General features: G+C 63.3%; 51 protein-coding genes and 1 tRNA gene (2 of these 52 running past the window's edge). 32 read left to right on the top strand and 20 right to left on the bottom strand.

The genetic code is table 11. The features are described from left to right. The 4 genes from NKH54_RS02190 to NKH54_RS02175 form a co-directional block, all read left to right on the top strand. On the top strand, positions 1-126 hold the end of the coding sequence (locus NKH54_RS02190) for a rod-binding protein (RefSeq protein WP_023671918.1). 447 nt of this gene lie to the left of the window's left edge; only the last 126 of its 573 coding nucleotides appear in the window; its start codon lies beyond the left edge, outside the window; the stop codon is at positions 124-126. 13 nt (positions 127-139) lie between these two features. After that, positions 140-556, top strand: a complete 417-nt coding sequence (locus NKH54_RS02185) for a hypothetical protein (RefSeq protein ID WP_023671919.1) — start codon at positions 140-142, stop codon at positions 554-556. A gap of 28 nt (positions 557-584) precedes the next feature. Next, on the top strand, positions 585-1133 hold the full coding sequence (locus tag NKH54_RS02180; RefSeq protein ID WP_023683275.1) for a hypothetical protein: 549 nt from the start codon (positions 585-587) through the stop codon (positions 1131-1133). Between the two features lie 194 nt (positions 1134-1327). Beyond that, a complete protein-coding gene (locus tag NKH54_RS02175; protein ID WP_023683274.1) occupies positions 1328-1612 on the top strand; it encodes an SCP2 sterol-binding domain-containing protein in 285 nt (94 codons plus the stop codon). A gap of 69 nt (positions 1613-1681) precedes the next feature. Here the strand turns inward: NKH54_RS02175 and NKH54_RS02170 are convergent, their stop codons facing one another. After that, positions 1682-2278 (bottom strand): GNAT family N-acetyltransferase, encoded by a 597-nt coding sequence (locus NKH54_RS02170; RefSeq protein WP_353027651.1) that lies wholly within the window; start codon positions 2276-2278, stop codon positions 1682-1684. A 90-nt stretch (positions 2279-2368) separates the two neighbouring features. Further along, positions 2369-3502 (bottom strand): ornithine/lysine decarboxylase, encoded by a 1134-nt coding sequence (odc2, locus tag NKH54_RS02165; protein ID WP_023703997.1) that lies wholly within the window; start codon positions 3500-3502, stop codon positions 2369-2371. 539 nt (positions 3503-4041) lie between these two features. On the opposite strand from odc2, the gene NKH54_RS02160 reads away from it, so the two are divergent. From NKH54_RS02160 to NKH54_RS02145, 4 genes are all read left to right on the top strand, one after another. Then, positions 4042-5241 carry an amidase gene (locus tag NKH54_RS02160; RefSeq protein WP_353027650.1) on the top strand — a complete coding sequence of 400 codons (1200 nt, stop codon included), beginning with the start codon at positions 4042-4044 and terminating at the stop codon, positions 5239-5241. 2 nt (positions 5242-5243) lie between these two features. Continuing rightward, the gene (locus NKH54_RS02155; RefSeq protein ID WP_023671925.1) at positions 5244-6143 is read left to right on the top strand and encodes a LysR family transcriptional regulator; all 900 of its coding nucleotides are present in this window, start codon (positions 5244-5246) and stop codon (positions 6141-6143) included. An 89-nt stretch (positions 6144-6232) separates the two neighbouring features. Beyond that, complete coding sequence (locus NKH54_RS02150) at positions 6233-6901, top strand: DUF1007 family protein (protein WP_023671926.1); 669 nt, start codon at positions 6233-6235, stop codon at positions 6899-6901. Between the two features lie 8 nt (positions 6902-6909). Then, a complete protein-coding gene (locus NKH54_RS02145; protein ID WP_502907454.1) occupies positions 6910-8067 on the top strand; it encodes a nickel/cobalt transporter in 1158 nt (385 codons plus the stop codon). 10 nt (positions 8068-8077) lie between these two features. Here NKH54_RS02145 and denD read toward each other — a convergent pair whose 3' ends face one another. Genes denD through NKH54_RS02125 form a run of 4 tightly spaced genes read right to left on the bottom strand, consistent with a single transcriptional unit; the run spans position 8078 to position 11011 of the window. Then, positions 8078-9061: a D-erythronate dehydrogenase gene (denD, locus tag NKH54_RS02140; protein ID WP_353027649.1), complete on the bottom strand. Its 984-nt coding sequence runs from the start codon at positions 9059-9061 to the stop codon at positions 8078-8080. An 11-nt stretch (positions 9062-9072) separates the two neighbouring features. Continuing rightward, a complete protein-coding gene (locus tag NKH54_RS02135; RefSeq protein ID WP_023686390.1) occupies positions 9073-9279 on the bottom strand; it encodes a hypothetical protein in 207 nt (68 codons plus the stop codon). A gap of 58 nt (positions 9280-9337) precedes the next feature. Continuing rightward, a complete protein-coding gene (locus tag NKH54_RS02130; RefSeq protein WP_023744207.1) occupies positions 9338-10309 on the bottom strand; it encodes a cation diffusion facilitator family transporter in 972 nt (323 codons plus the stop codon). 15 nt (positions 10310-10324) lie between these two features. Continuing rightward, positions 10325-11011 carry a GNAT family N-acetyltransferase gene (locus tag NKH54_RS02125; protein WP_353027648.1) on the bottom strand — a complete coding sequence of 229 codons (687 nt, stop codon included), beginning with the start codon at positions 11009-11011 and terminating at the stop codon, positions 10325-10327. 83 nt (positions 11012-11094) lie between these two features. On the opposite strand from NKH54_RS02125, the gene NKH54_RS02120 reads away from it, so the two are divergent. After that, complete coding sequence (locus NKH54_RS02120) at positions 11095-12279, top strand: pyridoxal phosphate-dependent aminotransferase (protein ID WP_353027647.1); 1185 nt, start codon at positions 11095-11097, stop codon at positions 12277-12279. 12 nt (positions 12280-12291) lie between these two features. Here the strand turns inward: NKH54_RS02120 and NKH54_RS02115 are convergent, their stop codons facing one another. Next, on the bottom strand, positions 12292-13053 hold the full coding sequence (locus tag NKH54_RS02115; RefSeq protein ID WP_353027646.1) for an SDR family oxidoreductase: 762 nt from the start codon (positions 13051-13053) through the stop codon (positions 12292-12294). Between the two features lie 332 nt (positions 13054-13385). Further along, complete coding sequence (locus NKH54_RS02110; RefSeq protein WP_023671935.1) at positions 13386-14123, bottom strand: tellurite resistance TerB family protein; 738 nt, start codon at positions 14121-14123, stop codon at positions 13386-13388. A gap of 204 nt (positions 14124-14327) precedes the next feature. On the opposite strand from NKH54_RS02110, the gene NKH54_RS02105 reads away from it, so the two are divergent. Beyond that, positions 14328-14690: a YybH family protein gene (locus NKH54_RS02105; protein WP_023683263.1), complete on the top strand. Its 363-nt coding sequence runs from the start codon at positions 14328-14330 to the stop codon at positions 14688-14690. Positions 14691-14713: 23 nt separating this feature from the next. Here NKH54_RS02105 and trhO read toward each other — a convergent pair whose 3' ends face one another. Then, a complete protein-coding gene (trhO, locus tag NKH54_RS02100) occupies positions 14714-15640 on the bottom strand; it encodes an oxygen-dependent tRNA uridine(34) hydroxylase TrhO (RefSeq protein ID WP_353027645.1) in 927 nt (308 codons plus the stop codon). 174 nt (positions 15641-15814) lie between these two features. Between trhO and NKH54_RS02095 the strand changes: the two genes are divergently transcribed. Then, a complete protein-coding gene (locus NKH54_RS02095) occupies positions 15815-16453 on the top strand; it encodes a 2-dehydro-3-deoxy-phosphogluconate aldolase (RefSeq protein ID WP_353027644.1) in 639 nt (212 codons plus the stop codon). Positions 16454-16591: 138 nt separating this feature from the next. On the opposite strand, the gene NKH54_RS02090 is transcribed toward NKH54_RS02095, so the two are convergent. The 3 genes from NKH54_RS02090 to NKH54_RS02080 form a co-directional block, all read right to left on the bottom strand. Next, positions 16592-16665, bottom strand: a tRNA-Gln gene (locus NKH54_RS02090). 115 nt (positions 16666-16780) lie between these two features. Further along, positions 16781-18607, bottom strand: coding sequence for a peptidoglycan L,D-endopeptidase MepK (mepK, locus tag NKH54_RS02085; protein WP_353027643.1), 1827 nt, complete (start codon positions 18605-18607; stop codon positions 16781-16783). Between the two features lie 391 nt (positions 18608-18998). Continuing rightward, positions 18999-20537, bottom strand: coding sequence for a sigma-54-dependent transcriptional regulator (locus NKH54_RS02080; RefSeq protein ID WP_352909544.1), 1539 nt, complete (start codon positions 20535-20537; stop codon positions 18999-19001). A gap of 145 nt (positions 20538-20682) precedes the next feature. Between NKH54_RS02080 and NKH54_RS02075 the strand changes: the two genes are divergently transcribed. The 12 genes from NKH54_RS02075 to NKH54_RS02020 all read left to right on the top strand — a co-directional run bounded on the left by NKH54_RS02075 (position 20683) and on the right by NKH54_RS02020 (position 34983). Continuing rightward, positions 20683-22521, top strand: a complete 1839-nt coding sequence (locus NKH54_RS02075; protein WP_023725178.1) for a M3 family oligoendopeptidase — start codon at positions 20683-20685, stop codon at positions 22519-22521. Between the two features lie 412 nt (positions 22522-22933). After that, on the top strand, positions 22934-23650 hold the full coding sequence (locus NKH54_RS02070) for a helix-hairpin-helix domain-containing protein (RefSeq protein ID WP_027049824.1): 717 nt from the start codon (positions 22934-22936) through the stop codon (positions 23648-23650). A 163-nt stretch (positions 23651-23813) separates the two neighbouring features. Then, a complete protein-coding gene (locus NKH54_RS02065) occupies positions 23814-24959 on the top strand; it encodes an aminodeoxychorismate synthase component I (RefSeq protein ID WP_353027642.1) in 1146 nt (381 codons plus the stop codon). Continuing rightward, entirely contained in the window at positions 24908-25570 is a 663-nt protein-coding gene (locus NKH54_RS02060; protein ID WP_031253204.1) for an aminotransferase class IV family protein, read from the top strand. The genes NKH54_RS02065 and NKH54_RS02060 overlap by 52 nt, the downstream gene beginning before the upstream one ends. A gap of 52 nt (positions 25571-25622) precedes the next feature. Then, a complete protein-coding gene (locus NKH54_RS02055; protein ID WP_353027641.1) occupies positions 25623-26546 on the top strand; it encodes a heme-dependent oxidative N-demethylase family protein in 924 nt (307 codons plus the stop codon). Between the two features lie 2 nt (positions 26547-26548). Then, complete coding sequence (locus tag NKH54_RS02050) at positions 26549-27787, top strand: hypothetical protein (protein ID WP_353027640.1); 1239 nt, start codon at positions 26549-26551, stop codon at positions 27785-27787. Between the two features lie 129 nt (positions 27788-27916). Further along, positions 27917-29362 carry a homospermidine synthase gene (locus NKH54_RS02045; protein ID WP_023691759.1) on the top strand — a complete coding sequence of 482 codons (1446 nt, stop codon included), beginning with the start codon at positions 27917-27919 and terminating at the stop codon, positions 29360-29362. A gap of 188 nt (positions 29363-29550) precedes the next feature. Continuing rightward, the gene (locus NKH54_RS02040) at positions 29551-29928 is read left to right on the top strand and encodes an Omp10 family outer membrane lipoprotein (protein ID WP_023683250.1); all 378 of its coding nucleotides are present in this window, start codon (positions 29551-29553) and stop codon (positions 29926-29928) included. A 196-nt stretch (positions 29929-30124) separates the two neighbouring features. After that, positions 30125-32152: a bifunctional metallophosphatase/5'-nucleotidase gene (locus NKH54_RS02035; protein ID WP_023695712.1), complete on the top strand. Its 2028-nt coding sequence runs from the start codon at positions 30125-30127 to the stop codon at positions 32150-32152. A gap of 156 nt (positions 32153-32308) precedes the next feature. Further along, positions 32309-33373 (top strand): ferrochelatase, encoded by a 1065-nt coding sequence (gene hemH, locus NKH54_RS02030; protein ID WP_352987431.1) that lies wholly within the window; start codon positions 32309-32311, stop codon positions 33371-33373. Positions 33374-33530: 157 nt separating this feature from the next. After that, positions 33531-34481 (top strand): SPFH domain-containing protein, encoded by a 951-nt coding sequence (locus NKH54_RS02025; RefSeq protein WP_023671952.1) that lies wholly within the window; start codon positions 33531-33533, stop codon positions 34479-34481. 37 nt (positions 34482-34518) lie between these two features. Beyond that, positions 34519-34983: an NfeD family protein gene (locus NKH54_RS02020; RefSeq protein WP_023671953.1), complete on the top strand. Its 465-nt coding sequence runs from the start codon at positions 34519-34521 to the stop codon at positions 34981-34983. 87 nt (positions 34984-35070) lie between these two features. On the opposite strand, the gene NKH54_RS02015 is transcribed toward NKH54_RS02020, so the two are convergent. Beyond that, positions 35071-36066, bottom strand: a complete 996-nt coding sequence (locus NKH54_RS02015; protein ID WP_023671954.1) for a KpsF/GutQ family sugar-phosphate isomerase — start codon at positions 36064-36066, stop codon at positions 35071-35073. A 150-nt stretch (positions 36067-36216) separates the two neighbouring features. Here NKH54_RS02015 and NKH54_RS02010 point away from each other — a divergent pair, with 150 nt between their 5' ends. Next, positions 36217-38001: an outer membrane beta-barrel protein gene (locus NKH54_RS02010; protein ID WP_031215276.1), complete on the top strand. Its 1785-nt coding sequence runs from the start codon at positions 36217-36219 to the stop codon at positions 37999-38001. Here the strand turns inward: NKH54_RS02010 and galU are convergent, their stop codons facing one another. Next, positions 38002-38907, bottom strand: coding sequence for a UTP--glucose-1-phosphate uridylyltransferase GalU (galU, locus tag NKH54_RS02005; protein ID WP_023671956.1), 906 nt, complete (start codon positions 38905-38907; stop codon positions 38002-38004). A gap of 207 nt (positions 38908-39114) precedes the next feature. Here galU and NKH54_RS02000 point away from each other — a divergent pair, with 207 nt between their 5' ends. Next, entirely contained in the window at positions 39115-40338 is a 1224-nt protein-coding gene (locus NKH54_RS02000; RefSeq protein ID WP_027049819.1) for a lytic murein transglycosylase, read from the top strand. Between the two features lie 102 nt (positions 40339-40440). Next, complete coding sequence (locus NKH54_RS01995; protein ID WP_023695706.1) at positions 40441-41646, top strand: SGNH/GDSL hydrolase family protein; 1206 nt, start codon at positions 40441-40443, stop codon at positions 41644-41646. Here NKH54_RS01995 and NKH54_RS01990 read toward each other — a convergent pair. Next, positions 41643-43097: a glutamate synthase subunit beta gene (locus NKH54_RS01990; RefSeq protein WP_023671207.1), complete on the bottom strand. Its 1455-nt coding sequence runs from the start codon at positions 43095-43097 to the stop codon at positions 41643-41645. The two genes, NKH54_RS01995 and NKH54_RS01990, sit on opposite strands and share 4 nt — an antisense overlap. 140 nt (positions 43098-43237) lie before the next feature. After that, a complete protein-coding gene (gltB, locus tag NKH54_RS01985; RefSeq protein ID WP_353027639.1) occupies positions 43238-47989 on the bottom strand; it encodes a glutamate synthase large subunit in 4752 nt (1583 codons plus the stop codon). A gap of 508 nt (positions 47990-48497) precedes the next feature. Here gltB and NKH54_RS01980 point away from each other — a divergent pair. Both NKH54_RS01980 and NKH54_RS01975 read left to right on the top strand, forming a co-directional pair. Continuing rightward, positions 48498-49547 carry a threonine aldolase family protein gene (locus tag NKH54_RS01980; RefSeq protein WP_353027637.1) on the top strand — a complete coding sequence of 350 codons (1050 nt, stop codon included), beginning with the start codon at positions 48498-48500 and terminating at the stop codon, positions 49545-49547. A gap of 18 nt (positions 49548-49565) precedes the next feature. Further along, entirely contained in the window at positions 49566-50462 is an 897-nt protein-coding gene (locus NKH54_RS01975; protein WP_023832924.1) for an MBL fold metallo-hydrolase, read from the top strand. Here the strand turns inward: NKH54_RS01975 and NKH54_RS01970 are convergent. Beyond that, the gene (locus NKH54_RS01970; RefSeq protein WP_023814617.1) at positions 50459-51223 is read right to left on the bottom strand and encodes a sulfite exporter TauE/SafE family protein; all 765 of its coding nucleotides are present in this window, start codon (positions 51221-51223) and stop codon (positions 50459-50461) included. The two genes, NKH54_RS01975 and NKH54_RS01970, sit on opposite strands and share 4 nt — an antisense overlap. Positions 51224-51380: 157 nt before the next feature. Continuing rightward, positions 51381-51848: an Hsp20 family protein gene (locus tag NKH54_RS01965; protein WP_023671202.1), complete on the bottom strand. Its 468-nt coding sequence runs from the start codon at positions 51846-51848 to the stop codon at positions 51381-51383. 457 nt (positions 51849-52305) lie between these two features. Between NKH54_RS01965 and NKH54_RS01960 the strand changes: the two genes are divergently transcribed. From NKH54_RS01960 to NKH54_RS01945, 4 genes are all read left to right on the top strand, one after another. Beyond that, the gene (locus NKH54_RS01960; protein WP_023691769.1) at positions 52306-53265 is read left to right on the top strand and encodes an alpha/beta fold hydrolase; all 960 of its coding nucleotides are present in this window, start codon (positions 52306-52308) and stop codon (positions 53263-53265) included. A 161-nt stretch (positions 53266-53426) separates the two neighbouring features. Continuing rightward, positions 53427-53597, top strand: a complete 171-nt coding sequence (locus NKH54_RS01955; protein WP_353027636.1) for a hypothetical protein — start codon at positions 53427-53429, stop codon at positions 53595-53597. A gap of 3 nt (positions 53598-53600) precedes the next feature. After that, positions 53601-53840, top strand: a complete 240-nt coding sequence (locus NKH54_RS01950) for a DUF1127 domain-containing protein (protein ID WP_023686421.1) — start codon at positions 53601-53603, stop codon at positions 53838-53840. Positions 53841-53966: 126 nt separating this feature from the next. After that, the gene (locus NKH54_RS01945) at positions 53967-54797 is read left to right on the top strand and encodes a helix-turn-helix domain-containing protein (protein WP_023728420.1); all 831 of its coding nucleotides are present in this window, start codon (positions 53967-53969) and stop codon (positions 54795-54797) included. Positions 54798-54809: 12 nt separating this feature from the next. Here the strand turns inward: NKH54_RS01945 and hisN are convergent, their stop codons facing one another. Next, positions 54810-55583 carry a histidinol-phosphatase gene (hisN, locus tag NKH54_RS01940; protein WP_023671197.1) on the bottom strand — a complete coding sequence of 258 codons (774 nt, stop codon included), beginning with the start codon at positions 55581-55583 and terminating at the stop codon, positions 54810-54812. A 338-nt stretch (positions 55584-55921) separates the two neighbouring features. Continuing rightward, a protein-coding gene (locus NKH54_RS01935; protein WP_023683232.1) for an N-formylglutamate amidohydrolase crosses the window boundary here: on the bottom strand, positions 55922-56588 show its 3' portion. It continues 275 nt past the right edge of the window; 667 of the gene's 942 nt are visible here — the last part of the coding sequence; the start codon falls outside the window, past its right edge — the gene reads right to left on this strand; the stop codon is at positions 55922-55924.

Here is a 56588-nt window from a genome sequence, read left to right as displayed (position 1 = left end):
CCGCACAAGACCGAGATCGACCAGCAGACCCGGCTGTCCACCTCGCTGGTCGAGGAATTGCAGCGCAAGGCCGCACGGTCGATGACCGGCGACGAGACGACCATCAAAACCGAAATCAAGATCTAGACCAGGATTTTCAATGGCCGATTTTTCAAAATACTCTTCCAACCTGCCGGCGCGTACGTCCGAAGCGCCGATCCCGTTTGCACGGCCGGGCAACCTTGCCGCCATCATCGGCCGCATCGAGGAAGCGGTCGAGGAAGAGACGGCCGGTTTGAAGAACGACACCAGCTATGATCTCAAGGCCTCCAACGCCCGCAAGAGCCGCTACCTCTATGAGCTGACCCGCGCCATGAAGGGCGCCAACGAGATCGAATTCCTGGAACAGCATCGCGACAGTCTGGCGCGGCTGCGCCAGAAGCTCGCGAAAAACGAGGCTGCAATCCTCGCCCACCTCAACGCGGTCAACGAAGTCGCCACGCTGTTGAAGAACGCCATTCAGCGCGCCGAAGCCGACGGCACCTATTCGGCCGGCGAATTCGGTTGGGCGAGCTGATGATCTCGGCAACAGGCGGGAACAACCGGTGATCAAATTCATCGCTGCCGCGATCTGGATCTGCGCCGCCACGCTTGGCGCGGTGTTCTATTCGTTCCAGGCGGCCGGTGAGCGCGGCGTCGGCGAGACGCCGAAACCGATGCTGGGTGGCCTCGACTACGTCAAGACCGACATCATCTCGGTGCCGCTGATCCGCGATTCCAAGATCGACGGCTATTTCCTCACCAAGCTCGTCTACACGGTCGAGCCGGCCGAGATAAAGAAGATGTCGATCCCGGCCGAAGCGCTGATGACCGATCAGGTCTATTCCTATCTCTACTCCAATCCTCAGATCGACTTCACCAAGAAGGAAACCATCGATCTCGATGCCTTCCGCAAGGCCATACGCGACACCGTCAACGCCCGCGTCGGCGCCGACCTGGTGCATGAAGTGCTGATCGACCAGGTCAACTTCCTGACCAAGGACGAAATCCGCGACAACGCCATGCGCCGCCGCAAGGATCCGGCCACGCCGACCGAACCGGCCCCGGCGGAATCGGCCCAGGCCGAGGCGGCGAAGCCCGCTGCTGAACACTAACCTTCGTCGCAGGGCGAATGTTCTCTGCCGCATTCCTTCCGACTGAAACGAGATGACGCATCGCGCGTTGACGTTTACGTCAACTCGAAGCTATATGCGCCAAGCGACCAGATCGCGGTACGCGCGAGACAGTGACTTCGGCGGAGGCCGGTCACTGAAGCGCGGCAAAACGCAACGAGACCAGGAGAACAGTCATGAGCGTTCAGGATATTGCCGAGAAGATGAGGTCGCGCGTGGCGAGCGCCGGGTTCGAACATTCCGTGAAGTTCGATACCGGCAGCAACGGCGTCATCGTCATCGACGGCGCGACCGTCTCGACCACCGACGCGCCGACCGACTGCACCATAAAGCTGTCGCTCGACGATCTGGATTCGCTGATCGCCGGCGACCTCAACCCGACCATGGCGTTCATGTCCGGCAAGATAAAGGTCGAAGGCGATATGTCGGTCGCCATGGCGCTCAGCCAACTGATCGGCTGAGCCCTTCGCAACAACAAAACGCCGCCCTCGCTGAAATGCAAAGGACCGGCGGCGTTTGTTTTTGGACAATCAGGCGGCCAGCGACAGCCTCTGTGCCTTGAGCTTGCGACCTGCAGCCTTCAGCGTGCCATGCGCGCCGTCGAGCGCACCATCGATCAGTTCCAGCGCCAGCAGGCGGCACCGCTCGTAAGGTCCAGGCATGGCGAACGCGCCGGTCTTCTCCGCCGAGAAGCCGAAGCGGCCATAGTAAGGCGCATCGCCGACCAGCAGCACCGCGGCATGGCCGAGACGCGCGGCCTCGGCCAAAGCATGGTGCATCAGCGCCGAGCCGATGCCGGCGTTCTTCAGCGCCGGATCGACGGCGAGCGGTCCGAGCAGAAGTGCTCCCGGGCCGCCCTCGCCCAGACGTACGTCCCACAGCCGCACCGTGCCGGCAACCGCGCCGGCGGCATCCCGCACGACAAAAGCGAGACCTTCGGAAGGCCGGCGGCCACGCCGCAGCTTCTCCGACGATTTCTTGCGCCGCATCGGCCCCATGGCGCGATCGAGCAACGCTTCACGCGATGCAATGTCTGCCGCAGTTTCGGCGACGATGGGAATGGCGCCGGCAATCTCCCCCCTCGAGGGGGAGAATCCAATGCCGTCAATGTAATTTACAATGTCCATTTCCGCGGTCCTTCACGAGCGGAGCTTGTTCCACAGGCGAACCCGAGCGGACGCAAACGTCCGCCTGAGGTGATCTGAAGGCCGAAGCCGTCAGATCACGTAGGATCGGAGAGGCTCGAAGCCGTTGAAGGCGACCGCCGAGTAGGTGGTCGTGTAGGCGCCGGTGCCTTCGATCAGCACATCGTCGCCGATGGTCAGCGACAGAGGCAGCGGATACGGCGTCTTCTCGTACATCACATCGGCCGAATCGCAGGTCGGGCCGGCGAGCACGCAAGGTGCTGTCTCCGAGCCGTCATGGCGGGTGACGATCGGATAGCGGATCGCCTCGTCCATCGTCTCGGCCAGACCGCCGAACTTGCCGATGTCGAGGAACACCCAGCGCACATTGTCGTTTTCGGCCTTCTTGGAGATCAGCACGACTTCCGACTTGATGACGCCGGCATTGCCGACCATGCCGCGGCCCGGCTCGATGATGGTCTCCGGGATGGCATTGCCGAAATGCTTGCGCAGCGCCGAAAAGATCGCCTGGCCGTAAGCCTGGGCCGCCGGCACGTCCCTGAGGTAGCGCGTTGGGAAACCGCCGCCCATATTGACCATCTTGAGGACGATGCCTTCGTCGGCGAGCGTGGCGAACACCTTCTTGGCGTCGGCCAGCGCACGGTCCCACGCCGTCAGGTCGGTCTGCTGCGAGCCGACATGGAACGACACGCCATAGGCGTCGAGGCCGAGCGTCCTGGCATGGCGCAGCACGTCGACGGCCATCGCCGGCACGCAGCCGAACTTGCGCGACAGCGGCCACTCGGCGCCTTCGCCGTCGGTCAGCACGCGGCAGAACACGCGGGCGCCGGGAGCGACGCGGGCGATCTTGTCGACTTCCTCGACGCAGTCGACGGCGAACAACCGGATGCCGAGCTGGTAGGCGCGTGCAATATCACGCTCCTTCTTGATGGTGTTGCCGAAGGAGATGCGGTCCGCCGGCGCACCGGCATCCATCGCCATCTCGACTTCGGCAACGGAAGCGGTGTCGAAGGACGAGCCCATCGCAGCAAGCAGGCGCAGGATTTCCTGCGCCGGGTTTGCTTTCACCGCATAGTAGATCCGGGAATCGGGCAGCGCCTTTTCGAAGGCGCGGAAATTGTCGCGCACGACATCGAGGTCGACGACGAGGCAGGGGCCGGACGGACGTCGGGTGGCGAGGAAGTCGAGGATGCGCTGAGTGGCCATCGGGGTCTCTCCATTAACGCCTTGCGGCGCGCAATAAGGCTGCGGACGCGGGCTCTCGGCCTCGCGACGCGCGGTCAAACAAAGGCGGGACGGAAATTCATGGAACCAGCCGGTGGAGACCCCGGAACCATGAAACGCCGTCTCGCGGCGGTGAACCTTGGCCTTGCCCGGCCTCGGTTCGCTTTGTCTGCCTTGGCTTGGATGGGAGACCCGTCCGCACTGCCGGCAATGAAGGTGTGCCTCTTCAGTAACCCCGGTCTTTGGACGACCGGCAGAACACCAGAAAGGCCCGCACCGTCGTTGCTTCAAGGTGTCCTCGGGCTGGCGGTTGGCCGCTAGACCGACTGGAGGGGTTAGCTCCAGTTACCTTACCGATTTCCCTCACCATTCGAGGATCGGCGGACACCCACAGGCACGTGCGACTTTGGGCAAGCGCGATATAAGATCGAAAGATTTCACAATCAATAAAAATCGTATCCCAGGTTGTAAAATTCCTGCCATCGAACAATGCTTCGCCAACCGTATACGGACATCGAACGATGACAGGCACGCACGGCCCGCTCAACGCCTTCCTCGACCTGCGTCGCATGCCGGTGGCCAATGCGGAACTGGGGCCGCTGGCCGGGCTCAGGCTGGCGGTAAAGGACATTTACGACGTCGCCGGCTACCGCACCGGTTGCGGCAATCCGGTGAAGTTCGACGAGGCGCATGCCGCGTCCAGCACGGCACCGGCCGTGCAGATGATTCTCGACGCCGGCGCGCGTTTCATCGGCAAGACGCAGACCGACGAGTTCGCTTTCTCGCTGATGGGCCAGAACGCGCATTTTCCGTTTCCGGTGAACCCGGCCGCTCCCGATCGCGTCACCGGCGGCTCGTCCTCCGGATCGGCGGCGGCGGTGGCCGGCAAGCTTGCCGATATCGCTACCGGGTCGGACACCGGCGGCTCGATCCGCGCCCCGGCGAGCTTTTGCGGATTGATCGGGCTGCGCACCACGCATGGCCGCATTTCGCTCGAAGGCACGATGAAGCTGGCGCCGAGCTTCGACACATTCGGCTGGTTCGCCGACGACATCGAGACCTATGAGACGATCGGCAAATTGCTGCTCGGCCGCGACCCGCATCCATATCCGCTCACCCGGCCGCTTTCGATCCGCTGGCTGGACGCTTTCGTGGCCGGCCCCGCTGAGGCAGCCGAATATGCCAGGATGAGAGCGCTGGCCGCCAGTCTTATCGGTGAGCCGGCGCCGGAAGAGTACAGCTTCGCCTCCTTCCCCGACGAGCTCTACTGGTGCTTTCGCCGCCTCCAGGCCGCCGAGGCCTGGCAGCAGCATGGCGCCTGGATCATTTCTGGCGAGCGCGATCTCGGGCCGGGCGTCGAGGAGCGCTTTGGTTTTGGCCGCACGATCGACGAAAAGACCGCGCGGGCCGAGGCGGTGCGCCGCCTGACGTTCCGCTCCGAGCTAGCCGCGCTGCTCGGCCAGGACGGGTTTCTTGTCCTGCCCACCGTTCCAGGCCCCGCACCTCTGGTCAAAAGCGAGCCGCAGCAGCTCCAGGCCTACCGCGAAAGGGCCTTGCATCTTTTGTGCCTTTCGGGTCTGTCAGGCTTTCCGCAAATCACCCTGCCGCTGGGCTCGGTTGACGGTGCCCCTTTCGGCCTCTCGCTGCTCGGCCCTCCCGGCAGCGACATTGCCCTGATACGGCTCGGCCGGCGAATTCTCGATGCGGCACGAAAGGCCTGATGATGGATACACTGACCCGCATGCGCGCCTTCATCGACGTCGTCGAGGCCGAAGGCTTTTCGGCGGCCGCGCGCAAGATCGGTCGCTCCAAGGCGCTGCTGTCGAAATATGTGCGCGAACTCGAGGACGAACTCGGCGCGCTGCTGCTCAACCGCACCACGCGGCAGTTCTCGTTGACTGAGGCCGGCCATACCTATTACAGCCGCGCTTCGGAAATCGTGCGCGAGGTCGACAGCCTAGCCGACGCCGTGCGCGAATCCTCCGGCGACGTGCGCGGCAGGATCAAGCTCTCCGCGGCGCGCACCTTCGCCGACGCGCCGATAGGCCAGTCGCTCATCGACTTCGCCAAACAGCATCCCGACATCGTGCTCGACATCCATCTCGACGACCGTTTTGTCGATCTGGTCGAGGAAGGTTTCGATCTTGCCGTGCGCATCTCGCGCCTGGAGAACTCATCGCTGATCGCCCGCCGCCTGGGGCCGTTTTCGATCAAGCTTTGCGCCTCGCCGGAGCTGATCGCCAAGCACGGCAAGCCGACGCGCCCGCAGGATCTCGCCAACTTGCCCTGCATCGTCGACACCAATGGCCGCTCGCTCGCCAACTGGCGCTTCAGGGGCGATGGCGAGGAGTCAGTCAGTGTCAACGTATCGGGTCCGATCGAGGTCAACAGCCCGATGGCCGCGCGAGCCGCCGCCGTGTCCGGTCTGGGCTTCACCATCCTGCCGGATTTCATCGCCGCGCCCGACCTCGCATCCGGGCTGCTGGTGTCCTTGCTCGACGACCGCATCCAGTCGGGCAGCGGCATTTTCGCCGTCTACCCGCACCGTCGCTATCTGCCGGCCAAGGTCCGTGTCTTCGTCGATTTCCTGGTGCAATGGTTCAAGAACCGCGAGAGCGCTTGAGCCGGTCCTGCCGTGCCGCGGTCCCAATTTCGCCCCGTTTCTGGTAACCTCTCGAAATCTCTCCGAGGCCGATGGAACAGCGACCGAGAATGCATCTGAAACGGCACGCAATCATGCTGGCTTCGGCCCTGGCGACGACTTTTGCCTCCGTCGGAGCGGCTGGCGCGCATCCTCATGTCTTCGCCGAGGCCCGCCTCGACGTGATCCTCTCGCCGGATCACCAAAGTGTGAAAGCGCTGCGTCACCTCTGGCGTTTCGATGATCTGTTTTCGAGTACGGTGATGATGGAGTTCGACAAGAACTCCGACCTGAAGCTTGACGACAAGGAGCTGAAGGATGTCGCCGACACAGTTCATGCCTCGCTGGCCGAATTCAACTATTTCCAGCTCGTCACCGTCGACGGCAAGGACGTGCCTATGACGCCGCCACCGCATCTGATGGCCAATTTCGACAACGACCAGTTGATCATCCTGTTCGAATCCGAACCCAAGGTGCCGATCAAGCTCGCCGGCAAGATCGATTTCGGCGTCTACGATCCAACCTTCTACACAGCGATCGACTTCACCGAGGATAGCAACATCACGGTGGAAGGCCTGCCCTCGAACTGCACCAAGAGCGTCATCCGGCCTGATCCAGACGAGGCGATCAAGGAAAACCAGAAGACCCTGACGGACGCGTTCTTCAACGACCCGACAGGCACCGACATGAGCAAGATCTTCGCCACCAAGCTCGAACTGAATTGCCCGCCAGAAGGATAGATCCGGTGATGAAACCGTCCCTGCGTTTGGCATTCGGCCTCGTGGCCGCTGCCCTGCTGATGACGCACTTTCTCGGGCAGGCCCATGCCCAGAGCTCACTCGGCATCGGTGTCAATGACGGCATGGCGCCCACCACCGGCCCGTTCGCCCACATCCTGATGTGGATCAATCTGCGCCAGCAGGAATTCTACCGCGCATTGGCCATGGCGATGAAAGCAATGCGCGAGGACGGCAGCAAGATGTGGCTGCTGATCGGCCTGTCCTTCGCCTACGGCATTTTCCACGCCGCCGGCCCCGGCCACGGCAAGGCGGTGATCTCGTCCTACATGGTGGCCAATGAAGTGGCGCTCAGGCGCGGTATCCTGCTGTCCTTCGTCTCGGCGCTGCTGCAGGGCCTGACCGCGATCCTGGTGATGCTGCTTGCCTATTTCGTCCTGCGCGGCACCGCCATCTCGATGACCGACGCAGCCTGGTTCATGGAGATCATGAGCTATGTCTTCGTCACTTTGTTCGGCGCCTGGCTGCTGTGGCGCAAGCTCGGGCCTACGGTCCTGCGCTGGTTCGGCAAGGCGCCCGCCTACAGCCTGTCGGCAGCCCACGCCGGTCATTCCCATGGCGGCCATTCGCATGCCGCTCACAGCCACGCGGCGCATGCGCATTCGCATGCCTTGCATGTGCATCACGACCATTCGCATGATCATCACGATCACGCTGCGCACGACCACGACACGCACGATCATTCCCATCACGACCACGCTCATCACGATCACCCAGCCGGCGAGGTCTGCGACACATGCGGCCATTCGCATGCGCCCGATCCGGCGCTGCTGTCGGGCGATCGCTTCGACTGGCGCACGGCCTGGTCGGCAGTAGCCGCCGTCGGCATCCGTCCCTGCTCCGGCGCGCTGATTGTGCTCAGCTTCGCGCTGCTCAACGACCTGTGGCTCGGCGGCCTGCTCTCGGTGCTGGCGATGTCGATCGGCACCGCCATCACAGTCTCGGCGCTGGCGACGATCGCGGTGACAGCCAAGAACTGGGCGGTCTATTTCGCCGGCGACGGCCGCATGGGCAACCGCATCCACACAGTCGTCGAAATCGGCGGCGCCGCCTTCGTCTTCCTGTTCGGGCTGTTGCTGTTGTCGGCGAGCCTGTCCGGAGCTGTGTGACCTCGGCGGGTCAGGCCTGACCCGCGATCATTCCGCCCAGCTCATCCTCGATATGAGCGCGGATGATTTCATCGAAACTGTTTTCGGCGCTGAAGCCGAGGTCCCTTGCACGGCGCGCCTCGAAGCGCGTCGGCCAACCCTTGACGATCGCCCAGATCGTTTCGTCGGGCTCCTCACGGATCAGGCTCGCCACCTCGGCGCCTGCAGTGCGCTCCAGCGCCTCGATCTGCTCGCCGACGGTGACGGCAACGCCGGGCATGGTGAGGTTGCGGCGCGGCCCGACAGCGGCACCGTCGAGCCCGGCGGCATGGATCAGGAAACCGACCGCAGAGCGCGGGCTGGCATGGGTGTGCAGCACCGAGCGCGGCACCGGCAGGATCGCCTCGTGGCCGCTCAGCGGCTCGCGGATGATGCCGGAGAAGAAACCTGACGCCGCCTTGTTCGGCTTGCCGGGCCGCACGCAGATGGTCGGCAGCCTTATGCCGATGCCGTCGAAGAAGCCGCGCCTGGAATAGTCGGCCAGCAGCGCTTCACTCATCTGCTTCTGCGTGCCGTAGGAGGTCAGCGGCGTCGGGTGGAAATCGTCCGGGATCACATCCGGGAACGGCGCGCCGAACACCGCGATCGACGAGGTAAAGACGAGGCGCGGCGAAAAGCCCGCCAGCCGCACGGCGTCGAACAGCGCCCGTGTGCCGTCGAGATTGACGCGGTAGCCGAGATCGAAATTGGCTTCCGCCTCACCCGACACGATGCCGGCGAGATGGAACATGACGTCGGGGCGTGAGGCGACCAGGCTCTCGGCAGCACCGGCGTCGGCAAGGTCGCCGGTATGCGTGGCGATGCTGACGCCGTCCATCGCCGGCGCCTGCGGCGGCACGATGTCGTGCAGGTCGAGCCCGGTGATCATGCGGCCGTTGAGCGTGCCGTCCTTGGCCAGCCGGTCGACAAGTTTGCGGCCGACCATGCCGGCGGCGCCAGTAATCAGGATGCGCATTTCAAAGCCTCTTATTTGCCCTTGTTCTGGCTGCGACCCCGCAACCAGAACACCAGAAAGAATGCCAGCACGAAGGCGATGCCGACGATGCCGGCAAGTACGGTCGAGACATTGCCGACGGCCAGCATCACGGTCGGCAGATAGAACGCCGCGATGCCGAACAGCAGCATGATCCAGGCTGCGGCAATCAGCGCGTTTCGCGTGTCGCGATCCATCATGCCGTCCCGCCACAGCGGGAACTCGTCAACTCGGATGCCAATGCCATGAAATTCCCTGTCAGTGATAATGGCCGTGATGCGGTGGCGCACCATGGTCGTGGTCATGATCGTGCTCGTCATGGCTGTCGGCGCACTGGCCGAATTCCGGTTCGACCGTCGCGTGGCTGATGCCGTGTTCGGCGGCGAGCCGCTTCTTGATGGCGCTGACCGCCTGGTGCGGATCGACGCCATCGTTGAGGCAGGCATGCAGCGTCGCCATGTTGCTGGAGCCGTCCAGCGACCAGACATGCATATGGTGCACCTCGCGCACGCCCTTGACGGTGCCGGCAATGTCCTTGGCGATGATGTCGCGGTCGAGGCTTGCCGGTACGCCTTCGAGAAGGACGTGGGCGGCTTCGCGCATCAATGACCATGCGGTGGACAGGATCAGCACCGAGACCAGCACCGACAGAATCGGGTCGATCGGCGTCCAGCCGGTGGCCAGGATGACCAGCGCCGCCACGATCGCCGCCGCCGAACCGAGCAGGTCGCCCAGCACATGCAGGATGGCGCCGCGCATGTTGAGGCTGTCGTGGTCGCCGCCATGCAGCACGAAGAACGAGGCGAAGTTTACCAGAAGGCCGGCGATCGCCACCACCAGCATCGGCCCGCCCAGCACCGGCGCCGGCGTCATCAGCCGGCCCCAGGCTTCGTAGACGATCCACAGCGCAATGGCGAAGATGGCGATGCCGTTGGTGTAGGCGACCAGCGTCTTGACCCGGCCGAAACCGTAGGTCAGGCGCACTGTCGCCGGCCTTCCGCCAAGATGGAAGGCGTACCAGGCAAGGCCAAGCGCGATCGAGTCGGCGAGCATGTGGCCGGCGTCGGCCAGCAGCGCCAGCGATCCCGTCAAAAGGCCGCCAAGCACTTCGGCCACCATGAAGCCGGCGGTCAGGCAGGCTGCGATCAGCACACGCTTCTTGTCGGTCGAGCCATGCACATGGCCGGCGCCATGCCCAGCATGCGAACCATGATCATGGCTGTGCGCCATCGGAAAAAACTCCTGTTACGCGCCGAACTCGGCGCGGAAATCCTCGAGCCGCCGCTTCTGCCGGCCTTCGCCATCGAAATTGGCAGGATCGAGCCATGCCTCATAGGCTTTGCGCAGCGCCGGCCATTCCTTGTCGATGATCGAGTACCATGCCGTATCGCGGTTTTCACCCTTGACCACAAGATGCTGGCGGAAAATGCCCTCGAACTTGAAGCCGAACCGTTCCGCCGCGCGCTTCGACGGCTCGTTGCGGTTGTTGCATTTCCACTCGTAGCGGCGATAGCCGAGCCCGTCGAAAATGTACTTCATGAACAGGAACTGCGCTTCGGTCGCTGCCGGCTTGCGCGAGATCAGCGGCCCCCAATAGATGTTGCCGATCTCAATGACGCCATAGGTGGGATCGATGCGCATCAGCGTCTGTCGCCCCGCGACCCTGCCGCTGGCCTTGTCGATGACGGTGAAGAACAGCGGATCCTCGCTCGCCTCGACCTTATCCAGCCATGGCTGGAAATCGGCGCGGGTTTGCGGCGGATAGTCGGGCAGCCAGGCAAAGCGGCCGTCAATGTCAGGCACCGACGACGCCTCGTAAAGGCCGTCGCCATGCTTTTCGGCGCTCAGCGGTTCGAGCCGGACATAGCGGCCGTCAATGGGCTTGCGCTCGGGCCGCGGACGCGCTTGCCAATCTTTGAGATTTTCCGACACGCAAAACTCCAATCCGTTTGACTTTTGTGAGCAGACGCTCACAAAAACGCGACCCAACAGCAAGAACCACACGGACGGGAAAAATGCTCCACACGATTTCGGCCTTCGACCGCCTCGGCGAGGAAAACGCCTTTGCCGTGTTGGCGCGGGCGACCGCACTGGCTCAACAGGGCCGCGATATCGTCAATCTCGGCATCGGCCAGCCCGACTTCAAAACGCCGCAGCACATTGTCGACGCAGCGATCAAGGCGCTGCGCGACGGTCACCATGGCTACACCCCGGCCAACGGCCTGCTGGCGACGCGCGAAGCGGTGGTGCGGCGCACGCTGGCCACCACCGGCGTCGAGGTCTCGCCGGAAAATGTGATGATCCTGCCCGGCGGCAAGCCGACCATGTTCGCGGCGATCCTGATGTTCGGCGAACCCGGCGCCGAGATCCTCTATCCCGACCCTGGCTTTCCCATCTATCGCTCGATGATCGAGTTCACCGGCGCCGCGCCCATTCCGGTGCCGATCCGCGAAGAGAACGGCTTTGCCTTCTCGGCCGAGGAGACGCTGGGGCTGATCACTTCGAAGACGAGGCTGCTAATCCTCAACTCACCGGCCAACCCGACCGGCGGCGTCACGCCGCGCGCCGAGATCGAGAAGCTGGTGGAGGGGCTGCAAGCGCATCCGCAGGTCGCTATCCTCTCCGACGAAATCTACGACGTCATGACCTATGACGGCGAGACGCATTTTTCGCTGCTCAATTTTCCGGAAACTCGCGACCGGCTGATCGTGCTCAACGGCTGGTCGAAGACATGGGCGATGACCGGCTGGCGCATGGGCTGGTCGATCTGGCCGAATGGCGACAAGGGCGCGCATCTCTACGACAAGGTGCGCAAGCTGGCGGTCAATTGCTGGTCCTGCGTCAACGCGCCGAGCCAGTTCGCCGGCATCGCCGCGATCGACGGCCCGCAGGACGATGTCGACAAGATGATGCGCGCCTTCGACAACCGCAGGAAGATCGTGGTCGAGGGGCTGAACGCGCTGCCCGGCGTCTCCTGCATAACGCCGAAGGGCGCCTTCTATGCCTTTCCGAATGTCTCGAAGACCGGCTGGAAGGCCAAGAAGCTCGCCTCGGCACTGCTCGAGGAGGCCGGCGTGGCGCTGATCGGCGGCCCCGATTTCGGCATTCTCGGCGAAGGCTACATCAGGCTTTCCTACGCCAATTCCGAAGAGAACATCTTGCGAGCGCTGGAGCGGATCGAGGCGTTTTTGAAGAAGTAGGCCTTCGGCTCTTCACCCACGCCCCACGTACGGCATCTTGGTCGCCATCACGGTCATGAACAGCACGTTGGCGTCGAGCGGCAGGCTGGCCATGTGGACGACGGCGTCGGCGACGCGCTGGACGTCCATCACCGCTTCGGCGGCGATGGTGCCATTGGCCTGCGGCACGCCGACCGTCATGGCATGCGCCATATCGGTCAGCGCGTTGCCTATGTCGATCTGGCCGCAGGCGATATCATAGGGCCGGCCGTCGAGCGCCAGCGTCTTGGTCAGCCCCGATATGGCGTGCTTGGTCGCGGTATAGGGCACCGAGCCCGGCCGCGGCGCATAGGCCGAGACCGAACCGTTGTTGATGATGCGGCCGCCCATCGGCTTTTGTTTGCGCATAGCGCCGAAGGCGGCGCGGGCGCACAGGAACGATCCGGTGAGATTGACGCCGACAATATCGTTCCAAACCTCGACTGGTATCTCGTCGATCGGCGTCGACTTGTAGCTCATACCGGCATTGTTGAAGAGCAGGTCGACGCGCCCGAAGGCTGCGGCCACCGTCTCGAACAGATCATCGACTTCGCCGGCCTTGCTGATGTCGCAGGCAACCGCCAGCGCCTTGGCGTCCGTTTTCCCGGCTTCGGTAATGGCGGCATCGAGCACCGCTTTACGGCGGCCGCAAAACACCGTGTTCCAGCCCGCCTTCACCAGCGCCGTGGCGACGCTCTTGCCGATGCCGGTGCCGGCGCCGGTGACGATGGCGGTTTTCTCTGGGAAGGCTGTCATGGATTTTGCTCCTGCGCGCCGCGCATCCCGGCACAGATCGGGGTGCATCCGAATGCACCGACCCATCGCAAATGAAGGCGATCATGGCAAGTCGGACACTAATGCATGTCGCTCAAAAGTGGCCCCGGTTCTGAGAGAACGACATGCATCAGGACAAAAACATGAAGCGCCACGCGCTTTATGTGATCGGTCCGACAAAAAGGGCGGTCATTGGCGACCGCCCCCTGATCTGAACCGGGCTTGGGAGGAGGAAAAGCCGATCCGACTGACTAAAATCATGCGCTTCCTCGGTAAACGAGCAGTTAACGCTTTTCCCGCCGCGGCTGCGTTGTCTACCAGCGCGGGTTCGGCGCCGTGCCTGACGGAACCGGCACCTTGGCCGCCGACACCGTCGCCTCGACATGATCGACGAGCGCATCCGGCAGGCCGAGCCGGCCGGCGAGCAGGTCGAGATAGCCGCGTTCGGCGCGCGTATCGGGGTCGATCGTCAGTCGCGACGCCGTGTAGAGCTCGAGCCGCTGCTCATCGGTCTTGGCGCCTGCGACCAGCGTATCGAGGTCGAGCGGGCTATCCAGCTCGGCCATCAGAAACTTTTCCGCTTCCGTGCCGATGCCGGCCAGACTGAGCTTGCCGGCGATCTTTTGGCGTTCCGCGTCATCGACATGGCCATCGGCCTTGGCCGCCGAGATCATCGCCCGCACCAGGGTCAGCGTGAACTCGTCCTCCCCCTGTGGCGCCTGTGAAGGATGAAAGCCGGTGTCGGCGGGCGGCGGCAGCAATTCCGGCTGGCCGGCCGCCGGCGCCTGCTCGGGTGCATTGCCGGCCTTGTAATTCTGGTAGGCCTTGTAGGCGAGACCGCCGATCGCAGCCAGTCCGCCGAGCTTCACGGCCGTGCCGGTGACCTGCCGTCCCGTGCCGGTTCCAAGCAGCACCGCGGCCAGCGCACCGGCGGCCAGCGGATTGTCCTTGGCCATCTGCACAGCCTGCCCGGCCTTGTCGCGAACGGTGCCGGTTGTGCCGGGAACTTGCGAGCCGAGCAGATCGTCGAGAAGCTTCTTGGGGTCGAACATGGTGCCTCCAGAAAAGGGCCCGCACCAACGTGGACGGGCAGGTTTTGGACGTTGCAGACGTAGGTCCCGCACACTGACATTACAATGACGGAGGCGCGCTTTGCTATCGGCGCCGGCAATGCCGCAAATCGGTGATCCGTGTGTCGATACCGGCCTCGGCTTGCGCTAATGTCGCCGCCGCATTGCCGAGGGAGGAACCTTGCTGTGACCGATCAACCTGGCCGGGAACCGGCGCGCGATCCGCAGGATCTGGAACGTTTGTTGATCGACCGGCAGTGGGCCGGAGACATTGACGGCATGGTGGCGTTGTTCCAACCCGATGCCGTCATCGACACCGGAGCAGCCGAATTGACGCGTGGCCACGAGGCGATCCGCGCTTTGTTCGAAGCCTTTGCCGCGAGCGGGCGAAAATTCCAGCGCGGCGAGCAGCGCCCGGCGGCCATCAACGGCGACCTCGCGTTGACGTCGACCAGGCTTGCCGACGGATCGATAACCTCAGAGATCGCGCGCCGGCAGGCCGACGGCACATGGCTGTGGGTGATCGACCGCTATTCTGTCGTGTGGTGATCCAGTCAGGGCGTCGGCGGCACTTAACTGCCGATATGTCCCCTGCCCTGCGCCTGCGCAAGTTCGACCTGGCGCTGGCGCTCGGCATAGCGGGTGCGATCCTCATCCGAGCGTGCCTCGTAGCAATGCGGGCATGACACGCCGGTGGAAAAATGCGGCGACAGCCGGTCCTCCGGCGTCAGCGGATGCCGGCAGGCGCGGCAGAGTTCGGCCTCGCCTTCGGTCAACCCATGCGACACCGAGACCCGCTCGTCGAAGACGAAACACTCGCCCTGCCACAGGCTGTCTTCGGCCGGCACCTCTTCAAGATATCTGAGGATGCCGCCCTTGAGATGGAACACAGCCTCGAAGCCGAGCGACTTCACATAGGCCGTCGCCTTTTCGCAGCGGATGCCGCCGGTGCAGAACATCGCAACCTTGCGGCCGTCGAGTTGGTCGCGGTGTTTTTCCACCCAGGCCGGGAATTCGCGAAAGCTCGACGTGCGTGGATCCACCGCACCCTCGAACGTGCCTATCGACACTTCGTACGCGTTGCGTGTGTCGATGACGATGGTGCCGGGGTCCGAGATCAGCGCGTTCCAGTCGGCCGGCGCGACATAGGTCCCCGCACCCGTCGCCGGGTCGAGGTCTTCGACGCCCATGGTGACGATCTCGCGCTTCAGCCGCACCTTCATGCGATGGAACGGCATTTCGGCGGCAGTGCTGTATTTGACCTCGAGATCGGCAAGACCCTCGATGGCCTCAAGATAAGCGATCAGGTCGGCTATGTCGGTTTCGCTGCCGGCGACCGTGCCGTTAATACCTTCCTGCGCCAGAAGCAATGTGCCCTTGATGCCCCGCCCGCAGCAGAAGGCGGCAAGTGGCGTGCGCAAGACCCGCAGCGCCTCGAAGTCGCCCAGCCTCGCAAATTTGTAGAGTGCGGCAACGCGCACGGGTTCACGGTTGGTCATCGCCAAGCCACTAAACCGTGGTCAAAGCGGATTCAAGGCAGAGCTAAAGACACTTCGTCGGTATTCGCCCGCAGGCTCGTTGGCCGACATGTGACATCGCGGCAGGCCGGGTTTCGTGGACTCGGAATCGGCCTTCTGCTAATCGGTTGAAATCACCTAGGGAGAGACAAGCCAATGCTCAGCAAGACCGAAACGCTCCTGTCGCTGCTCAATGGCCAGCCGGTCATTCCGGTGCTGAAGATCGCCAATGTCGCGGACGCCGTCCCGCTCGCCCGGGCGCTAGCCGCCGGCGGCCTGCCGGCAATCGAGATCACGTTGAGAACCGCCGATGCGCTGGAAGCGATCCGCCGCGTCGCCGGTGAGGTCGAGGGCGCCATTGTCGGCGCCGGCACAATTCTCGATGCCAAGCAGTTCGACGAGGCAGCGGCCGCTGGCTCGAAATTCATCGTCAGCCCCGGCATCACGCGAGAGTTGCTGGCGGCGGCCAAGGAAAGCGACGTTCCCTTGCTGCCCGGCGCCATCACGCCCGGCGAGATCATGGCTGCCCGCGAGGCCGGCCTGCGGTTCCTGAAATTCTTCCCGGCCGAACAATCCGGCGGCATCGCCTCGCTCAAGGCCTTTGCCTCGCCGCTGGCCGACGTGAAATTCTGCCCGACCGGCGGCATCTCGGCCAAGAACGCCGCCGACTATCTCAGCCTGGCCAATGTCGTCTGCGTGGGCGGCTCGTGGGTGGCGCCGGACGAGTTGGTCAAGGCCGGCAAGTGGGATGAGATCGAGGCGCTCGCGAAGGCCGCGAGCAAGCTCGGAAAATAACCTCCGCTACTTTGTCTTTGCGCAATTCCCAAGGGAAGCGCTCCGCGCTTTCCCGGGAAAATCACAGTGTTCCCGGAATTGCACTCGGCACAAAAACCCGCCAGCTGCGCCGACCGGGTTTGCTACGCGTTGAGATTTTGGTTCCCGCTCATGGGCTCGAACCACGATTCACGCCTTCAAAGGGCGCTGTCCTACCATTAGACGAAGCGGGAATGCAGGCTGGTGGTTAGCATTCCGGGACGCTAGAAGCCAGTGCTGGAGATTCGCCAACAGCAAAAAGCCGCGCGGGTTGCCCAGCGCGGCTTCGATGTTTACCCCGTCGAGCTCTTACTTCGTCTGGAAGCGGGCGACCGAAAGGAATTTTACGGCATTGCCAGTGAAGCGGTTGGCATCGGCCATCTGGTTGTCCGCCTGGAAGCCTGCGGTGTAGACCTCGCTCGGCGGCGTATGCACGATGTTGTAGGCATAGCGCGGCGCAGTCGTCGGGCTGGAAACGGTGGCGATGTTGTCGCCGCTGCTCAGCGCCCAGCGCGCCGCCTGCGGTTCGGCCGCCACCACCACTGCCTTCGGTCCTGGCTTCAGGTCGCGAGCCGAAGCCCTTGCTTCCTTGCGTGTCGTCTTGACGCCGGCGCCGATCACCGAGGCTGGATCGGTACCGGCGGGACGGGCAGCAATAGCACCGCGCGGCGATGCGGCATCGACACCTGACGGATCGTTGAACGCCGAGCGAGGCTCGAGCGACGCAACCTGATAGTCGTCGGTAGCACCGGCTGTATCGGCGGCGCTGGCCTGTTCGAGAACCGCCTTGACCTGGTCCGGACGCTGCGACGGCAGCACCGAGAACGCGTCGGTTGCGGTCTGCTTGTGGGCAGCCGTATCGGCCAGCGCCAGCAGAACGCCCTTGTCCTGCGGCGCAAGCTCAGCCGGCGGCGAAGAGCGGTCGGGACGCCAGGTCGGCAACGGGACGTTGACCGCGACCTGCGCCGGAGCGGCAGCTTGATCGGCCCCCTGGTCGGCATTGCTCGCATCGGCCGTGCCGAACGGCACATTGGCCGGCGCCTGCGCCGTCGCCACCGTCTGTTCGGTGGTGGCATCGGCCACGCCGAACGGCACGGTCTCAGGTTGTTGCGCGCCGACATCGGCCTTCGGCCGCGGTGCGAAAGCGGGCAGCGGCACTTCCTTGGCGGGCAGCGCGGCGATGATCGTCTCCGGCGTGTCCTGCGGCTCCGAATCGTCAGCGCTGTCGTCGGCAAGCTGCGGAATGTTGGCGCGCTTGGCGTTCTGCGGCGACACGATCGCGATGCCAGGCAGATTGCTGTTGTTGTTGCTCGTGGCAGCCAGCACCGGCTTCACGCTTCTCGGCGGCGGCGCGGCGGTAGCGACATCGGCGCTGTCGTCGGCTTCGTCTTCACCGCCACCGCCAAAGAACGCGGACAGGAAGCCACCGGATTTCTTGGTGCTGCCGCCTGCGCTGGCCATCATGATGGCAGGAGAACCGGCGCCCTTGCGCGCCTTGTAGGAGGCGAGCGCCTGGTCATAACCCGGCAACGGCCTGCCGTCGCTCGGCACATGCAGCGTCTTGCCATTGGGGAACAGGCTGACCAGTTCCTGGCGGCTGATGCCTGGCCAATGCCGCACATTGCCGACGTCCATGTGGACGAAGGGCGACCCCGACGACGGATAGTAGCCGACGCCGCCGCCCTGCATCTTCAGGCCGATGTTGCGCAGTTTTTTCAGCGGCACACCCGGAATGTAGAAGTCCATCGCCTTGCCCAGCATATGCTGGCTTTCCTTGGCGACACCGCGGCTGCGGCTGCGCAGCATCGAATTGGTCGACGGCGAGCGATAGCCGCAAACGACCTGGATGTAGTCGGTGGCGCCGGCCTGCCGGTAAGCTTCCCACACCAGATCGAGCAGGCGCGGATCCATCTTGGTCGGTTCGTTGCGACGCCAGTCGCGCAGGATGATGTTGATCTTCCTGAGGCCTGCCGGATCGTAGCGGCCATTGCGCTTGTAGACGATCTCGGCCTTTTCGTGCGTGTGGAGGTGATAGAGCTTGAGCGAGCGCGTTTCAGCGCTGGCGCCGGCAGCAGTTGCGGCGAGGAAAGCGAACGCAACGATCAACGCTGCCAGCCATCTCGGCCAGACGCCCATGTGATCGCGCCGCCCGTTTCTGTGTCGTTCGACTTTGTTCAAATCAAAAGGCCTTGCAGGCTGCCGTTTGTCCCCGGATTTGTCCAAACGGATGCGTGGTTCTCACATCCGAATATCGATCCTAATGGTTAATCATCGCTTATTGAAGCCGAAATGCGGTAACACCGTGGCGATATCCCGTCAAAAATAATACACAGGATTTCTTGGTAAACTGCTGGTTTAGATCAAGATTCAGCCTTTTCGCGCTACACGATCTGTTACCGCTGGCCTTAATGCGTGAACAACGCTGTCCGCATCAGCCATATTCCCGCCCCAACCCCCTTATGCAGCGCCGGATATGGCACGGCAAGCTGGTCCCGGCCTTGCGTTGGCAAGCTGTGGAATTCGGCGTTCAGGAGGCAAGGCGGTCGAGGCGACCGGTTTCCGGGTCGATGCCGTATTCCTTGAGCTTGCGGTAGAGCGTCGAGCGGCCGATGCCGAGACGCCGTGCGACCTCGCTCATCTGGCCGTTATAATGGTCGATGGCGAGCTTGATCATTTCGAGTTCGACATCGGCCAGCGCACGCACATTGCCACGCTCGTCCAGCGCCCGCAGCGTGCCGAAACGCTGAAGCAGCCTCGCCGGAGGGGCGGGCTCGGCAGCTGCAGTACCGGCGTCGTCAGTCTGCGCGCCATCGCCTTGCGATCCGGTGCTCAAGGCCATGCCGGGGTCCGACAAGGACGCATCGGCGTCGAGATTGACGGTGCCGTCGACCTGCGCCCGGATCTGCGGAAATTCGTCAGTCGTGAGCACATCGCCTTCGGCAAGCACCGAGGCCCTGAACACGGCGTTTTCCAGCTGCCTGATGTTTCCCGGCCAATCATACGCCTGCAGCATGGCCAGTGCGGCATCCGAGATGCCGTGCAGGCGATTGCCCGCCGGCGCCACCTTGTCCATGAAATGCTTGACCAGATAGGGGATGTCGTCGCGGCGGTCGCGCAGCGGCGGCACGACGATCGGGTAAACGTTGAGCCGGTAGAACAGGTCCTCGCGAAACTTGCCGTCCTTGACCTGCTGCAGAAGGTTGCGGTGCGTGGCCGAGATCAGCCTGATGTCGACCCTGACGGTGGAACGGCCGCCGACCGGATCGACCTCGCCATCCTGCACGGCGCGCAACAGCTTGACCTGCACGTCGAGCGGCAGGTCGCCGATCTCATCCAGGAACAGGGTGCCCGAATGCGCCTCGACGAACTTGCCGGTGTGCTTTTCGGTGGCGCCGGTGAACGAACCTTTTTCGTGACCGAACAGGATCGATTCGACCAGATTGTCGGGGATGGCGCCGCAATTGACGGTGACGAACGGCTTTGTGCGGCGTTCGCCGCTGCCCTGGATGGCGCGCGCCACCAATTCCTTGCCGACGCCCGATTCGCCCTCGATCAGGATCGGGATGTTGGAGGCCGCAGCCTTCTGGCCGAGGCGGATCACCCGGTCCATCGCCGGGCTGTGCGTGATCATGTCCTTGAAGGTCAGGTGGCCGCCGCGACGCCGCGACGTGCGCTTGACCTCGTCCTCGACCGCCTCGACCTTGAGCGCGTTGCCGACCGCGGTCTGCAGCCGGTCGGGAGACGCCGGCTTGACGACAAAATCGAAAGCGCCGTGGCGCATCGCCGAAACCACCGTTTCGATGCCGCCCTGCGCAGTCTGCACGATGACGGGAACAGTGATGCCGCGCTCGCGCATCGCCTTCAGCACGCCGATGCCGTCGAGGCCCGGCATGACAAGGTCGAGGATGACTGCCGAAATATCCCTCGCATTGGGTCCGTCAAGCGCGCTCAGACCGGCCTCGCCGCCATCGGCAACGATGGCGCTGTGGCCGAATTTCGTCACCGCCGCCTCGAGCAGCCGGCGCTGCACGGGATCGTCATCGACTATAAGAATGGAACCTGTCATGACTGATTTGAGTTGCCCGCCTGGGAAATTCCCATGGATCATCTTGGCACAGGGTTCTAAACAAGGTTTCAAAAAACCCGGTGAACGAATTCCTTAGGATTTGACCGGCTTGTCCTTTCCCCTTGATTCCAGAAGGTAATTGTTGATGAGCAGGATTCTCGGTCGGCAGCTTGCGGCGGTAGCGTCCGGTCAGGGCGCGGCGGAACTCGGCGACCTGCCGGAATGGAATCTCGCCGATCTTTATTCCGGCATGGAGGCGCCCGAACTGAAGCGCGACCTTGCCAAGGCGGCGGCCGATGCCGTCGCCTTCGAGAACCGCTGGAAGGGCACGCTGGCCGCGGAGGCCGAGCGCGGCAGCGCCGGCAGGCTTGGCGAGGCGCTGACAGCCTATGAGGCGCTGGAGGAACTGATCGGCCGCATCGTCTCCTATGCCGGCTTGATCTATGCCGGCAACACCGCCGATCCGCAACGCGCAAAGCTCTATGGCGACATCCAGGAGAAGATGACCGACGCCAGCGCGCATCTTTTGTTCTTCGCGCTGGAGCTGAACCTGATCGACGACAAGGCGCTCGAAGCAGCCCTCGCCGCCGACGCCGGCTTTGCCCATTACCGCCCCTGGGTGCTCGACCTCAGAATGGACAAACCCTACCAGCTCGAGGACCGGGTCGAGCAGCTGTTCCATGAGAAGTCGATCACCGGACGCGGTGCCTGGAACCGGCTGTTCGACGAGACGATGACCGATCTGCGCTTCGACATAGACGGCGAGGAACTGACGCTGGAGCCGGCGCTGAACCGCCTCCAGGACGCCGATGGGGAGGTCCGCCGCCGCGCCTCCGAAGCGCTGGCCGCAACCTTCCGCAAGAGCCTGCGCACCTTCACGCTGATCACCAACACGCTGGCCAAGGACAAGGAGATTTCCGACCGCTGGCGCGGCTTTGAGGACATCGCCGATTCACGCCATCTCGCCAACCGTGTCGAGCGCAGCGTGGTCGATGCGCTGGCGTCGGCCGTGCGCGAAGCCTATCCGCGCCTGTCGCATCGCTACTACGCGATGAAGGCGCGCTGGCTCGGCATGGAGGTGATGAACCACTGGGACCGCAACGCCCCCTTGCCCGAGACGCCGCAGGCCGTGATCCCTTGGGACGACGCCAGGAACACCGTGCTGTCGGCCTATCAGCGCTTTTCCCCCGATATGGCGGAGATCGCCCGCGTCTTCTTCGACCGCAACTGGATCGACGCGCCGGTCAGGCCCGGCAAGTCGCCCGGCGCCTTCGCCCATCCGACCGTGCCTTCGGCGCACCCTTACGTGCTGCTAAACTACATGGGCAAGCCGCGCGATGTGATGACGCTGGCGCATGAACTCGGCCACGGCGTGCATCAGGTGCTGGCCGGCGGCCAGGGCGCCCTGATGGCTTCGACGCCGCTGACTTTGGCCGAGACGGCCTCGGTGTTCGGCGAGATGCTGACCTTCCGTTCGCTGCTCGACCAGACCACCGACAAGCGCGAGCGCAAGGCGATGCTCGCCCAGAAGGTCGAGGACATGATCAACACGGTCGTGCGCCAGATCGCCTTCTACGAGTTCGAACGCAAGGTGCATGCAGAGCGCAAGAACGGCGAACTGACCTCCGACAAGCTCGGCCAGTTCTGGCTCGAGGTGCAGGCCGAAAGCCTGGGGCCGGCGATCAAGCTGCGCGAGGGCTATGAGGTCTTCTGGACCTACATCCCGCACTTCGTCCACTCCCCCTTCTACGTCTACGCCTATGCCTTTGGCGACTGCCTGGTGAACTCGCTCTACGCGGTCTACCAGAACGCCGAGCATGGCTTCCAGGATAAGTATTTCGAGATGTTGCGCGCCGGCGGCACCAAGCATCACTCGGAGCTTCTCGCGCCCTTCGGCCTCGACGCCACCGACCCCGCCTTCTGGCAGATCGGGCTTGGCGTGATCGGCGGCCTGATCGACGAGTTGGAAGCGCTCGACAGTTAATGCGCGCACCCATTGGACCGATGGCGCAGAGTGGCAGGTTCAGCAGCGGCCTCGACTTTGCGGAATCGCAGAACAGTTTAGCCGGAATGCATGTGACGGCAGCTCTGTTCTTGTTCTAAATATCTGTTCTTGAATAACTCTCCGGCGAAAATTCCGTTAGCTTTCCCGAAGCCGTATGATAGCTTTCCGACTGAAGCTCAGCCGGGCGCGCGGCTTAAGGCCGGACAGTATCCCGGCCCATGGCAGCGGTCTGACGAATGCGACAGCGACGGTTGGCAATGGGCGGAAAGCCGAACGCCGACACTCGACGACAGACCGGCTGTTCCCTGAGCCGCCGAACCACATTGGATGATCCGATCTGCCAAGGTCATGACTTGGGACGGCGGCGGACGGATCCGACTGGAGAGAGACGATGACCTTCTTTTACATTGTCCTGGCGTTCCTTGTAGGTGTGTTGGTTGGCTGGTTTATCTGGGGCCGGCTGCGCGGCGAACTCGACAGCCTGCGCGGCGATCTCGACCGCACCCGCAGCGAGCGTGACAGACTGCGCGCCGACGCCGATCGCCTGACTGGCGAACTCGACGCCTGCGGCAAGACCCGCGCCGATCTCGAACGCCGGCTGCGTGAAACATCGGCTCCATCCGCCAAGCCTTCCAGTTCGGCGCCGGCCGCGCTGGTGTCGACAGCGGCAACGGCCAAGTCCGCCCCGGCCGCGAAACCAGCCCCCGCCAAACCCGCCGCGGCCAAACCAGCTGCGGCCAAATCCGCGGACGCAAAACCAGCGGCCAGCAAACCTGCCGCCGCCAAGGCCGCGCTTAAAACCGCGGCTTCAAAGCCCGCCGCCGTCCCGAAGAAGGCCGCCCCGGCAGCTGGGAAGGCCGACAATCTGCGCCGCCTGATCGGTATCGGCCCGGTCAACGACAAACTGCTCAAGGGCCTTGGCGTCACCACCTACGCGCAGATCGCCGGCTGGACCGCGGCCGATGTCAAGCGCATCGAGGACACGCTGAATTTCGACGGCCGCATCGCCCGCGAAAAGTGGGTCGAGCAGGCCAAGCTGCTTGCCGCCGGCGACGAAAAGGAGTTCGCACGCCAATTCCCGAGCGCCGGGACCGCCAACAACAGCTGATCTGTCATCGGCAACATAACCAGAAGGCGGCGCTCTCGGGCGCCGTCTTTGTTTTTGCATTCGCCACTGTCTTTGCGCCCTGCGACGCCGCTCCCTCGATTGCACGCCGCCCGGCCCCCATATAGAGCGGTTCTGGCGTCATCGACCGCAGTACCCGAGCCCCATGCCCCTGCCCTCTGCCATTTTCCGCAACGATGAAAGCGGCCGTCAGTTGGTCTTCGACCACCCGGCCGACATCATCATTGCCTATGATGCCAAGGATTTTCTGCCGGCGCTGGCGGCCGCGCAGGCGGCGAGCGATGCCGGCAAATGGCTGGCCGGCTATTTCTCCTACGAAGCGGGCTATCTGCTCGAACCGAAACTGGTGCCGCTGTTGCCTGAAGGCCGGCGCGCGCCACTGGTTTGTCTGGGTGTCTTCGATGCTCCGGCCGAAGAGGCCGTGCCGCGCAACGATGCGCCGGCCACCAATGGCCCCATCTTCGACGCCAGGGCCAGTTGGTCCGCTCAGGACTACGCCAAACGCTTCGCGCGCCTTCACGACCACATCCGCAAGGGCGATTGCTACCAAGGCAACCTGACCTTTCCGGTCCGTGCCCAATGGTCGGGCGATCCGCTTGCTGCCTTCGACGCACTGACAGGACGCCAGCCGGTCAAGTATGGCGCGCTGATTTCGCTCGGCGATCCCATCGTCTTGTCGCGTTCGCCCGAGCTGTTCTTCGAGATCGATGCCTTAGGCATGATCGAAACCCATCCGATGAAGGGCACCGCACCGCGCGGCGCGACCAAGGCCGAGGACGCGCGGTTGAAGTCCTTCTTGCGCAGCGACGAAAAGAACCAGGCCGAGAACCGGATGATCGTCGATCTCCTGCGCAATGACATCTCACTGATCAGCGAGGTCGGCACGCTGGAAGTCCCGGAACTGTTCCGCATCGAGAGCTACCCGACCGTCCACCAGATGGTGAGCCGTGTGCGGGCGAAGCTTCTGCCTGATCTCGGCATCCGCCAAATCTTTGGCGCGCTGTTTCCCTGCGGCTCGATCACCGGCGCGCCGAAAATCCGCGCGATGGAAATCCTGCACGAGCTGGAAGACACACCGCGCGACGTCTATTGCGGCGCCATCGGCTGGATCGCGCCTGGCGGCATGATGCGCTTTTCGGTGGCGATCCGCACTATATCGCTCTTTTCCAGTGGCGAGGCCGTTTACAATGTCGGCGGCGGCGTCGTCTTCGATTCGACGGCGCAAGGGGAGTATCAGGAGTGTCTGCTGAAGGCGCGCTTCGCGACGGGGACACCGCCGATTTCGAGCTGATCGAGACGATGCGCTGGGAGCCCGGCCAGGGCTTTCTGCGCTTCGAACGCCATCTCGCACGCCTTTACGGCTCGGCGGAAGAACTCGGCTTTGCCTGCGATCCGCAGCGGATCGGCGAGGTGCTGGCGAATACTATCGGGGCGCAGCAGACGGCGCTGCGCACCCGGCTCGTCCTGCAGCGCAATGGCGAGGTGACGGCTTCTGTTCAGCCTTACGAGCCACTCGCCGCCGACAAGGTCTGGCGGCTGCGACTGGCGCGGGTCCGGCTCTCCTCCACCGACACGCTGCTGCGCCACAAGACCGGCCGGCGGCAAGTCTACACTCACGCCCGCTCCGAATATCTGATCACCCAGGCCGACGAAGTGTTGCTCGCAAATGAGCGCAGTGAAATCTGCGAAGGCACCATCACCAACGTCTTCGCCGATTTCGGTGATGGCATGCTGATGACACCCAGGCTCGACTGCGGCCTGCTGCCTGGCGTATTGCGCGCCGAGCTGCTGGACGAAGGGCGCGCCCAGGAGGCGATCTACAGCTATGACGAGTTGAAATCCGCCAAAACACTGTTCGTCGGCAATTCTCTGCGCGGCTTGATCCCGGCAACATTGGCCTGACACGAAGCGGCTGCGAGAATAACCGCCGGCATTGGACACTTTCTAGCGAAGCATGAATTCTCGTCAGCCCACGCACACGCCCTATGATGGCTCCTCAAAGCTCTTCACCATCGGGCTGAAGCCGCTCGAACTCGACAAGTGGATCGAGGTCGACCGGTATCTCTTCGACCATCTCGCCGAAAAGCGCCGGCTGTATGCCGAAAATCCCGACAAGGTGTTTGTCGAGGAAGACGGCACGCGCGACGCCCAGCGCGAAGTGCGCGGCCTCATCGAAGCACATCTGCTGTCGACATTTCCCGGGATGTACCGGCGCACCAATGCCGGGGTTGAGGTCATTGGCGCCAAAGCCGACTCTGACGCCACCTTCCCCGATGCCCCGCTGGTCGCAGCGTCGCTGCTCGTCCAGGAAGACCTGATCCTGATGCGCCGTGACGACACCGGCTGGCGGCTCGCCGCCGGCTCGCTGTGTTTCCCGTCATCCTGGTCGCTGGTCGAAAAATTCGGCCGGCCGCTGCAGCAGATCCACGCACCGGTGCCGGGCTTCGGTCCGGGCACCAGGCCGGCCGAGCTCATCAACCGCATGTTCGACGGCCTGCAGGGTCAGGCCGTCGAACGCTTCAACTGGTCGATCCAGGCCGGCGACGCGCTCTATCATCCGCTCTCCAATGTCGAGCGCATCGACCGTGCCACCAACCGCCCCTCGCGATTTCCCGACGGCGACGTCAACGCCCACGCCTTCATCCGCGTCGAGCGCCAGACGCTGCGCAAACTGCCTCTGTCGCGCGACATCCTGTTCACCATCCGCATCCATCTCGACCCGCTGAAAGTGCTGGCGCGGCATCCCGACCGGGCAACGCTTGCCGCCTCTTTCGCGGCGCAATTGCAGGCGCTGGATGAGGCTCAACTCGACTATAAGGGGATGACATCAGACCGTGACCGGCTGGTGCAACGCCTGCAAACCATGGCTCAGGAGTGACGATGATCCGACATGTTCTGAAGCTAGCCGTCCTGCTCGGTGCATTGCTGGCGTTGCCGGCAACAGCGCATGCGGAACCGGTGACCTATGCGGGGAAGCTCGGCAACATCGACATCGTCGTCGAGTTTACCGGTGATCCGGCGGCGGCTGGAGAGGCACTGGCGGGCCGCTATTTCTACCGCTCCAAGGGCGTCGATATTCCTCTGCAGGCGAAGTCGAGCAAGGGCGCCACCTTTCAATTGGCCGAGGAAGAAGCCTGCGATGCCAAGAAGTGCGGCGACGGCCAGGCTCCACCCATCGGCGCCGTCTGGCGATTGAGTTCCGCCGACAATGGCAAGACGCTGGAAGGCACCTGGACGGCCAAAAAGACCCTGCCGCTGAAGCTGACAAGGATCGCCAGCCGTGCCCAGACGGAGACGCCGGCGACGACGCCACGCGATCTTTATGATTTCACCGACATGACATTCTCGGGTGACGATGCGCCGATCACCATGGCGGCATCGCCCTACGACTATCTCAAGCTGGATTTCGCGCCCGAGGCAGACGCCAAGGAAGGTTGGCCGGATGCAGCCTACAACTATGTCACCGATCCACGCACCAAATTCGCCAGGCCGCGCATCGTCGATCTCGCCGGCGGCGCGCCGATCGAAGCCGCCAATGCCTTGCTGCAGAACCGCCATTGGCATGACAGCCTCAGCGCCTTGACCTGCGCGGCGCTGCAATACGCCGGCTTCCACGATGGACCTCCGATGGAGGGCATGGATGACGATTCGCTTGGCGGCTACGAAGACACGACGTCCAAAGTGACGTCATTGACGCCGAAGCTGATGAGCTGGTCGGAATCCGGCAGCCTCTATTGCGGCGGTGCGCATCCGAACAACTATTCCGACGCCTATGTCATGGACGTGCGCCGTGGCGCCTTGCTTACCCTTCAGGACATGTTTTCCGATACGGGCGACGGCAAGCCAGGCCCCTCGCTGGCCGCCTTCGTCAGGGAAAACCGCAAGAAGCCAAGCGACCAGACCGAGGTGGATTACGAGGCCGAATGCGGCATCGACGATTTGATCAGCGACTATCTAGGCGCCAGCCTGAAGCGCGATGGCGACAGGCAGGTTCTGGTCTTCGGGCTGCAAGGTTTGCCCAACGTCATCCAGGCTTGCGGCGACGATCTCGTTGAAATGCCGGTCTCCGAAGCACAAGCGCTGTTCACACCGGAATTCGCGAAACTGCTCGAACCGTAGGCGCGCATCTGCGCCGTCGGGAACTAACCTTATCCCTGCTTTTCGCTTTATTGTGACAATGATCTATGGTTTGTCGCGCGGCGGTCGAACGGCCGTTTTGGCGCGTTGCTTGAAGGAGTGCTCGATAAAATGGCGAATGAAAACTGGCCCGTTTACGGTGAAATCACCGGCCCTGTCGTGATGATCGGCTTTGGTTCGATCGGACGGGGAACGCTGCCTCTGATCGAGCGCCATTTCAAATTCGACAAGTCGCGCATGACGGTCATCGACCCGCTCGACACCGACCGCAAGCTGCTCGACGAGCGCGGCATCGCCTTCGTGCAGGAGCACGTGACCGAGAAAAACTACAAGAAACTGCTGACGCCGCTTTTGACCAATGGTGGCGGCCAGGGCTTTTGCATCAATCTGTCGGTCGATACCGGCTCGGTCGACCTGATGCGGCTCTGCCGCAAGCTCGGCGTGCTCTACATCGACACCGTCGTCGAGCCGTGGCTCGGCTTCTATTTCGACGCCAAGGCCGACAATGCCAGCCGCACCAACTACGCGCTGCGCGAAGCCTTGATCAAGGAGAAGCACGACAAGCCCGGCGGCGCTACCGCGGTTTCGACCTGTGGCGCCAATCCGGGCATGGTCTCGTGGTTCGTCAAGCAGGCGCTGCTGAACCTTGCCGGCGACCTCGGCCTCGAGTTTTCCGAACCCGCGCAGGACGACCGTGACGGCTGGGCGAAGCTGATGAAGAAGGCCGGCGTCAAGGGCATCCACATCGCCGAGCGCGACACCCAGCGCACCAAGAAGCCGAAGCCGATGAACGTGTTCTGGAACACCTGGTCGGTCGAGGGTTTCATCTCGGAAGGGCTGCAGCCGGCCGAGCTCGGCTGGGGCACGCATGAGAGATGGATGCCGAAGAACGGCAAGGAGCACAAGCATGGCTCCAAGGCTGCGATTTATCTCGAACAGCCCGGCGCCAACACCCGCGTGCGCTCCTGGTGCCCGACGCCGGGCGCGCAATACGGTTTCCTGGTGACGCACAATGAGGCGATCTCGATCGCCGACTTCTTCACCGTGCGCGGTAAGAAGGGCAAGGTGCAATACCGCCCGACCTGCCACTATGCCTATCACCCCTGCAACGACGCCGTGTTGTCACTCCACGAAATGTTCGGCGCTGCCGGCAAGCCGCAGCCGGTCCACCATGTGCTTGACGAAAACGAGCTGGTCGATGGCGTGGACGAGCTTGGCGTGCTGCTCTACGGCCATGCCAAGAACGCCTACTGGTACGGTTCGCAGCTGTCGCTGGCCGAAGCCCGCAAGCTGGCGCCCTACCAGAACGCTACCGGCATGCAGGTCACCTCGGCCGTGCTCGCCGGCATGGTCTGGGCGCTGGAAAACCCGGAAGCCGGCATCGTCGAGGCCGACGAGATGGACTACAAGCGCTGCCTGGAAGTGCAGTCCCAGTATCTCGGACCAGTCAAGGGCTACTACACCGACTGGACGCCGCTCGATAACCGTCCGGGCCTGTTTCCCGAGGACCTCGACAAAAGCGACCCGTGGCAATTCCGCAACATCCTCGTTCGATAGCGGTTCCATACCCCTGCCTCACTGCCTTGCAATCGCCCGGAAATCGGGCGATTGAAGGGATGCGGACGAGAGCAGTGTGCATCCATTTGGACGCACGAGGGACGGCTCTGGAAACTTGAGGCCACGCACATCGTGTTCTCCAAAACGTCGTTTGACGATTGGGCCGATGCGTCAGGAGAGGATTTGATATGACGATTGCGCGCAAAATTCTTTCTGCGGGCGCGGCGGGCGCTCTTGCGACGATGCTTGCCGCCTGCACCACCGGCGGCTCCGACGGGCCACCGATCTCATCGCAGGCGCGAGGCGTCGAAGGCTCATGGCTGAACGCCGAAGGCAAGGCGGTCTCGACATTGAACGGCGGCGTCTTCACCACCGTTTCGGCGGAGACCGGTGAGAAATTCGCTGACGGCAGCTACACCAAGACCGGCGCCACCTCGGTCGAGATCAACGGAACCTCGCTTATCCGGCAGCAGCCAATCGCTTTCAACTGCCTGCTGGTGTCCATAAACCAGCTGAATTGCACCAGCTCCGCCGGGCAGAACTTCGTGCTGACCAGGCGCGGCTGAACCTTTCCCATGCGGCTTTGCGGATGGCGGCGGCGCGATGCCGCCGCCTTTTTATGCCGGCAAACCGATGCCGGTTATCCGCCCTGATTCTTCTTGCATCGCCACAACCGCGATGTGAACATACCCGAAATGCTGGCTGTTATCCTGCAGTCGGGCAAGAGCGTTAAACGCCTTTGATCATATCCGGGAGACGAAGATGAAGAAGCTCGCCGCCATTGCCGCCCTCTCTGCCTCGACACTCGGCCTGTCGGCCGCACCATCCTTTGCCGACTACACGTTGAACATCCTGCATTTCAACGATTGGCACAGCCGCATCGAAGGCAACAACAAATACGAGTCGACCTGCTCGGCCGAGGAAGAGACCAAGGGTGAGTGCATCGGCGGCGCCGGCCGGCTGGTCACCGCGATCGCACAGGAGCGCAAGAAGCTCGAAGGCCAGAACGTGCTGCTGCTCAATGCCGGCGACAGCTTTCAGGGATCGCTGTTCTACATCACCTACAAGGGCACGGCGGAGGAGGAATTCCTCAATCAGATCAAGCCCGACGCGGTGACGCTCGGCAACCACGAATTCGACGATGGCGAGAGCGCGCTGGTGCCTTATCTCGACAAGGCGAAGTTCCCGATCGTCAGCGCCAATGTCGTGCCCAACGACAAGTCCGGCGCCGCAGGCAAGATCAAGCCGTCGATTGTGCTTGAGGTCGGCGGCCAGAAGATCGGCATTGTCGGCGCCGTGACCAACGACACGCCGGAACTCGCCTCTCCCGGCCCCAACATTACCATAGAGGACGACGTGAAGTCGATCACCGCCGAGGTCGAGAAGCTGAAGGCGCAAGGCGTCAACAAGATCATTGCCGTCACCCATATCGGCTACAGGCGCGAGCGCGATGTCATCGCCAAGATCCCGGGCATCGATGTGGTGGTCGGCGGCCACAGCCATTCGCTTCTGTCCAACACCGACCCGAAGGCGGAAGGCCCCTATCCGACGATGGTCGACAACCCCGACGGCTCCAAGGTGCCTGTCGTGCAGGCCGCGTCCTATTCGAAATATCTCGGCGAATTCAAGGTCGTGTTCGACGACAATGGCAACGTCAAGGAAGCCAGCGGCGACCCGATCTTCCTCGACAAGTCGATCACTCCCGATCCGGCCGTTCTTGCCCGCATCAAGGAACTCGGTGCGCCGATCGAGGCGCTGAAGAACAAGGAAGTGGCCGAGACCACCGAGGCCATCGACGGCAGCCGCGAAAGCTGCCGCACCAAGGAATGCGCGATGGGCAACCTCGTCTCCGACGCCATCCTCGACCGCGTCAAGGGACAGGGCGTCGAGATCGTCGTCTCGAATGGCGGCGGCCTGCGGGCTTCGATCGACAAGGGCACCGTCACCATGGGCGAGGTGCTGACCGTGCTGCCGTTCCAGAACACGCTGGCGACCTTCCAGATTTCCGGCAAGGATCTGGTTGCCGGGCTGGAAAACGGCGTCAGCCAGGTCGAGGACGGCGGCGGCCGCTTCCCGCAGGTGGCAGGTCTCAAATACTCCTTCGACAAGTCGGTCGCGCCCAATGCCGGCCGAGTCAAGTCGGTCGAGGTGATGCAGAACGGTGCCTGGGCGCCGATCAATCCGGACAAGGACTATCTGGTCGCCACCAACAATTACGTCCGCCAGGGCGGCGACGGCTACAAGGTCTTCGCCGAGAAGGCCAAGAACGCCTATGATTACGGCCCGGGCCTCGAACAGGTGGTCGCCGACTATCTCGCCGCGCACCGGCCCTACACGCCCAAGCTCGACGGCCGCATCACCGAGGTTGCCGCAACCGTAGCGGCTGCCCCGGCCGCCGAGCCGGCAAAACCAGCCGAACCGGCACCTGCTCCAGCGGAACCGGCAAAACCGGCCGAGGCTGCACCGGCGGAGCCGGCGATGCCCGCATTGCCGGCAGGCTCCGGCGACATCACCACCACGCCGCCGACTGTCCCGGCGGAAACCGCCCCGGCAACGCCGGCTCCGGCCGAACCGGCAAAACCGGCCGAAGCCGCACCTGCTCCGGCAAAGCCGGCTGACGCCGCCCCGGCCGAAGCCAGCCATGTCATCGTCGCCGGCGATACCTATTGGGATCTCGCCAAGAAGGCCTACGGCGACGGCGCCAAGTGGAAGGTGATCTCCGAGGCCAACAAAGGCTACGAACCACGCCGGCTTCCTGTCGGCGCGACCTTGACCATTCCGGCGAAGTAACCTCGCTTCGCACTCACGACCAGCAAAACCCGTCCGGGTAACCGGACGGGTTTTTGGCTTTCAAGGTAAGGTGCGGCCAGACGCAGCATTGAAAACTTGCTCCGCATCGCTAGGTTCGCCCGACATCGTCGGTTTTCGCGGTGTCGGGAGACCTTCATGACGCTTTCCACGCCTGTCGACCCCAGAGCCGCGAAAGCGCTCGACCCGCTACCGGCCGGACATCCGCCGGTAAAGGCAGGCAAGATCGGCGTCATGTTGGTCAATCTCGGCACGCCGGACGGCACCGATTTCAAGCCGATGTGGCGCTATCTCCGCGAATTCCTGTCCGATCCGCGGGTCATCGAGCTCAACAAGGCGATCTGGTATCCGATCCTCTACGGCTTGGTGCTGACCACGAGACCGAACAAGTCCGGCGCCAATTACGCCAGGATATGGAACCGCGAGAGGAACGAGTCGCCGCTGCGCACCTACACCCGGGCGCAGGGCGAAAAGCTGGCCGCAGCGCTCATCGACCTACCCGATGTCGTGGTCGACTGGGCGATGCGCTACGGCAACCCCTCGACCGCGAGCGTCGCTCAAAGGCTGGTCGAGCAAGGCTGCGACCGCATCCTGTCGTTCCCACTCTACCCGCAATACTCCGCGACCACCACCGCGACCGCCAACGACCAGCTGTTTCGCGCCTTGATGAAGATGCGCCGCGCGCCTGCCGTGCGCAGTGTTCCGCCCTACTATGACGAGCCGGTCTACATCGAGGCGCTCGCCCATTCGATCGAACGGCATCTGGCAACGCTAGACTTCGAGCCCGAGGTGGTCATCACCTCCTATCACGGCATCCCGAAGCCCTATTTCGAGAAGGGCGATCCCTATCACTGCCATTGCCAGAAGACGACACGGCTGTTGCGTGAACGACTGGGGTGGGATGAAAAGAAGCTGATCATCACCTTCCAGTCGCGCTTCGGCGCCCAGGAATGGCTGCAGCCCTACACCGACAAGACGGTCGAGAAACTGGCGAAGGACGGCGTGAAATCGATCGCCATCGTCAACCCAGGCTTTTCCGTCGACTGCATCGAGACGCTGGACGAAATCGGCCGCGAGGCGGCCGAGACCTTCCATCACGCCGGCGGCGAGAAATTCGCCCACATCCCGTGCCTCAACGACAGTGCAGAAGGCATGGCGGTGATCGAGGCGATGGTGCGGCGCGAGCTGTCGGGCTGGGTCTGAGGCCGCCACGTTGCGCGATCGATCGCCGCAGTTGCGCTATTCCATGCACTAATAATCAACGATCACCTGATTGTAACATTATTGAAACACACCTAAGTGTTTGGTGAAGTCGGTTGCATGGAATCAACGCCATGGCCGGCATCTGAGGGAGATTCAAATGGACTTCAGTGGTTTCGGTATTGCGATTGGTGCGCTTGCCTTTCTGGTATTGGTGCTTCTTATCAAAGGCATCCGGACAATCCCGCAAGGCTATAATTATACGGTGGAGCGCTTTGGTCGTTACACCAAAACACTAAGCCCCGGCCTCAACCTGATCGTGCCGTTCGTCGACCGAATCGGCGCCAAGATGAACATGATGGAGCAGGTGCTCGACGTTCCGAGCCAGGAAATCATCACGCGCGACAACGCCATTGTGGGCGTCGACGGCATCGCCTTCTACCAGATCCTCAATGCGGCCCAGGCCGCCTACCAGGTCGCCGGCCTGGAGAACGCCATCCTCAATTTGACGATGACCAACATCCGTACCGTCATGGGTTCGATGGACCTTGACGAACTGCTGTCGAACCGCGACGCCATCAACGAACGGCTGCTGCGCGTCGTCGACGAAGCGGCGCATCCGTGGGGCATCAAGATCACCCGCGTCGAGATCAAGGACATCAATCCGCCGGCCAACCTCATCGAATCGATGGGCCGTCAGATGACCGCCGAACGCAACAAGCGTGCGCAGATCCTCGCCGCCGAAGGCCTCAAGCAGTCGCAGATCCTCGAGGCCGAGGGCCGCAAGGAAGCCGCCTTCCGCGACGCCGAGGCGCGCGAACGCTCGGCCGAAGCCGAAGCGCGAGCCACCCAGGTTGTATCGGAAGCCATCTCCAAGGGCGACGTGCAGGCACTCAACTACTTCGTGGCGCTGAAATACACTGAAGCGATGGGCAAGATCGGCACCGCCAACAACAGCAAGGTCGTGCTGATGCCGATGGAAGCCTCGGCGCTGATCGGCACGCTCGGTGGCATAAGCGAGATCGCCAGGGAGGTGTTCCGCAGCGAAGGCACCGCCGGCGCCGCCAGGCAGGCCGCCCGCCCTCCGGTGGTTCGCCCAAGCGAGAATTGAGGCTAGCTGAGAACTGAGATCATAGGAGCGCACTCCCATGTTCGACCGCATCATTTCCGAACTTGGTCCGTGGAACTGGATGGTTCTGGGCTTCGTCCTCCTGGTGATGGAGGTCATCGCGCCAGGAATATTCATGCTGTGGATCGGCATCGCCGCATTGGTGATCGGTGTGATTTCCCTGCTCGTCTGGGACGCAAGCTTCTGGGCCTGGGAAGTCCAGGTCCTCGCCTTCCTGGCCCTGTCGCTGGTCTCGGCCTTTGCCGGAAAGAAGCTGGTTGGTGGGCGTAATACCCCTAGCGACCAGCCGCTGCTCAACCGGCGCGGCGCGCAGTTGGTCGGCAGGATGGCAACGCTGGCCGAGCCGATCAAGGACGGTCGCGGCCGCATCAAACTCGGCGACACACTGTGGCGCGTCTCCGGTCCCGACCTGCCGGCCGGCACGCAGGTGCGCGTCGTCAGTTCGGCCGACACCGATCTGGAACTGACCGTCGAGGCAGTTTGACATTTCGAAAGCGCATGGCGCTTTCGATCCGGAAAATCAGGCCGCGTCGCCTAGGGCTTCCCGAACGCGACGCGTCCTTTGATTTTTTCAGGCGGCGCCGATGCGCAGCAGGTCGTGCAGATGAACCAGTCCCACGAGCCGCCTGCCTTCGACCACCATCAGGCTCGTAATGGCCGAATTGTTGATAATCTGCAGCGCCGTCGCCACCAGCGTGTCCGGTGTGGCCGTCTTCGGCTTTTTCGTCATCACCTGATCGACGCTCATTTCCATGAGATTGCTGCCGATGTGACGCCTGATGTCGCCATCGGTGATGATGCCCACCAACGCGCCATCCGCCGTCGCGATCGCCACGCAGCCGAAGCCCTTGTTCGACAATTCGAGGATCGCCTCGCGCATGCCCGTGCCGGAAGCCACCAGCGGCAGCCTTTCGCCGACATGCATGATCTCGTGGATCTGCGTGAGATTGGCGCCGAGCTGGCCGCCGGGGTGGAATGTGCGGAAATGGTCGGGCGTGAAGCCGCGCGCTTCGAGCAGCGCGATAGCCAGCGCATCGCCGACCACCAGTTGCAGCAGGGTCGATGTCGTCGGCGCCAGGCCGTGCGGGCAGGCTTCCGGCACGGACGGCAGGAGCAGCACCACGTCGGCCGCGCGCGCCAGCGCCGAGGCCGCGCCCGCGGTAATCGCAATCAGCGGGATCGAGAAGCGCCTGGAATAGGCGACGATGCCCATCAATTCTCTGCTCTCGCCGGACCATGACATGGCGATGATGGCATCGTCTCTGGCGATCATGCCAAGGTCGCCATGATTGGCCTCCGCCGGATGGACGAAGAAGGCAGGCGTGCCGGTCGAAGCCAGACTGGCCGCGATCTTAGTGCCGATATGGCCGCTTTTGCCGACGCCGGTGACTATGACGCGGCCATTGATGCGCGACACCATGTCGACGGCGCGGGCGAAAGGTTCGGCCAGTTCGTTCTCCAGCGCGGCGGCCAATGCCGCCACGCCGGCCTGTTCCGTGGCTACCGTTCTCAGCGCCGAGGCGATCGAAGCCTCCAAAGGCTTCTTTTCTTGGGATCCCGCATGCATGGCTGATGCGATTAGCGCTTTGCCGTTCGCCTGTCCAACAGAATTGCCGTCCAGCCATGTCCGACAGGCACCCCTTCAACCCTCCGTTAACCATCCCCGTTTACGGTTCGGTAAGTATGGCGCGCTTGCGCCGCGCAAGCAGTGGTGACGATGTCGCGGGCCCAACCTCAAGAGAAAAAAGGTCGAACGGGCAGAGCGTTTTGCGCTCTGCTTCTGGCGACGAGCGTGCTCGCTTTGCTGCGGCCAACTGCGCTTCATGCCCAGGAGACCGAGCTGCGCGGCGAAGTTTCGGAATCGGCGATCCTGTCCGACCAGCAGCGCCGGGCCAGGCAATTGAGCAAGGCCAACACGCAGGTCAAGCCCGCCCCTGCCGACACCGCCCCCACGGGAAACACGCCAACCGCTTATGTGCCGGCCAGCGATGGCGCCTTGCCTGATGACACCGACCCGTCACAGGCCGGCGCAAACAGCATTTTCGACCCGCCGGCGACCATCGACGATTCGTTCGCCGACAAGCCGCCAACCGTCCTGCCACGCCGCCCGTCGACGGCAAAGCAACGCGCCGACGCGGATGCAGACAAGGCCAAGGACAAAACCAAGGCTGCCGACAAGAAGAAGCCTGGCAAAGCCACGGACCAGACCACCACCGGAACGACTCCGGACGGCACTGCGGCAGGCGACGCCGATCAGGACATAGCCAACCGCCGTGTCCTCACCGTCGACGGCGTCGACCGACGAAAGCTCGACCCCGGCGCCGAGCGCACCGACGCCATCGAGGGCCTGAAGAAGAAGCTCGAGGACGACCCGTACGCGGCAACCGGCATCAAGGTCGGCTCGTTCCTGCTGCGGCCGGCGCTCGAGCAGGGCGTTGCCGTCACGTCGAACGCCGATTCCAGCGCTGGCGGCAAGTCGGCGGTGCTGTCCGAAACGGCGCTGCGTTTCTCCGCCGCCTCCGATTGGCGCGAGAATTCGGCGGTCATCGACGGCTACGGTAATTTCCGCAACACCATTTCGGGCCAGAAGATCAATGAGGCACGCGGCCGTATCCAAGGCACGTACAATGTCGACCTCGACAATGAACTGCGCGCCATCGCCAAGCTCGGCTACGAGATTGCACCGGAATCGGCCTCCGCGCCCGACGCCATTGCCGGCGTCAAATCGCAGCCGATCCGCCAGACGGTCGACGGCAGCCTCGGCGTCGAGAAGGACGTCGGCAAGATGCGCTTTGCGCTGACCGGCGCCGTCTCCCACGACATCTATGGCGATGCCGAACTTACCGATGGCACCTCGCTGTCGCAGAAGGACCAGGACAACACGCTCTACACCGCAACGTTGCGGACTGGCTATGAAATTTCCCCGGCTCTGACGCCCTTTGCTGAGATTGAGCTCGGCCGCCGGGTATATGACCAACGGGTCGACAACAAGGGCTTCGAGCGCTCCTCGACCCGGCTTGGCGCACGCGCCGGTATCGAAGTCGACATGGGCGAGAAGCTCAAGGGTGAGTTCTCGGCCGGCTGGCTGAGGGAGGCGATCGACGACAAGAACCTGGAGGCGATTTCGGGAGCCACCATCAATGCCGACCTCAAATGGTCGCCCGAGCGCGGTACCATCATCGGCCTCACCGGGCGAACCACGGTCGAAGGCACAACGAATGCCGGTGAGAGCGGCGACATCCTCTATTCCGGCCGCCTCACCGGCGAGCGGCAGATCCGCGCCGACCTGACCGGCAACGCAGCCCTTGGGCTCGACTGGCGCAATTACACCGGCTCCGACGGCCATGACATGACGCTGAGTGCAGAGGCCGGGCTGACCTGGTGGCTGAACCGCTATGTCGGCCTCACCAGCCGCGCCCGCACCGAAAAGCTGACCAGCAATCTGCCCGGGCGCAACTACACCGCCAACAGCATCTATTTGGGGCTGAAGCTGCAGCGGTAGCTAAAAAGCAGCGCCGCGACGCTCGGACGGCTTCATCTCATCGAGCAGCGTGCGGATGACGCCGGCCATGTTCTCGTTCATGTCGCTGCGCCACAGCGCGAAGGCGACATTGGCCTCGACGAAGCCTTCCGGCGAGCCGCAATCGAAGGTGCGGCCCTGAAAGTGGTAGCCAAAGAAGGGCTGCTGCTTTTCCAGCTTCAGCATCGCGTCGGTGAGCTGGATCTCGTTGCCGGCGCCCTTTTCCTGGCTTTCGAGGATCTTGAAAATCTCGGGCTGCAGGATGTAGCGGCCGTTGATGTAGAGATTGGACGGTGCGGTGCCGGTCTTCGGCTTTTCGACCATCTCGGTGATGCGGAAGCCGTGATGCGTGTCCTCGCCGCGGCCGACAATGCCATATTTGTGGGTCTCGGCCGGATCGCATTCCTGCACGGCGATGATGTTGTTGCCCGTCTCCTCGTAGAGCTCGACCATGGCCTTCGTGCAGCTCTTCTCCGACTGCATGATCATGTCGGGCAGCAACAGCGCGAAGGGTTCGTCGCCGACCAGTTCGCGGGCGCACCAGACGGCGTGGCCGAGCCCCATCGGCACCTGCTGGCGGGTGAACGAGGTCTGCCCCGGCGCCGGCTGCAGCCGCTGCAAGCGGGCCAGCTGATCGTCCTTGCCGCGCTGTGCCAGCGTATCATAGAGCTCGAACTGGATATCGAAATGGTCTTCTATGACCGCCTTGTTGCGGCCGGTGACGAAGATGAAATGTTCGATGCCGGCCTCGCGCGCCTCATCGACGACATACTGGATGACCGGCCGGTCGACGACGGTCAGCATCTCCTTGGGAATGGCCTTGGTGGCCGGGAGAAACCGTGTGCCGAGACCGGCGACCGGGAAAACTGCCTTGCGAACTCGCTTCATGCGTCAATTATCCGTTTGAGGGCGTGCCCGGCAATCCCGCCTCGCGACATTTTCGCGCCGGAATTGTGGATTATCGGGCCATTGAGGGAAACATCAACCGGTAAAGCATCCAGGTGTCTTTTCGTTCCAGGCGCCGCCTATGGTAAACCAATTGCTAACCCGGTTCGGCGATGAATGGTCTTTCCTGAGATAGAGAAAGGGGAAAATATGTCCGTTCGCAGTGCCGCAAAACTCTTTACCAGCGTGCTGACGGCGGCCAGCCTCTCGCTCACCTTGCTGATGCCGGCCGGACCGGCCTTCGCCGATGCCGGGTTTCGGCAATGGGTCGCCGGCTTCCGCGCCACGGCCGTGGCGGGCGGCGTTTCCGGCGCGGTCTACGACCGGGCGTTCCGGGGCATCAATGAACCCGACCCGGTGGTGCTGGAAAAGGCACGCACCCAGCCCGAATTCACCGCACCTGCCTGGGACTATTTCGACAACCGCGTCCACGACCAGTCCGTTGCCGTCGGCCAGCAGATGGCCAAAAAATGGAAGCCGTGGCTGGAACGGATCGAGGCGAGGTTCGGCGTCGACCGCTACATCCTGCTCGCCATCTGGTCGATGGAATCGAATTACGGCGAGATCCTCAAGCGCGACGACATCATGCGCAATGTCATCCGCTCGCTGGCAACCCTCGCCTATGGCGACCCGAAGCGTTCGAAATTCGCCCGCACCCAATTGGTCGCCGCGCTGAAAATCCTGCAGACCGGCGACATCGACGAAAGCCACCTGATGGGCTCCTGGGCCGGCGCCATGGGCCAGACCCAGTTCATCCCGACCAGCTACCAGCATTATGCCGTCGACATGGACGGCAACGGCAAGCGCGACATCTGGAATTCGATCCCCGATGCGTTGGCGACATCAGCCAATCTGCTGAAGAAGAATGGCTGGCAGGGCGGCAAGACCTGGGGCTACGAGGTCACCATTCCGGCGGGCAAACTGCCGGCCGGCTCGAAGACATTGGCGCAGTGGCAGGCGCTCGGCGTCGCCAGGGCCAATGGCAAGCCGTTCAAGAACGCAACCGACAAGGCGACGCTGAAAGTGCCGGACGGCCGCGGCGGACCGGCATTCCTGATGATCAAGAACTTCTCCGTCATCAAGGCCTACAACAACGCCGACAAATATGCCCTGGCCGTCGGCCTTCTTGCCGACGAAATCGCCGGCTCTAATGGTCTGGTGCAGGACTGGAAGCGGCCCTTCACCAAACTGTCCTTCGAGGAAAGGCAGGAGTTGCAGAAGCGGCTTTCGCAGCACGGACTTTACGACGGCAAGTTCGACGGCAAGATCGGTGACGGCACGAAAACCGCCATCATGACCTATCAGGCAACGGTCGGCTTGACCCAGGACGGGTATCCGAGCATGGAAGTGCTCAAATGGCTCAGAAAGAAATAGAGCCGGCGACGGCAGCTTGCATTTGCGACGCAAGGGATGCCGTAGCATCGGTCTGTGCATGATCCCCTGCAAGGGCCATGCACCAAGGGATGGAGAGGGTGCTTGGTTTCGGCAGCGCGTATCCGTGTGATCGTTTTCCGCTTGCCGATCCTCATTCTGGCCATCGTCGTCCTGGCGACGGGGGTCGCCGGCAGTTTCCACACACCGGCTTTGGCGCAGGAGCAACCGCAGAACCGCGGCTGGTCGCTGCGCGACCTTCTGTTCCCGCGCCGCAGCGAACGCATCGAGCCGCCGCTCGACGTCCGCAAGGCAAAGCCGAAGGTCAAGAAGAAGCCCCGTGCACCCGTTGAACCTTCCGCTCCGATTGTCGAGAAGACACCGGATGCCCGCGTCGTTCTGGTGATCGGCGATTTCATGGCCAACGGCCTGGCCGAAGGCCTCGAAACAGCCTTTGCCGACAATGCCAACGTCAGGATCGTCGAGCGCGCCAACGGTTCTTCGGGTTTCGTGCGCGATGATGTCTACAATTGGCCCGAACAGGTCAAATCGCTGGTCGAGACCGAAAAACCCTCCGTGGTCGTCGTCATGCTCGGCTCCAACGACCGCCAGCAGATGCGCGTCAACGATGTGCGCGAGCAGCCGCGCTCCGAGAACTGGACCAAGGAATACGAACGCCGGACCGAAGCCTTGGGAAAGGCACTGGCGGCGACCAAGGTGCCTTATCTGTGGGTCGGCATGCCAGCCTTCAAGACGCCGAAGATGACCTCCGACATGCTCGCATTCAACGACATCTACCACTCGGCTGCCGAGAAGAACGGCGGCGAATTCGTCGATGTCTGGGATGGGTTCGTCGACGAGAACGGCGCCTTTGTCTCGACCGGCCCCGACATTAACGGCCAGGCCGTGCGGCTGCGCTCCGACGACGGCATCAACGTCTCGAAAGCCGGCAAGCGAAAGCTCGCCTTCTACACCGAAAAGCCGCTGGCCAAGATCCTCGGCCTGGCAGCGCCGGGAAGCGTGGTGACGGCTGCCGCACCGGCCGGCGCCCCGGTCGAGGCGCCGTCGCTGCCCGCCGCCCCGATCGTGGTCGACCGCACCGTTCCAATGCTGCTCAACGATCCGGCGCTCGACGGCGGTACCGAACTTCTCGGTGCGGCGGCGGCGCCGAAAGCCAATCCGGATCTGCCCGGCGAAAAACTAATCCTCGAAGGCAAGGCGCCCGAGGCCTCGCCCGGCCGCGCCGACGACTTCTCGTGGCCGCCCAAGGCCGCTGCCGCGACGGATACGACGACGGCGATCAATCGTTAACGGGGGAGTACCGTCGACCCCATCAGCGCTTCATCGATCGAGCGCGCGGCCTGGCGGCCTTCGCGGATCGCCCACACAACCAGCGACTGGCCGCGGCGCACATCACCTGCGGCGTAGAGCTTGTCGACGCTGGTCTTGTAGTCGCGATCGTTGGCTTCGACATTGCGGGAACGGCGGCTGTCGGTAGTGATTTTCATCTCACCGTCCAGCTCTTTCGCGACGCCGGCGGCAGCCGGTCCCGCAAAGCCGATGGCGATGAAGGCGAGGTCTGCACGGATGACGAATTCGGTGCCGGCGATCGGCTTGCGCTTCTCGTCGACTTCGCAGCATTTGACGCCGGTCAGTTGGCCGTCCTCGCCGATGAATTCGAGCGTCGCCACCTGGAATTCGCGCTCCGCACCTTCGGCCTGTGAGGACGAGGTGCGCATCTTGGTCGCCCAGTAAGGCCAGACCGAAAGCTTGTCTTCCTTCTCCGGCGGCTGCGGGCGGATGTCGAGCTGGGTGACGCGCACCGCGCCCTGGCGGAAGGCGGTGCCGACGCAGTCGGACGCGGTATCGCCGCCGCCGACGACGACGACATGCTGGCCGCCGGCGATGATCGGATGCGACGGCCAGGCCACCGACTGGATCGGCTCGCCGCCGACGCGACGGTTCTGCTGCACCAGATAGGGCATGGCGTCATAGACGCCGCCGAGATCGTCGCCCGGAATGTTGGCCGGACGCGGCGATTCCGAACCGCCGCAATAGAGCACCGCATCGTATCCGGCGAGCAACTCTGCCACCGGCTTATCGACGCCGACATTGACGCCGCAATGGAAGGTCACGCCCTCGCCCTGCATCTGCTCGATGCGGCGGTCGATATAGTGCTTCTCGATCTTGAAGTCGGGAATGCCGTAGCGCATCAGCCCGCCGGGACGGCTCTCACGCTCATAAACGCTGACCTCGTGGCCGGCGCGGCCAAGCTGCTGCGCCGCCGCCATCCCTGCCGGACCGGAGCCGATGACAGCGACCCGCTTGCCCGTCTTCTTCTCTGGCGGATAAGGCCGGATATGGCCGGTTTCATAAGCCTTGTCGGCGATTGCCTGTTCGACAGTCTTGATGGCAACCGGAATGTCCTCGAGGTTCAGCGTGCAGGCTTCCTCGCAGGGCGCGGGGCAGATGCGGCCGGTGAACTCGGGGAAATTGTTGGTCGAATGCAGGTTGCGGATCGCATTGTCCCAGTCGCCATTGTAGACGAGGTCGTTCCAGTCCGGGATCTGGTTGTGGATCGGGCAACCGGTCGGCCCGTGGCAGAACGGGATGCCGCAATCCATACAGCGCGCCGCCTGTTTCTCGACCTCCTTGTCCGACATCGGCAGCGTGAATTCACGAAAATGCCGGATGCGGTCGGAGGCCGGCTGGTACTTGTGCACCTGCCGGTCGATTTCGAGAAAGCCTGTTACCTTGCCCATAGTCCAGTTCCTGCTGTCCAGATGGTGCGGTTTTCGCACCCGTTAACCCCTTGAGGCAGCCGTGGCAACCTTGCATCCGAGGTCAAACTGTCGCTGAAAGTTCCGCCGGGAAGCCTGCGCCTCCCGGCAAGTCGAAAAACCTATTCCGCCGCCACGCCCATGCGCATGCGTTCCATCTCGATCAGCGCGCGGCGGTATTCGACCGGCATGATCTTGCGGAATTTCGGCCGGAAGGTCGTCCAGTCGTCGAGTATCTCGCGGCCGCGTACCGAACCGGTGAAATGGACGTGGTTCGAGATAAGCTGGTAAAGCCGTTCCTCGTCATGGGTGGTCATGTCGCCCGAGACGTCGACGCGACCCTTGTGGTCGAGGTCACCGCCATGATGCAGCAGCCTTTCCATCAGATCGTCTTCTTCCGGAACCGGCTCCAGCTCGACCATCGCCATGTTGCAGCGCGCGGCGAAATCGCCGGCCTCATCCAGAACATAGGCCACGCCGCCCGACATGCCGGCAGCGAAGTTGCGACCGGTCTGGCCGATGACGACGACGATGCCGCCGGTCATGTATTCGCAGCCATGATCGCCGACGCCTTCAACGACGGCGGCGACGCCCGAATTGCGCACCGCGAAGCGCTCGCCGGCGACACCTGCGAAATAGGCCTCGCCCTCGGTCGCGCCATAGAGGACGGTGTTGCCGACGATGATCGATTCCGCCGCGACGATCCTGGACTCCTCCGGCGGCCGGATGACGATGCGTCCGCCCGACAGGCCCTTGCCGACATAGTCGTTGGCCGCACCGACGAGATCGAACGAGATGCCGCGCGCCAGGAAGGCGCCGAACGACTGGCCGGCGGTGCCGGTCAGCTTCACCTGGATCGTGTCCTCGCGCAGGCCCTTGTGCCTGAAGCGCTTGGCGACTTCGCCCGACAGCATGGCGCCCGTGGAGCGATCGACATTGCGGATGTCGACCTCGATCTTGACCGGCTGCTTGCTTTCGAGCGCGGGCTTCGCCAGTTCGATCAGCTTGCGATCGAGTACATCGTCGATCGGGTGTTTCTGCCGTTCGGTCCAGTGCACCGCCTCATGCGGCGCGTCCGGCTTGAAGAACATCTTGCCGAAATCGAGCCCACGCGCCTTCCAATGCTGGATCATCTCGCGCTTCTCCAGCAGGTCGCTGTCGCCGATGATCTGGTCGATATGGGTGTAGCCCATCTCGGCCAGCAGCCCCCTCACCTCTTCCGCAACATAGAAGAAGAAGTTGATGACATGCTCGGGCGTGCCCTTGAAACGCTTGCGCAGAACCGGATCCTGCGTCGCGACGCCGACCGGGCAGGTGTTCAAGTGGCACTTGCGCATCATGATGCAGCCGGCCGCGATCAGCGGCGCGGTCGAGAAGCCGAACTCGTCGGCACCGAGCAGCGCACCGATGATGACGTCGCGCCCCGTGCGCAAGCCGCCATCGACCTGCAGTGCAACGCGCGAGCGCAGCCCGTTCAACACCAGCGTCTGGTGCGTCTCGGCAAGGCCCATTTCCCATGGACTGCCGGCATGCTTGAGCGAGGTCAGCGGCGACGCGCCGGTGCCGCCATCATAGCCGGAGATGGTGATGTGGTCGGCGCGCGCCTTGGCGACGCCCGCCGCGACCGTGCCGACACCGACTTCCGACACCAGCTTTACCGAGACATCGGCCGCCGGGTTGACGTTCTTCAGATCGTAGATCAGCTGCGCCAGATCCTCGATCGAATAGATGTCGTGATGCGGCGGCGGCGAGATCAGGCCGACGCCAGGCGTCGAGTGCCGGACCTTGGCGATGGTGGCGTCGACCTTGTGGCCGGGCAGCTGGCCGCCCTCACCGGGCTTGGCGCCCTGCGCGACCTTGATCTGCATGACATCGGAATTGACGAGATACTCGGCGGTGACGCCAAACCGCCCCGAGGCGACCTGCTTGATCGCCGAACGTTCGGGGTTCTTGCTGCCGCCGGGCAGCGGCAGATAGCGGTCGGCCTCTTCGCCGCCCTCGCCGGTGTTCGACTTGCCGCCGATCTGGTTCATGGCGCGCGCCAGCGTCGTGTGTGCCTCGCGCGAGATCGAGCCGAACGACATCGCCCCGGTCGAGAAGCGCTTGACGATATCGGCCGCCGACATCACGTCCTCTATCGCCACCTTCTTGCGGCCGGTCTCTTCCGCAAGCTTGATCCTGAACAGGCCGCGTATGGTCTGGGCACGGGCCGTCTCGCTGTTGATCTGCGCGGAATACTCCTTGAACGTCTCCCACGAGCCCTGACGCACGGCGTGCTGCAAGGTGGCGACGGCGTCGGGCGACCACATATGGGCTTCGCCGCGCATGCGGTACATGTACTCGCCGCCGACCTCGAGGCTGTTGCGCAGCACCGGATCGTTGCCGAAACCGTCGGTGTGGCGGCTGAGCGTCTCGGCCGCGACCTCGTCCAGGCCGACACCTTCGATCAGCGTCGCTGTGCCGGTGAAGTACTTCTCGACGAAATCCGACTTCAGCCCGATGGCGTCGAATATCTGCGCGCCGCAATAGGACTGATAGGTGGAGATGCCCATCTTCGACATCACCTTGAGGATGCCCTTGCCGATCGACTTGATGTAGCGCGAGACCACCTCGTAGGCGTCAACCTCAGCCGGCAGTTCGCCACGCTTGTGCATGTCGAGCAGCGTATCGAAGGCAAGGTAGGGGTTGATCGCCTCGGCGCCGTAGCCGGCGAGACAGCAGAAATGATGCACTTCGCGCGGCTCGCCGGATTCCACGACCAGGCCGACCGCGGTGCGCAGACCCTTGCGGATCAGATGGTGGTGCACGGCAGCCGTCGCCAGCAGTGCCGGAATGGCGATACGGTCGGGACCGACCTGGCGGTCGGACAGGATGATGATGTTATAGCCGCCGGCGACAGCGGCTTCCGCCCGCTCGCACAGACGTTCGACCGCGCCCTGCATGCCGGCAGCGCCCTCGCTCGACCCGTAGGTGACGTCGATGGTCTTGGTGTCGAAACGGTCCTCGGTGTGGCCGATCGAGCGGATCTTTTCCAGATCGCCATTGGTCAGGATCGGCTGGCGCACTTCGAGCCGCTTGCGGCGCGAATTGCCGACCAGGTCGAAGATGTTCGGCCGCGGCCCGATGAACGAGACAAGGCTCATCACCAGTTCCTCGCGGATCGGGTCGATCGGCGGGTTGGTGACCTGGGCAAAATTCTGTTTGAAGTAGGTGTAGAGCAGCTTTGACTTGTCCGACATCGCCGAGATCGGCGTGTCCGTGCCCATCGAACCCACCGCTTCCTGGCCGGTGGTCGCCATCGGCGACATCAACAGCTTGGTGTCTTCCTGCGTGTAGCCGAAAGCCTGCTGGCGATCGAGCAGGCTGACATCCTTGCGCAGCGCGCGCGGCTCGACCGGCTTCAGATCCTCGAGGATCAGCTGCGTGTTGTTGAGCCAGGTCTTGTAGGGATGCCTGGTGGCGATCTCCGACTTGATCTCCTCGTCGGAAATGATGCGGCCCTTGGCGAGGTCGATCAGAAGCATGCGGCCGGGCTGCAGCCGCCACTTCTTGACGATCCTCTCCTCCGGCACCGGCAGCACGCCGGCCTCTGACGCCATGATGACGCGGTCGTCGTCGGTGACGATGTAGCGCGCCGGCCGCAGCCCGTTGCGGTCGAGCGTGGCGCCGATCTGGCGGCCGTCGGTGAAGGCGACCGCGGCCGGCCCGTCCCACGGCTCCATAAGCGCTGCATGGTATTCGTAGAAAGCCTTGCGATCGGCATCCATCAGCTTGTTGCCGGCCCAGGCTTCCGGGATCAGCATCATCATGGCGTGGCTGAGGCTGTAGCCGCCCTGGAACAGGAATTCGAGCGCATTGTCGAAGCACGCCGTGTCGGACTGGCCGTCATAGGAGATCGGCCACAGCTTGGAGATGTTGTTGCCGAACAGTTCGGAATCGACCGAGGCCTGGCGCGCCGCCATCCAGTTGTTGTTGCCGCGCACCGTGTTGATCTCGCCATTATGCGCGACCATGCGGTAGGGGTGCGCGAGCTTCCATGACGGGAAGGTGTTGGTCGAGAAGCGCTGGTGGACGAGGATCAGCGCGGTCTCGAAACGCGGATCCGACAAATCCTTGTAATAGGCGCCGACCTGGTAGGCCAGGAACATGCCCTTGTAGACGATGGTACGCGCCGATAGCGACACACAGTAGGCGCCGATATCCTTGTTGTTGTTCTCGGCGTAGATGCGGCCGGAAATCACCTTGCGCAGCAGGTACAGCCTGGCCTCGTATTCCTCGTCATCTGGAATGTCCGATGTGCGGCCGATGAAGACCTGGCGATGGAACGGTTCGGAGGCCGCAATATCGGGCGCCTTCGACAGCGATGAATTGTCGACCGGCACGTCGCGAAAGCCGAGCAGCGGCAGCCCTTCTGACTGCGCCGATTCTGCGATGATCTCTTCGATATGGGCGCGCAGTGCCGCATCCTGCGGCATGAACCAGTGGCCGACGCCGTATTGGCCTGCCGCCGGCAGTTCGACGCCCTGGGCCGCCATCTCTTCGCGGAAGAAATGATCGGGAATCTGCACCAGCACGCCGGCGCCGTCGCCCATCAGCGGATCGGCGCCGACAGCGCCGCGATGCGTCAGGTTTTCGAGCACGAAGAGCCCGTCCTTGACGATCTGGTGCGACTTCACGTTCTTCATGTTGACGATGAAGCCGACGCCGCACGCGTCATGCTCGTTGCGCGGATCGTAGAGACCCTGCGCGGCCATGCCATTGGTGGTCAGGCCGTTGGTGGTCTGGCCTTCTTTGGTCAGAACGGTATTTTTAACGGCTGCCGCTTTCGTCTGCGCGGCCTGGCCGATAATCGCAGATGGCGTCAGTTCCGTCATCGTCCTGTCCTCCGTTCCGGCCCCTTGCACGTCTAGCATTTGGGGCGCTGGTCTACCTTGGGAAGCGACTGGCTTCCGCTCTCATCTTGCGGCACGTCTTTTCGAAATCCTTGGCGGACCGTGCGGTGCACCGCCGGTTCGTATCCGGTATCGTACAGGCCCCAGCCGAGCCGTCTACCCGTCGCTCGCGGCAACGGCCGGAGTGGCCCAAATGATACGCCAGTCCAGCCTGACTTGTGCGACAAAATAAGACAGCACTACTGTCCTAAATTTTTATGTCAGAAATCCTGGGCGTATACAAGACCGATTCACCAAATTCTTGGACGTTTGGCGACAGAAAATTACGTCGGGCGCTGTCGAAACGAAATTTCGGTCCCGGCACTCCTTCGTGATCGCCTTTGGCTTTACCGCTTTTTCAGCCCTTGGCCCTTGCGCGTCAAACCCCGAAACGGCCATGGTCGCGCTCTTGTCGCAACCAGACTTTCTCAACCAGACAGGGACTTTCCTGATGTTCTTTGCATCCGACAACTGGGCGGGCGTCCATTCCAACATTGCCGCCGGGCTGTCAGCCAACGCCGGCGGCTTTTCGACCGCCTATGGCGATGGCGATCTCGACCGCGCCGTCTACCAGCGTTTCAGCGAGATCTTCGAACGCGAGGTCGCGGTGTTCTTCGTCGCTACCGGCACGGCGGCCAACTCGCTGTCCCTGGCCGCTTACAACAAGCCCGGCGGCATTTCCTTTGCGCACCGCGAATCGCACATCATCGAGGACGAATGCGGCGCGCCGGAATATTTCAGCGGCGGCTCGCGTCTCCATGCTGTCGAGGGCGCCCTGGGCAAGATCGACCCGCACAATCTTGAACGGGCCGTCGCCCGTTTCGCACCCGAAATCGTCCATTGGGGACGCCCGACGGCCGTCTCGATCACCCAATCGACCGAAGTCGGCACAGTGTACGGGCTCGACGACATTTCCACCATTTCGGAGATCGCCAAACGCTTTTCCCTGCCGCTGCATATGGACGGCGCCCGTTTTGCCAACGCATTGGTCGCGCTTGAGACGACGCCGGCCGAAATGACCTGGAAGCGCGGCGTCGATATCGTCTCGTTCGGCGGCACCAAGAACGGCTGCTGGTGCGCCGAAGCGGTGGTGCTGTTCGATCTAGACCGCGCCAAGGAGTTGTCCTTCCTGCGCAAGCGCGCCGCACAGCTGTTCTCCAAGTCGCGCTTCATCGCAGCGCAGTTCGACGCCTACTTCACGGACGGCCTGTGGCTGGACACGGCCCGTCATGCCAATGCCATGGCCGCGCGCCTGGCGGCTGCGATCGAGGATTCGGCAACGGCGAAGCTCGCCTGGTTGCCGCAGGCCAACGAGGTGTTCGCGGTGATGAAAAAGGCGGAAGCCGAAAGGCTGCAATCCGTCGGCGCAGCCTTTTACGACTGGCACAGGCCGCACGGCTTCGACGGCCATGTCGGCGAGGACGAGTTGCTCTATCGCTTCGTCACCAGCTTTGCCACGACTTCAGATGAGGTCGATCGCTTCGGCCAGATGATCGCCTGAACCCGCGAGACCGCGTCAATGACAAAGCCACCTCTCGGCTCAACCATGCGGCTGGTTCGCCCGGCGCCAAACGTGCTCGGCTTCTATGATGGCCGCGTTGACGGCGTTCGCGCCTGGTCGGACGAGCCGAACTGGCTGGACGACGGCGCCTATGCCCTCGGCATCTGCACCTATGCGATCGTCGATGGTTCGCAGGCGCTTGTCTACGACACGCATATTTCGCTGCCTCACGCGCGCTTCATCAGGCAGACGCTCGAAGACATGGGCGCAACATCGATCCGGGTCGTGCTCAGCCACTGGCATGACGATCATATTGCCGGCAATGAGGTGTTTCAGGATTGCGAGATTATCGCCAACACGCTCACCGCCTCGGCGCTCGCGAACAACCGGGCTGAGATCGAAAGCGGTGTTCCACCGATCAAGCCTCTCGTGCTGCCGAACAGGACCTTCGCAGGCAGTCTTGACCTCGCCGTTGGATCGATCGCCGTCGAACTGCGTCAGGTCGAAATCCACAGCCATGACGGCACGGTGCTGTTCATGCCCGAAACCGGCCTGCTCCTGGCGGGCGACACGCTCGAGGATCCGATCACCTATGTCAGCGAGGCGGATCGGCTGGCGCAACATCTGGTCGATCTCGAACGCATGGCCGGCTGGTCGATAGACCGCATCTTGCCCAATCACGGCTCGCTCGAAGCGATTGAGCGAGGCGGCTACGACAAAGGCCTCATCGCCGCGACGCAAGCCTACGTTCAAAAACTGCTTCGCTGCCGGCGTGAGCCTGATCTTGCGAAGCAGGATCTGAAAACCTGCGGCGCCGACATGTTCGCCACGGGCGCGGTCGAGTACTTCGCGCTGTACGAGCCCGTCCACCGGCAAAACGTCGAGGCCGTTCTCGCAACCGGCACCGATCGCTAAGCAAGGAAAGGCCGCGCCAAAAGCTCGAGGCCAAGCAAGATCAGGAAAACAAGAAACCAGCGCCGGAAGGTCGCCGGGCTGATCCGCTGCCGGAGCAACTGTCCGAGCCACATGCCGAGCAAGGCCGGCGCAACCGCCAGCGACGACATGGCGACATGCCCGACCTGGAACGCGCCGTGCGAGGCAAGGCCGGCAGCGAGCGCGATCGTCGACACGGTGAAGGACAGGCCGAGCGCCTGGATCAGATCGTCACGGCTCAAGCCCAGCGCCTGAATGTAAGGTACAGCGGGCACGACGAACACGCCGGTGCCGCCGGTGACGATGCCGGTAAGGAAACCGACGATGGGCGACGACCAGCGCTCGGCTGACGCGGGAACCGTCAACTGCCGCGCCAGCAGCGTATAGACGGCATAGACGATCAGCGCCGCCCCGAGGCCGGCCGTCGTCCATTTGACATTGTCGCTGGCCAGCAGCCATGAGCCGGCCAGCGTGCCGGCGACGATGCCGACCATCATCAGCCACAGCCGACTGAGGATCCATCCGAAGCTCGGGCCGGCAAACAGCTGCCAGATATTGGTGACGAAGGACGGCACGATCAGCAGCGAAGCCGCGGCGACCGGCGGCATGATTGTGCCCAGCAGCCCCATCGCCAACGTCGGCAGTCCCATACCGGTAACGCCCTTGACGATGCCGGCCAGCAGGAAGGTCACCGCAATGGTTGCCGTTAGGGCCAGGGAAAAATCAGCCGAGAGATCAGACATCGCCCTTCATGGGAAGACGGCGCCCGCCGCAAAAGAGCCAGAACTCTTCGGTTGGGGTGACAGAGGCTGCGGCGAAAAAAAGCGGCGCCTCGCGGCGCCGCTTTCGTCTCGGGAGGAAACGCTTTTAACCTTGGGCGTTGTGACGCCGCCGTCTTGATCACGCGGCGTTCTTGGCCTCGATCTGCTTGGCGTTGGCCGAAGAGGCGGTAATCGCGATCTTGCGCGGCTTCAGCTCCTCGGGGATGTTGCGCTTAAGGTCGACGAAAAGCAGGCCGTTCTTCAGCGTGGCGCCGACGACCTCGACATGGTCGGCAAGCTGGAAGCGGCGCTCGAACGAACGCGAGGCAATGCCGCGGTAGAGCAGCTCGGAGCCTTCGCCATTGCCCTCTTCCTTGCGCTCACCCTTGACGGTCAGCACGTTGCGGTGGGCTTCGATCGAAATCTCTTCGTCCGAGAAGCCGGCAACCGCCATCGAGATGCGATAGGCGTCCTCGCCGGTGCGCTCGATGTTGTAGGGCGGATAGGTCTGCGCGCCATCGGGCTGGGCCAGCGAGTCGAGCATGGTGAACAGGCGGTCGAAGCCGACGGTCGAGCGATAGAGCGGGGAAAAATCAACGTGACGCATGAGGTGTTCTCCTGTTGAGCAACATGTTTGCGTGTGGCCGGTGCGAAACCCTGGAAAGGCGTTTCGGGTGGACCAGCAGCCCCGACATCGGCGGCTGCATCCGACATTTGGGGAGCGCAAAAGCGCATTTCAAGGATTTTTGAAGAGCGCCAATCGAGGCGTCGATGAACGGCAGATGAACCGCCGCTTCGGCGCCCGTTCAGCCGGCCGGCGCTAGAGTGCCCCACGATAAAGAACCAGGCGGCGCCGGATGAAAGCGCCGCGACGAGGCCGACCGGGTGTAACGTCCCTTCCTCCCGGATCGACAGAGGCCGGAAGCACGCCGCCGCAGGCTGCTTCCGGCCTTGCTTGTCGTTCGTCCGCCCCCTTGGCGTCCTCCCTTTGCTTTTCATCCATTGGCGTCTATCACCATGCCGACGCCCTGCCGGGTGAGACACCACGAAGACGCAAGCGCCTAATGACGGATCTCTTCCATCCCACGCCAGGCAATCCGCCGCCGCAAAATGTCGCCGGCGGCTTTTTCACCACGCGCGACGGCAAGAAGATCCGCTACGGCCTGTTTGCCGCGGTCACCCGGCCGCTGAAAGGCACCGTCGTGCTGCTGCCCGGCCGCAACGAGTGCATCGAGAAGTATTTCGAAACCATCCGCAACCTGACCGACCGCGGCCTCGGCGTCGCCACGCTCGACTGGCGCGGCCAGGGCGATTCCGACCGGCTGATCGCCGATCCGCAACGCGGCTATGTCCGCTCTTTCTACGATTACACCGGCGACCTCGAACAGTTCTTCGAGGATATCGTGCTGCCCGACTGCCGCGGCCCGTATTACATCCTCGCCCATTCGATGGGCGCCGTGATCGCGCTGCTCGCGGCGCCGTCGATGGTCAACCGGGTGCGTCGCATGGTGCTGATTGCGCCTTTCCTGACGGTGCCCGACTCGCCCGTGTCGGCAAAAACCGCGCGCCGCGTCTGCTCGATATTGTGCTTTCTCGGCCTCGGCCGGCTCTACGCCGCCTGGGGTCCGCGTCCCAGGGAAACCCTGCCCTTCGCCCTCAACAAGGTGACATCGGACCCCGGGCGCTATCAGCGCAACACGAAGATCTACGAGCACTATCCGCAACTGGCGCTCGGCGGGCCGACGATCCGCTGGCTGCAGGCGGCAATCAAGGCAGGCGAAGCCATCAGTGAGCCCGACTTCATGGCCAGGATCCAGGTGCCGCTGCTGATGATCGCCGCCGGCGCCGATCAGGTCGTCTCGACCAAGGCCGTGGAAGCCTATGCCAGGCGTCTGCGCCTCGGCTCGCTGCTGATGATCGATGGCTCGAAACACGAGATCCTGCAGGAGGCCGATGTCTATCGCGAGCAGTTGCTCGCCGCCTTCGACGCCTTCATACCCGGCAACGACGACCCAACAGCCTGATGCCGCCGGCGCTGCATGTTGCGGCGCCTTGAGCTTGCGCCTGCTGACAGCCTTCTGTCAGGAGCAGCGCCGGCAGCACCCAAAGAGCTAAAGATTCTGACAGCCGGTGCCGCCCCGGAATGCTCATCTCTCCGCATACTGAACGCCAAGGGGATGACGTCATGACCGAGAAAACCTGCGCTGCCTGCGATTGCCAGCTGGACGCCAACTCGATCCGCGTCAAGGTCGGCGGCAAGACCGTCGAGGTCTGCTGCGAGGAATGCGCGATTGCGCTGAACGAAGCCGGCGCCTCAGTGGCCGGCGCATCAGTGGCCGGCAACGGGGAAGCCTGAGCGATGCGCCCCGATCATGCAGCGGCGGCGCAATGCCTCGCACATCAGCCGACAACTCAAACCGCGACGTTCCGGCGGTCCTTGCGGACACAAGGCATCGCGGCGGCCAACTGGATCGGCCGTCAACTGGAAAGGCGCCGAAGCCGCCTTGCCTTGCTCGAAATGACCGACGAACAGCTCAAGGACATCGGCCTGTCGCGCAGCGACGCTCACTGCGAATACATGCGCCGTTTGTGGGACTGAGCCATGGCCGTTACGAAGGGCCCGACAGGTGAAGTCTCCTGACAGGTTTGGACAAGCCAATCGCCTAATGTGCCGGAGCAGCTTTCGGCGCAAGGGTAGAATGCAACGGCCATGTCTCAGCTCACCATGTCGCAGTTCACGGTACAGACGCTTCTGGACACCGGCACCGTCAGGGTGAGGGATGTCCTCTGCAGCGGCGAATGCCGGCACAAGAGCGAAGAAGAGTGCACCGCTGCCACGCATCTTGTGTTTCCCTATCGCGGCGTCTTCGTGCGCCATGTCGGCCGCAACGATGCGGTCGCCGAAGCCAACCAGTTGTTGTTCTTCAACAACGCCGAAGGCTACCGGATCAGCCATCCCGTCGAGGGTGGCGATTCCTGCCTCGATCTCGTTGTCGAGGAGGCGCAAATGCAGGAGCTGACGCCGAAGGAGCAGTTGCGCTTGGGCAGCGCCGTGGCGTTTCGTCGTCAGCGCCGCCGCATCGACCCGCGGGCTCAGGCGCTGGTGGCGGTGCTGCGCCACAGCCTGAGCCGCAACATTGCCGAAACGCTGGAGGCCGAAACCCTGGCGCTGACGCTGGTGCGGCGCTCCCTCGGCGAGCGCACCTCGCATGCCGCCGGCGCAAGCGCTGGCCGGCAGAAGCTGGTCGACCGCGCCAAGCTCGTCCTGTCCTCGGATCTTTCGCGGCGCTGGACGCTGGCCGAGATCGCCGCTGAAGTCGGGGTATCACCGGTTTATCTCACGCAGGTTTTCCAGCAGGTCGAGGCGATGCCGCTCTATCGCTACCATCTGCGCCTGCGGCTGGCGCGCGCGCTCGACCTGCTTGGCCGCTACGACAATCTGACCACGCTCGGCCTGGACCTCGGCTTCTCCAGCCACAGTCATTTCAGCTCAGCGTTCAGGCAGGTCTACGGGCGAACGCCGGCGGAATTCCAGCGCTCGATCAAGCCGCGCTGATCGGGTCGACTATCAGCCGCGCAAGGCTGCCATTGCAGCCGCGTGAAGCTCCGGCGTTGCGGCGGCCAGGATGTCGCCGCCCTTTTCCGCCGGACCGCCCTCGAATGTGGTGACGACGCCGCCGGCCTTTTCGATGATCGGGATCAGCGCCACGATGTCGTAGGGTTTCAATCCGGGATCGGCGACGATGTCGACGCTGCCCGAGGCAATCATGGCAAAGGCGTAGCAATCGGCGCCGTAGCGGGCGAGCTGGATCTGTTTCTCGAACGCGTCGTAGCGGGTGCGCGCCTCGCCCTTGAAAAGCGCCGGCGTGGTGGTGAACAAGGTCGCCTCGTCAAGCTTCGTCCTCTTGCGGGTCGACAGCTTCCGCGGCCCGCCGGGGCCTTCGTAGTGGGAGCCGGAAGCGTTGGCGTAGAACAGCTCGCCGGTGAAGGGCTGCGCCATCATGCCGGCGACGGCGTCACCGTCGACCGTCAATCCGACCAGCGTTCCCCACACCGGCAAGCCTGAGATGAAGGCGCGGGTGCCATCGATCGGATCGATCACCCAGACATGCCTTGAGGAGATGTTTTCGCTGCCATGTTCTTCGCCGAGGATACCGTGATCGGGATACTCAGCCGAGATCAGCGCCCGGATGGCGCGCTCGGCCTCGCGGTCGGCCTCGGTGACCGGGTCGAAACTGCCTTTTTCCTTGTTGGCCACCGCGCCCTGTGCGCGGAAACGCGGCAGGGTTTCAGCCGCCGCCGCTTGCGCGATCCGGCGCATGAAATCGATGCTGATGTCCACGTGATTCTCCCGCATTGCAGAGTGCCAAACCCGGTCTGCCGGCACTTTCCCGCCAAAACAAGCCGGTTTATCGATTTATCAGAGACATCAGCGTTGCTGAAATGTCACACATCGGGACCATCGAAACGCATTTTCACATCAGAGTGAATTAAAAAAGCGTGGGATCGATTGACATTTGTGCATCGCACAATAAATTTGTTCTCGGACAGGTTTTCCTGTCCATGCCCTCCTTGGGCGTTTCCTCCCTAGACTTCGACCGTGTCGTGCAAACGATGCGGTCTTTTTTTACGCTGCGGGATGGCCAGCGCGGGATTGCATGAACAGCCGCCGCTCCGGCGTCATTCGGCGGCCAGCGGCAGGTCGACGAAGTGGTGGTCGGGCATCGCCATCAGGTCGGCCGAAAAGCGCGCCATATCGTCGGCCAGCGCATCGAAGCCGGCCGATTTCTGGAACGTCCGCTCATTCATGTAGAGGCCGCGATTGACCTCGATCTGCAGCGCATGCAGATGGCGCGCCGGCCGGCCGTAATGCTCGGTGATGAAGCCGCCTGCATAGGGTTTGTTGTGCGCGACGGTGTAGCCCATGCCGATGAGCAGGCCGATCGCCGTCTCGGTCAGGGCCGCCGTGGCCGAGATGCCGAAACGGTCGCCGACGATGAAATCCGGCCGCAGGCCGCTGTCGCCCACCCTGATGCTCGCCGGCATCGAATGGCAGTCGATCAGCACGGCATAGCCGAACCTGGCATGGGTTCTGGTCAAAAGCCGCTTCAGCGTCTCGTGATAGGGTTTGTAGACCACCTCTATGCGCTGGACGGCCTCCGCCAGCGGCAGACGGCCGGAATAGATGTCGAGCCCCTCGCCCACCAGCTTGGGCACGGTGCCGAGCCCGCCGGCGACGCGCGCCGAGCGGATGTTGCAGAAGGACGGCACCGGCTCGGCGAACATGCGCGGGTCGAGTTCCCAGGGTTCGCGGTTGACGTCGAGATAGGCGCGCGGAAAATTCGCC

The sequence above is a fragment of the Mesorhizobium sp. M1004 genome (assembly GCF_040318795.1).
Classification (GTDB): Bacteria; Pseudomonadota; Alphaproteobacteria; order Rhizobiales; family Rhizobiaceae; genus Mesorhizobium.
The sequence above is the reverse complement of the archived record's forward strand: the minus strand, read 5'-3'. Positions and strand labels throughout refer to the sequence as shown.

What these genes read in the sequence shown, in the direction of transcription:
- NKH54_RS02185 (WP_023671919.1), top strand. Translation starts at nt 140, where the DNA reads ATGGCCGATTTTTCAAAATACTCTTCCAACCTGCCGGCGCGTACGTCC.
- NKH54_RS02175 (WP_023683274.1), top strand. Translation starts at nt 1,328, where the DNA reads ATGAGCGTTCAGGATATTGCCGAGAAGATGAGGTCGCGCGTGGCGAGC.
- NKH54_RS02170 (WP_353027651.1), bottom strand. Translation starts at nt 2,278, where the DNA reads ATGGACATTGTAAATTACATTGACGGCATTGGATTCTCCCCCTCGAGG.
- odc2 (WP_023703997.1), bottom strand. Translation starts at nt 3,502, where the DNA reads ATGGCCACTCAGCGCATCCTCGACTTCCTCGCCACCCGACGTCCGTCC.
- NKH54_RS02160 (WP_353027650.1), top strand. Translation starts at nt 4,042, where the DNA reads ATGACAGGCACGCACGGCCCGCTCAACGCCTTCCTCGACCTGCGTCGC.
- NKH54_RS02155 (WP_023671925.1), top strand. Translation starts at nt 5,244, where the DNA reads ATGGATACACTGACCCGCATGCGCGCCTTCATCGACGTCGTCGAGGCC.
- NKH54_RS02150 (WP_023671926.1), top strand. Translation starts at nt 6,233, where the DNA reads ATGCATCTGAAACGGCACGCAATCATGCTGGCTTCGGCCCTGGCGACG.
- NKH54_RS02145 (WP_502907454.1), top strand. Translation starts at nt 6,910, where the DNA reads ATGAAACCGTCCCTGCGTTTGGCATTCGGCCTCGTGGCCGCTGCCCTG.
- denD (WP_353027649.1), bottom strand. Translation starts at nt 9,061, where the DNA reads ATGCGCATCCTGATTACTGGCGCCGCCGGCATGGTCGGCCGCAAACTT.
- NKH54_RS02135 (WP_023686390.1), bottom strand. Translation starts at nt 9,279, where the DNA reads ATGATGGATCGCGACACGCGAAACGCGCTGATTGCCGCAGCCTGGATC.
- NKH54_RS02130 (WP_023744207.1), bottom strand. Translation starts at nt 10,309, where the DNA reads ATGGCGCACAGCCATGATCATGGTTCGCATGCTGGGCATGGCGCCGGC.
- NKH54_RS02120 (WP_353027647.1), top strand. Translation starts at nt 11,095, where the DNA reads ATGCTCCACACGATTTCGGCCTTCGACCGCCTCGGCGAGGAAAACGCC.
- NKH54_RS02115 (WP_353027646.1), bottom strand. Translation starts at nt 13,053, where the DNA reads ATGACAGCCTTCCCAGAGAAAACCGCCATCGTCACCGGCGCCGGCACC.
- NKH54_RS02110 (WP_023671935.1), bottom strand. Translation starts at nt 14,123, where the DNA reads ATGTTCGACCCCAAGAAGCTTCTCGACGATCTGCTCGGCTCGCAAGTT.
- trhO (WP_353027645.1), bottom strand. Translation starts at nt 15,640, where the DNA reads ATGACCAACCGTGAACCCGTGCGCGTTGCCGCACTCTACAAATTTGCG.
- NKH54_RS02095 (WP_353027644.1), top strand. Translation starts at nt 15,815, where the DNA reads ATGCTCAGCAAGACCGAAACGCTCCTGTCGCTGCTCAATGGCCAGCCG.
- mepK (WP_353027643.1), bottom strand. Translation starts at nt 18,607, where the DNA reads ATGGGCGTCTGGCCGAGATGGCTGGCAGCGTTGATCGTTGCGTTCGCT.
- NKH54_RS02080 (WP_352909544.1), bottom strand. Translation starts at nt 20,537, where the DNA reads ATGACAGGTTCCATTCTTATAGTCGATGACGATCCCGTGCAGCGCCGG.
- NKH54_RS02075 (WP_023725178.1), top strand. Translation starts at nt 20,683, where the DNA reads ATGAGCAGGATTCTCGGTCGGCAGCTTGCGGCGGTAGCGTCCGGTCAG.
- NKH54_RS02070 (WP_027049824.1), top strand. Translation starts at nt 22,934, where the DNA reads ATGACCTTCTTTTACATTGTCCTGGCGTTCCTTGTAGGTGTGTTGGTT.
- NKH54_RS02065 (WP_353027642.1), top strand. Translation starts at nt 23,814, where the DNA reads ATGCCCCTGCCCTCTGCCATTTTCCGCAACGATGAAAGCGGCCGTCAG.
- NKH54_RS02055 (WP_353027641.1), top strand. Translation starts at nt 25,623, where the DNA reads ATGAATTCTCGTCAGCCCACGCACACGCCCTATGATGGCTCCTCAAAG.
- NKH54_RS02050 (WP_353027640.1), top strand. Translation starts at nt 26,549, where the DNA reads ATGATCCGACATGTTCTGAAGCTAGCCGTCCTGCTCGGTGCATTGCTG.
- NKH54_RS02045 (WP_023691759.1), top strand. Translation starts at nt 27,917, where the DNA reads ATGGCGAATGAAAACTGGCCCGTTTACGGTGAAATCACCGGCCCTGTC.
- NKH54_RS02040 (WP_023683250.1), top strand. Translation starts at nt 29,551, where the DNA reads ATGACGATTGCGCGCAAAATTCTTTCTGCGGGCGCGGCGGGCGCTCTT.
- NKH54_RS02035 (WP_023695712.1), top strand. Translation starts at nt 30,125, where the DNA reads ATGAAGAAGCTCGCCGCCATTGCCGCCCTCTCTGCCTCGACACTCGGC.
- hemH (WP_352987431.1), top strand. Translation starts at nt 32,309, where the DNA reads ATGACGCTTTCCACGCCTGTCGACCCCAGAGCCGCGAAAGCGCTCGAC.
- NKH54_RS02025 (WP_023671952.1), top strand. Translation starts at nt 33,531, where the DNA reads ATGGACTTCAGTGGTTTCGGTATTGCGATTGGTGCGCTTGCCTTTCTG.
- NKH54_RS02020 (WP_023671953.1), top strand. Translation starts at nt 34,519, where the DNA reads ATGTTCGACCGCATCATTTCCGAACTTGGTCCGTGGAACTGGATGGTT.
- NKH54_RS02015 (WP_023671954.1), bottom strand. Translation starts at nt 36,066, where the DNA reads ATGCATGCGGGATCCCAAGAAAAGAAGCCTTTGGAGGCTTCGATCGCC.
- NKH54_RS02010 (WP_031215276.1), top strand. Translation starts at nt 36,217, where the DNA reads ATGTCGCGGGCCCAACCTCAAGAGAAAAAAGGTCGAACGGGCAGAGCG.
- galU (WP_023671956.1), bottom strand. Translation starts at nt 38,907, where the DNA reads ATGAAGCGAGTTCGCAAGGCAGTTTTCCCGGTCGCCGGTCTCGGCACA.
- NKH54_RS02000 (WP_027049819.1), top strand. Translation starts at nt 39,115, where the DNA reads ATGTCCGTTCGCAGTGCCGCAAAACTCTTTACCAGCGTGCTGACGGCG.
- NKH54_RS01990 (WP_023671207.1), bottom strand. Translation starts at nt 43,097, where the DNA reads ATGGGCAAGGTAACAGGCTTTCTCGAAATCGACCGGCAGGTGCACAAG.
- gltB (WP_353027639.1), bottom strand. Translation starts at nt 47,989, where the DNA reads ATGACGGAACTGACGCCATCTGCGATTATCGGCCAGGCCGCGCAGACG.
- NKH54_RS01980 (WP_353027637.1), top strand. Translation starts at nt 48,498, where the DNA reads ATGTTCTTTGCATCCGACAACTGGGCGGGCGTCCATTCCAACATTGCC.
- NKH54_RS01975 (WP_023832924.1), top strand. Translation starts at nt 49,566, where the DNA reads ATGACAAAGCCACCTCTCGGCTCAACCATGCGGCTGGTTCGCCCGGCG.
- NKH54_RS01970 (WP_023814617.1), bottom strand. Translation starts at nt 51,223, where the DNA reads ATGTCTGATCTCTCGGCTGATTTTTCCCTGGCCCTAACGGCAACCATT.
- NKH54_RS01965 (WP_023671202.1), bottom strand. Translation starts at nt 51,848, where the DNA reads ATGCGTCACGTTGATTTTTCCCCGCTCTATCGCTCGACCGTCGGCTTC.
- NKH54_RS01960 (WP_023691769.1), top strand. Translation starts at nt 52,306, where the DNA reads ATGACGGATCTCTTCCATCCCACGCCAGGCAATCCGCCGCCGCAAAAT.
- NKH54_RS01955 (WP_353027636.1), top strand. Translation starts at nt 53,427, where the DNA reads ATGACCGAGAAAACCTGCGCTGCCTGCGATTGCCAGCTGGACGCCAAC.
- NKH54_RS01950 (WP_023686421.1), top strand. Translation starts at nt 53,601, where the DNA reads ATGCGCCCCGATCATGCAGCGGCGGCGCAATGCCTCGCACATCAGCCG.
- NKH54_RS01945 (WP_023728420.1), top strand. Translation starts at nt 53,967, where the DNA reads ATGTCGCAGTTCACGGTACAGACGCTTCTGGACACCGGCACCGTCAGG.